Here is a 54,101-nt window from a genome sequence, read left to right as displayed (position 1 = left end):
GTGTGTGAGTTCGATGTCCATATCGTGTCACTGGATACGGGAATCCGGTCGTAACATCTCGTAGACACTATATAAGCGTATGTGCCCGAAAAAGCCGCATCGTTGGTTGTACCGGTCACTCAGCCCAGTATGCGTCGCCGGGCTGGGTCTCGAAGACGGCGCGGTCGAGCACGTCGACCGCTTTCTCCAGCCCCTCACGTGCACTGGTCAGCGAGTCCTCGTGTTCGATAGAGAGCGCGCCGTCGTAGCCGACCATCCGCAGCGTCGACACCACGTCTTTCCAGTGGGACTCGTCGTGGCCGTAGCCGATGGAGCGGAACAGCCACGACCGGTCCGCCTCGTCCGTGTACGGCGCGGTGTCCAGTACGCCCTTCTCGCGGGCGTTTGACTCGTACACTTTCGTGTCCTTGGCATGGAAGTGGTGGATGGCGTCGTGTTCACCGAGCAGTCGGATGGCCTCGGTCACGTCGATGCCCTGCCAGTACAGATGCGACGGATCGAAGTTCGCGCCGATGCGGTCGTTCGTCCGGCTGCGCAGTTCCAGCAGGCCGCGCGGTTCGTACACCAGCATGTTGGGATGCATTTCGATGGCGACATCGATGTCGTGTGCGCCCGCGTGGGCCGCGAGGTCCGACCAGTACTCGTCGGCGACGCGCCACTGGTACTCGTGAGCGTCGGCGTGTTCAGTCGGCCACGGAGCGGTGATCCAGTTCGGGACCTCGTCGTCAGGTCCGCCGGCGGGCAGCCCCGAAAACCCCGTGACGGTGTTCACGTCGAGCTGGTCGGCCAACCGGATCGCTTCCCGGAGTTCACGGTCGGCCTCTGCGGCGCGCTCGTCGTCCGGGTGAAGCGGATTGTTGTGTGTCGCCAGCGCGCTCACCCGGAGGTCGTGTTCGTCTAAAAGCGTCTCAAGTTCAGCCTGTTTCTCCTCGTCGTCGAGATACGCCTGCCGGTCGAGGTGGTCGTCGCCGGGGAAGCCGCCACACCCCAGTTCGACCGCATCGACGCCTATGTCGCTGAGATACGCCAGTGCCTCATCGAGTGACTGTCCGCCCAGCGGGACTGTCAGTACGCCGATATCCATACTCGGCGGTACAGCCGGTGTCGAAAAAAGCGTACTGCCGCTGCTCCAGTTGCCCTGTCCAGCCCACAAGCGGTTCGGCCCGGTGAGAAGACCGGGACAGGTCCCGGCGTAAAGGATTAACGCCGGGAGTGCGGTGGTACTGTCATGATTGTGGCCGTACTCGGAACCGGACAGCGGGGGCGGGATATCGCACAGCGATGTGTCCGTGTGGGCCACGAAGTGCGTCTTCGGGGAACGGATGCGACGGCCGTGATGGACCGAGTCGACGAGGTTCGGCGCGCACTCAACGGGGATGTCTCGGCCAGTATCGACGGAACCACCGGGCTCGAAAGCGCCGTCAGCGGCAGCGATATCATCATCGACGCGACCGCTGGTGAGACGGACGGCCATCGAGAGGTAGTCGCCGAAACTGAGACGATGGTCAAGGGGGAGACGCTCATCGCTGTCAGCGACACGTCACTGTCGGTGACTGCCGTCGCGACTGGCCTCCGGAGCCCGGACCGCGCGGTCGGCCTCAACCTCGTCGATCCGCCGAACGGGGCTATCGTCGAGGTCGTCATCGCCGAGCAGACGACGGCAGTGACCCGTGACCGAGTCACGGACTTCGTGGAGAGTCTGGACGCGTCGCCAGTCGTCGTGCGCGACACGCCGGGGTTCGCCGCGCTCCGCCTCGAACTCGCTACCATCGCCGAGGCGGTCCGGATGGTCGAGGACGGCGTCGCCGGGGTTCGTGATATCGACCGGACCTTCAAGCGCGGGGCGTCGGACCGCGACGGGCCGCTCGTCCGCGCCGACCGGCATGGGCTGAAAACAGTGCTCACAGCGCTCGAAGACCTCGCTGAGCGGCTCGACGAGCGGTTCGAACCCCCGGCGCTGCTCAGACAGAAGGTCGCAGACGGGCAACGCGGCGCAGTCACCGGCGAGGGGTTCTACATCTGGGAGGACAGCGAGCCGACGACCGGGGCCGACCCGGACCCGGACGTACCAACGCGAGACAGCGACCCTGATCTCAGATGAGCCAGTCAAACCGCCCTCCGGCCGAACTAGACGCAGAGGACGATGAGTTCGCGAATCTATTCGACGAACTCCAAGAACTGGAACAGCTCGTCGACTCAGAGGACGAGCGCCAGCAGGTCCGGGACGCAATGCGCGCGGCCGCAGACTCACAGGACCACGAGCCTGCGACCTTCGGCCGGGTCGTCTGGGGCTTCGGACGGTCCGACCTCGCGGAGGCGCTGCTGGGCTCGCTGTTGTTCGGGATTCCGATGGCTGTCGAGGGCGGAACGGTCGACGCCGGCCGTCACATCGCCCAGCACCCGCTGTATCTTGCGGCGACTATCGTCATCGCCATCGGGCTGGTCATCTCGATTCTGTACGTGGCCGAGTTTCAGGACGTACGGGTGGCAAACCCGATTTTCGGGCTGATTCCCCGGCGACTCGTCGGCGTCACCGGAACGGCGCTGGTCGTCTCCATCGCCCTGCTTACGGGCTGGGGGCTGGTTGAGTGGTCAACGGACCCCGCAGTCGTCTACGAATCGGCCTGCATCTGTGCCGTGGCGTTCGTTCCGATGGCGATCGGCGCTGCGCTTGGGGACATTCTGCCCGGGAACTAGGGCCATGGCAGTCACTCGCGGTGACGGTCGCGTTTGGCAATCGTTAAAAGCCGCGGTCGGATACGGAGTGGTATGAGCGAGAGCCAACAGAAACAGGCGCGCAAGTGCGTCTCGTGTGGCATCAACATCGCCGGCACGAACGCCGCCGCGTTCAAGTGCCCGGACTGTGGCCAGCAGATCTACCGCTGTGCCACCTGCCGAAAGCAGAGCAACCTCTACAAATGCCCGGACTGCGGTTTCATGGGGCCATAACAATGGGGAAAGTAGCAGCCAAGATCAAGGTCATGCCGGAGAGTCCCGAAGTCGACCTCGACGACCTGCAGGAGCGTCTTGAGGGCGTGCTTCCCGAAGGAACGAAGATCAACGGGTTCGAGCGCGAGGACGTCGCCTTCGGCCTCGTCGCGCTGACGCCGACGGTCATCGTCCCTGACGACACTGGCGGCACGGAAGCCGTCGAAGAGGCCTTCGCGAACGTCGATGACGTCGAGTCGGTCTCCGTCGAGAGCACCGGTCGCCTGTAATCGACCCGTCGCTGTAGTTTTCTACTCGGCTCCGTAGCGACTGCCAGCACGTGGCCGGCGACGGCCGCGGAACGCACGTTTTATTAGGGCGACCGGATTAGCGGAGAGCAAGAATGCCTAGTTCAAACGGACCTCTCGAAGGAACACGAGACAAGCTCAAGAACAAGCCCCGCGACCGCGGCACCTCGCCGCCCCAGCGCGCCGTCGAAGAGTTCGACGACGGCGAGAAAGTCCACCTCAAGATCGACCCGTCCGTGCCGAACGGGCGCTTCCACCCGCGGTTCGACGGCCAGACCGGAACCGTCGAAGGGAAGCAGGGTGACGCGTACAAGGTCGATATCGTTGACGGTGGCAAAGAAAAGACCATCATCGTCACCGCTGCGCACCTGCGCCGGCAAGAATGACGATATTCAAAGAAAAAGTCAGTGAGGAGTTCCTGACGGTCGCGGAGACCAAGGAGATACTCGAAGACCTCGAGATGGAGCGGGCCGCCGAGGAGGACCGCGAGATGCGCTACGAGCTCAAGCGGGCCATCGAGCACGTCAACCGCTTTGCCCTCCTCGACCCCGAGGAGTCGCTCCAGTTGGTCGAAGACCTCGAAGAACTCGAGAAGGTCGACACGCCGACGGCCTACAAGATCGCGAACCTCCGACCGCTGGACCGCGACGAGCTCCGGGCCGTGTTCGCACAGGAGCGGTACACGCTCGACGGTGACGAACTCGACGAGATAATCAACATCGTCAAGCAGTACGCGTAACGACGCCGTCAGTTCGGCTACCGCCGCTCTTTCTCTGATTTCCCCGGCGACCAGCAGCGTGATCAGTCGTCGTTTTCCGCCGCCGTTGAACCGAACACAAAGATAGCGACGGCGTCCCGTGAAGCGGTTCGGGGCATCCACCGGCATTAAGTGTGCTGTACTCGTACTGCCTGTCATGACTGAATCGGAGAGCGGCGGCGACACTATGATGGCGGCTGTCCTCGATGTCCTCCCGCACGGACGTCCCGGGGACGACCGGCCACAGCACCAGAAGGAGCCGCTCGCGTACGCGCTCGACGTTGATGAGTTTTATATTTACGAGTTGCAGCTCGATGACAAGGACGTCGATATCGCCTTCGGCGACCGCGTCGACCTGACGGAGTTCGGCCGTGTGGCGGAAGTCGAGTTCGAGGACATCCCGAGCGGTGCCCGCTCGGAACTCGACTACGCCGTCGAGGAAATCGTCGAAGCGAACGAACAACGCTTTGTCGACTTCTACAACGATGCCCAGCCGATCACGCTACGGCTCCACCAGCTGAATCTCCTGCCGGGCATCGGGAAGAAGCTCCGGAACACGATTCTCGACGAGCGAAAGCGAAAGCCCTTCGAAAGCTTCGAGGACCTCGAAGAGCGTGTCAGCGGCCTCCACAGCCCCAAGGAGACGCTCGTCGAGCGAATCCTCGAAGAGCTACAGGACGACGACCTGAAGTACCGGCTGTTCGTCCGGCGCGAGGAACAGTCCTCTTAACACTGTCGGCTACAAGCAGCTATCCCCACGGCCGTCAGTACAAGGCGACCCTTTTCTACCGCGACCCGTTACGGCTCGCTAATGACTACAACCGAAACAGGGACTCGGGACCCCGACGCGCTCGTCCGGCGGGCCGGCAAACGGGCCGACACCCGGCAGGACCAGCACTTCCTCGTCGACGACCGGGTCCTCGACCGAATTCCGGAGTACGCGACGGACGCGGGTATCGACCTCTCGCACGTACTGGAGATCGGCGCAGGCCCGGGCGCGCTGACGGACCGCCTGCTCGCGACGGCTGAGAAAGTGACCGCAGTCGAGCGCGACCCGGACTTCGCGGCACATCTCCGCGAGGAGTTCGCCGAGGAGGTCGCGGCGAGCCGCCTCACTATCGTAGAGGGTGACGCGCTCGACGTCGCCCTCCCCGAGTTCACCGCCAGCATCTCGAACCTGCCCTATGGCGCGTCCTCGGAGATCGCCTTTCGGCTGCTGCCGGAACAGCGCCCGCTCCTGTTGATGTTCCAGCAGGAGTTCGCCGAGCGCATGGCCGCCGAGCCGGCGACGGACGACTACGGGCGGCTTTCGGTCACGGCGGGCCACTACGCCGACGTGGAAGTAGTCGAGACGGTGCCGCCTGAGGCGTTCGACCCGCAACCGCGTGTGACGAGCGCGCTCGTCCGGACGACGCCGCGGAAACCCGACTACACTGTCCCCAGCGACGACTTCTTCATGGACTTCCTGAAGGCGGTGTTCACCCAGCGCCGGAAGACGATGCGCAACGCCGTCCGCAACACGGCCCACATCTCCGGGCTGGGCGACCCCGATGCGGTGGTCGAGGCTGCCGACGAGGACCTCATGAGCGCCCGCGCCGGGAAGCTCACACCAGCCGATTTCGCCACGTTGGCGACGGTCGCCTACGAGGTCGGGCAGCCGGAGGCTTGAGATGGGCGAAGAGACGCGCGACCGGGACGACGGAGACGGTGGCTCCGACGACCGACCCTCACTGGCCGACCAGCGGGGCGTGGCGTCGGTGTACCAGCCGGCGGAGGACTCGGACCTACTGGCACGCACGGCCCGAGAGCGAGTCGAGGCGGGCGACACCGTCCTCGATGTGGGGACAGGCTCCGGGTACGTCGCCGCGACGCTCGCCGACGCCGGGGCACGGGCGGTCGGCGTCGACGTGAGCCCGCTGGCCTGTCAGGAGGCCGCTGACAACGGCGTCTCGGTCGTTCGCGGCGACCTCGTCGAGCCGTTCCGGGCGGATGCCTTCGACCTCGTTGCGTTCAATCCGCCGTATTTGCCGACCCCACCCGAGCAGGAGTGGGACGACTGGATGGAACACGCGCTGTCGGGCGGTGACGACGGCCGTCGCCTCGTCGACCCGTTCCTCGAAACCGTCGAGCGCGTGCTGGCTCCGGGTGGCGAAGCGCTCATGCTCGTCAGTAGTCTCACGGACCCGGACGCAGTGCGGGCGTACGCGAGCGAACACGGCCTAGCGAGCGAGCAGCTTGCGAGCGAGAAGCACCCCTACGAAGTCCTCGTCGTCTTGCGGTTCTATCAAGACTAATTACTACTGGGCATTTTATTGAATAGGAAATATTAAAGCCCGTCATTTCCTACTGCAGGGCAATGACACAGGTAATCGCCACGACCCCTGGGCTCTTTCCGCTTCCGGATTGGGCCAAGGACGAACTGGCAGATCTGAAGGGCCATCAGAAGACCGACCTCATCTCGGGCGACGAGTCCGGCGAGGTCGTCGCGGCCTACGACGAGGCACGCGAGGAAGTCATCGCCGTCCAGCAGGACGCCGGGCTCGACCGCGTGGTCGAGGGCCAACTCCGCTGGGACGACATGCTCGCGCACCCGCTCGCGGTCCACGACAGCGTAGAGACGAAAGGCATCGTTCGCTACTACGACAACAACAATTTCTACCGAGAGCCGGTCGTGCAGGGCGACCTGAGCGCTGACGGCGGCGACGTGGCTGCAGACCTCGGCGCGGCCGCCGAGCACGTCGACGACGGCCTTCAGGCCGTGCTCCCTGGCCCGTACTCGCTAGCGGACCTAGCGACCGACGAGCACTACGGCGACGACGCCGCGTTCCTCGACGCCATCGCCGACTTCCTCGTCGAGGAAGTGAACGCGTTCCCGGATGTCGAGACGCTGTTCCTGCTTGAACCGTCGCTCGTCGAGAACACGCCCGCCGACGGCGAGGATGAACGCGCCGCCGAGGCAATCGATGCCATCGCCTCGGCCGCCGACGCCGAAGTCGTCGCCCACACGTACTGGGGCGCAATTGAGGAGAAAGCCTACGCACATCTGATGGACGCTGACGTGGATGCCATCGGCTTCGACCTCGTCGCGAACCACGACCAGACCGTCTACAACGTGCAGGAATACGGCACCAAGGACGACGTGGCGCTGGGCGTTGTCGACGGCCAGAACACGCTCGTCGAGTCACCCGAGACGATTCGGGACCGCATCGACTGGTTCGAACAGCAGACAAACACCGCCTACGACACCGTGTACGCGACGGCGAACACGGAAACGTTCTATCTCCCGGTGAACAAGTTCGAAGACAAACTCGAAGCGCTTGCAAACGCCGCGGATCTGGAGACGGCGGAGGCATAAAACGATGACAGGACCACGAGACCAGTTCAAACCGGCGGACCACCCGAACGACCACTTCCTGCTGACGACCGTCGTCGGCTCCTACCCCAAGCCCAAGTGGCACGACCGTGCCCGAGAGCTGTTCGAGGACGAGGACGCCGACTTCGGTGAGGACGAATGGGAGGAATCGAAAGACGACGCCTCCCGGCTCATCACCCACGAGCACGAGCGGGCGGGCCTCGACGTTATCTGTGACGGCGAGATGCGCCGCAACGAGATGGTGGAGTACTTCGCCCACCGCATCGACGGCTACGAGTTCAACGGCCGCGTGAAGGTGTGGGGCCACAACTACTTCGACAAGCCGAGCGTCGCCGACGAGGTCGAGTACGGCGAGCAGTGGCTCGTCGAGGAGTTCGAGTTCACCGACGAGGTCGCCGAGCGACCGGTCAAGGTTCCGATTACGGGGCCGTACACGCTCGCGAACTGGTCGTTCAACGAAGTGTACGACAACGAGGAGCAGCTGGCCTACGAACTAGCAGACCTCGTCAACGAGGAGATCGAGGCGCTGGTCGAGGCCGGCGCTCGCTACATCCAGATCGACGAGCCGGCACTGGCAACGACGCCGGACGACCACGCCATCGTCGGCGAGTGTCTGGAACGCATCGTCGACGAGATCCCCGACGACGTGCGCCTCGGCCTGCACGTCTGTTACGGCGACTACTCGCGGATCTACCCCGAAATTCTGGACTACCCAGTCCACGAGTACGACCTGGAACTCGCCAACGGCGACTACGACCAGCTCGACGTGTTCAAAGAGCACGAATTCACGAAGGACTTCGCCATGGGCGTGCTGGACGCACACACCGCTGAGGTCGAGTCAGTCGAGGAGATCAAGGAGAACATCAAGAAGGGACTGGAGGTCGTGCCCCCAGAGCGCCTCACCGTGTCACCGGACTGCGGCGTGAAGCTTCTGCCCCGGGAGGTCGCCCGCGGCAAGATGGAGAACATGGTGCAGGCCGCTCGCGAAATCGAAGAAGAACTGGACGCTGGCGAGATCGATATTGTGGCCAGTGGAACACAAGCGCACGCAGACGATTGAATCGACGAGAGGGGCCGGCCACGGACGTTCAATCGTTTTTGTAGCAGACGAGTAGCGAGAACCCGAACACGCGGTGGGTTCTCGGATAGTCGAACGGGGAGTGTGTGGTACGCCACGGCTCGACCCTAGCCGGTGAAGTCGTGAATGGAGTCCCTCGCAAGCAGTGCGGCTGGAGGACCAGCGGGCGTCCGAACACAGCGTGGTACGACTGCCCGTGTTTTCGACGAGGGTTGGCTACGATTTCGGCAGCTATCGAATATCCTCGGGCGCGCCCCTCCCGGATCCGGCAAATGTCGCAGACAGGTACAGCGACCATACCGGGTGCGGGGTCAGGCAAGACCTGTGGAGTCTCCGGCTAGCAATATCTCGAACAGGTCGTCACGGGGCTGCCTGAGCACAAAAGCTCCCGACAAACAACTATTTGAATTCTTATGAATCTTCGAATCTACCGTCTAAACCTGAGTATGTCCACCAATAGTTTGTTCGACAATCACCGAAACTAGCATCGACCTAAGAGGAAAATAACTGTTGACGTACTAATAATATAAGGGGCTTCCGTATTCAGGTAAATACACCATATTATGGATATAGAGCTCCCTCATACCGCAAATTCCAGAATTCATTTTCATGTAGTATGTTGGCATGTGTATCTGGGAAAGAGTTTTGAGGGTCTCTGGAGAAGCTAGCGATGAGAAAGCTATGACAGGGGACACACATCTTCGAGCGGAACTGTATCTTCGTGGAGATACCTACGGTACATTCGACGCACAACAGCAGGTACTCAATCGGGTGAAGCGACTGGAGGCCAACGGTGTGTTCAGCGAGTCGATGTTGGCCGGCGAGTGGCAGCGGATCAGAACGATGGCAGAGGACAAGCGGTCGGAAGCCATCCGGACCTATGAGGAGTTCAGAGACTGGGCAGGCCAGAACGACCACTCGCTCGAACCGGCGTTCGAACGGCGGAACCGAAGCTACGTCGGGATGGACCGTGTCGACGACGTGGTCGTGTTCCCGGTCGTCTCGCTGGCAATTTACGACGGCGACGACCTAGAGGGCGTGTTCCCGTGCTCGGACGAGGAACGGACCTACACCGTCGGCGACGCGCTGGAGGCCTTCGAGCGCGGCGACGAGGACTGGCTCGCACAGTTCGACTCCCTGTCGGTCGACCGAACCGACCCACTGCTGGAACCGGGTGTCGACGCGACGATTTAACCGCGGAGCGCGTCGACTGGTTCTTCGCTCGCTGCTTTCCAAGCCGGATACAGCCCGCTGACGATACTCGTCAGCACCCCAAAGGAAAACGCCGCGCCGACGTACCAGGCGTTCGGTAGCCTGAAGACGGCCATCGCATCGCCGACGGCGTAATGGTTTATCGCTAGCCCGGCACCGATACTCAGAATGACACCAGCGATGCCACCGAGGAACCCGAGTAGCGTCGCTTCCATCAACATCACTTTGAGGACATCCCGCTTCTGGTAACCGACCGCTCTGAGAACGCCGATCTCCTCCCGGCGTTCGACGGTGGACATCAGCATGACGTTGAGGATCGAGATGCCGGCCACGAGCAGCGAAATCGATGCGATACCGGCGAGGACGGTGTTGATGATCTGGAACTGCTCCTCGATGGTGTCGACGAGAGAGCCCAGTTCCTGAACGAAAACCCGGTCCTCACGGTTGTTGAGTGAGTCGCGTATCCCCATCGCGGTTTCGTTAGCCTGCGTCCCAGTGGACTCCATAACGTACACCTCTGAGTAGCCACGCTGGCTGAACGAAGTGGCCGGCACGATGACTCGGTTGTCGGGGTTCGTCGGGGAGAACGCGTCGCCCTCCTCGAGAACTGCACGGATACGGACACTGGTTCCGTTGACAGTGATCTGGCTCCCGGGATGCAGGTCGTGTGCCTCAGCAACACTTGAACCGACAAGTGCTCCGGATCGGAACGGGGATACCCGTCCCTCTTTTGCCTCGTACAACTCTTCCGGGTTCTCAACACCGTATATTGTTTCCCTGACTTCGTCCTCACGGTTGTACGACACCGGCTCCACGCGTGTCTTTACCGGCGAGACAGTTGCTGTCGCGCTCGCCTCCCTGCGAATCGTGCGGATATCTCGCTCGGTGAGTTCAGTGACGTTTTCGCCGGAGTTCGGGTACACGGTGAGCTGGTTTCCGACGTTGCCGAGGTTCTGGGTGAACGAGTACTGGAGCGCGACGCCGAACATCCCCAGCGAGGCGATAGCGACGACGCCGATGACGATGCCTAGCGACGCCAGCAGCGACCGCATCTTCGTCCGTGTGAGGTTGCGCCGTGCCATCAACGCGGCCGGGAAGAACCTACCCGCCATTCTTTCGTTCCCTCCCAATAGTGCCGTCGACCAGATGGACGGTTCGGTCGACGTATTCGTTGACAAGGTCGTCGTGAGTGACGGCGACGATTGCCACGTCGTCCTCGTCGGCGATGCGGCGGAACTCGTCGAGTATCTGTCGCCCGGTTTCGCTGTCGAGGTTGCCCGTCGGTTCGTCGGCGAGAACGACCTTTGGGCTGTTGATGAGCGAGCGCGCGATGGCGACGCGTTGCTTTTGTCCACCGGAGAGTTCGTCGGGCTTGTGGTCCAGTCGCTCACCCAGCCCAAGCCGCTCGAGGAGTGTTCTGGCCCGTTTTTTGACTTGTGGGCCACTGTCCAGCAGCAGGGGGACCTCGACGTTCTCAACCGCGGTCAGCGTCGGTAGGAGATAGAAGTGCTGGAACACGAACCCGATCGTTCGCTTGCGGAGAGCGGTCCGCTTGCTGTCGCCGAGTCCGGTCACGTCCTGCCCCTCCAGCAGGACGGTCCCCTCCGTCGGCGTATCCAGCAGTCCAAGGATATTCAGCAAGGTCGTTTTGCCACTGCCGCTTGGCCCCATAATCGAGACGAACTCACCGGCTTCGAGGGCGAAGTCGATACCCGCCAGTGCATAGAGGGTCTGGCCGCCGGTCCGGTAGCGCTTGACCAGTCCCTGTGCGTCGATGACCGTCATACCTCGATATCGTCGTCGCTGCGGCGGTAGCGGCGCACGAGGACACCGACGACGACCAGTAGCGCCAGGCCACCGGCGACGAACACCGGCAGCATGCTGTTCTGGTCACCACCCCCGCTGTTGCCATCCTGCTCCGGCTGTGGTACCGAACCGCCCATCTGGTTGGTGGCTACATCGAACGTCTGTCGCTTCCGCGTGTCATCAACGAGGTACGTCACCTCCAGTGGTACCGACGTGACGTTGCCCGTCGTCCGGGCGTACACGTCGAAGGAGACGAAGTCACTGGCCGGGACCGTGCCGACGAAGTAATCCCGGTTCGGGGTTGCTGGAGTGACGTTCTCTGTGTCGACGACGCTGACAAGGACGCTGTCCGCATCAGTCGACCCGACGTTGCTCGCACTCCCTGAAATCTGGAGGCGTCCGCCCTGCCGAATCACGTCCAGACCGGTGAGGTCTATGGTTCCTGGGGCCGATCGGAGCGTCGTTTCGGTGGTCGTCTGCTCCGTTTCGGTCCCGAGCTCGTAGTCGGCAGTGACGGTAACGTCCGCACGGGGTTCGTCCATCGTAGCGTTCAGTCGCACCTGCCGGGTCGTGCTGGCGGAGATGTTCTCAAGTAGTACACGCTGGAACGACGCGTTCTCCGACGTTGCACTGACCATGACATCCGAGAGGGGAGCGTTGGCCCCGTTAGAGACGGCGACCCGGAGGGCGCGGTCGGTGCCGCTACCGACCGCTGTCGTATCGAGTTCCACACCGTTCCGGAGCGGGTCCGACTCAATGTCTGTCGTCCGGGTCGTGCTGCGGGTGGTGTCTCCGTCAACTGTGTAGCTGATAGTTGCGGTCAACGAGTGTTCGCCGGCGGATGCAGGTCGGAACCGGAACGGGGCTGTAATCGACCCGTTCTGTGCGACGCTTGACCGAACCGTCCGTCTCTTTGTCATCTCGACGCCGTCGCCCTCGACGACGACTTCGACGTTCGTTATCTGGGTATCGAGTCCGTTTGCGACGGTGACCTCGCCGGTCGATTCAATGCCAGCGACGGAGTCGTTGGCCGTAATATCCACCTGTGGGTGACGCTCTTCGACGTTTAGCTTCACCGGGTATCTGAGCTCGACGTTCTCTCCCGTTCCGCGGTCACGACCGTACACAATGACGCGGAGATCCTTGGTTCCGGACGAATCAAAAGTTGCGATCAGGGGTACTTCAAGGGTGCTCCCCGCTGAAATCGCCCCCAAATTCGAAACACGTTCGTACTCGGTCACTCCGCTCCCACCGGATTTCCGGATCGCGATAGCATTGATATCAAGCGGCGCATCGCTATCCGGCAAGTTTCGAACAGTCGTATCGAATGTGACAGTTTCGCCCGGTGCTGGGGATGATGGTGATATGTCGACGTCGGTAATAGACGCCTTGACGCTGGCACCAGCGACCGACAGTGGAAGTGAACTTATCACGACCAGACAGGCCATCACAGCCACAGTGCGTCGCATCACGCAATCACCTCTGGCTGGAGTAAGCGTCTGCCAGTCCAACAACTCATCGGGAGGATGCTATCGGGGACCGTTGCCATGTGCAGCGGTCCGTTCCAGTCCATGCTAAATATGCTGCATAGACCGCAGTGGGAAACTGCTATCACAGCGCCCCTCCCAGCGGTGGATATGCGCGTCATCTGTGCCGGCCACGTCAACTGGGACGTGACGCTCCACGTCGACCACCTCCCGGAGCCCGACGGCGAGGGGCGTATCACCGACCGGTCACAGTCTAGCGGGGGGAGTGCATCGAACGCGGCCGTCGCACTGGCCGGGCTTGATGCGGATCCGCTAGTTCTCGGTAGCGTCGGCCGGGACGACCACGGAACCATGGCTCGGCGCGAACTGGCGGCGGCCGGCGTCGAGACGCTACTGGTCGAGTCGGACGAACCGACAGCGGTGAAATATCTCATCGTAGACGAGAACGGCGATGTTGCGGTGCTTGGAAACGACGGGGCCAACGAGGCGTTCTGCGCGTCGGATCTCCCGGTCGAGACCCTGGCCGAGGCGGACCACCTCCATCTGACCGGGCAAGACCCCGCGACAGCTGCGACGCTCGCACGCGATGCCGCGACCGCGGATGTCCCAGTGAGCTTCGACCCCGGCCGACGGCTCCCATACCGCGATTACTCGGCGGTGCTCTCACACGCAGATATCCTGTTTTGCAACGACCGGGAAGCCGACCACGCCGAGGACAGCGGCCTTTTCGACAGAGTGCCGACAGTCGTCGTCAAACACGGGGACTGCGGCGCGACGGCACATATCGACAACCAGACGGTCACAAACGCCGGGTATCCCATAGAATCCGTAGACACTGCAGGGGCGGGTGATGCGTTCGCCGCCGGGTATCTACTCGCTAGTACACAGGGGACCGACCCGGAGCGCGCACTCGCAATCGCCAACGCCTGTGGCGCACTCGCAGCACAGTCACCCGGCGCACAGACGACGCTCGACTGGGAGTCAGTGTGGGAGCTTGTCGACAGCGAGCAATCGCCCGAAACGGCCTAATCCGCCTGTATCTCCTCGACGAGCCGCTCGAACTGCTGGCGGTATTGGGCTTCGGCACGAGCGGCGGCGAGGCCGGACTCATCGGCGAAGGCGGCCTCGAAGCCGGCCATCCGCCACAGGAGCGTCGAGAGCTGATAGAGTGGCCGTCGCTGCTCGTACCCCTCGTCGAACTCCATCGGGCGCATCTCCTGATAGCCCTCTCGGAACACTGTTCGGAGTGAGTCACGCAGTTCCGGATCTTGAAACGACGAGTCGATGAAGAGGAACTCGGTCTGTGCGAGGTTGTACTCCGGCAACGCCGCGAGCACGTCCTGCCAGTCGAGGACAGCCGTGATCGGCGCGTCCGCTGTCTGCTCGAACATCAGGTTCGCCGGCCTGAAATCGTCGTGTACCAGCCGGGGGACGCCGTCCTCGGGTACCATCTCCAGGGCCGGTTCGATACAGTCCCGCGCCCGATCCGTCATGTCCTCGAAGGGTGTCCCGTCGAGGTGAGAGAGGTGGGATCTGGTGAGACTCTCGAAGTACTCCCGCCAGTTGCCCATCCAGTCACTCACGATGATTCGGTCGTCGTGGAGCGTGAGTCGACCGAAGGCCTCAAACCCGATCTCGGAATGCATATCGCCGAGTATCCGACCGGACTGGGCTAGCACCCGCCGTCGGTCCTCGGTCGAAAGCCCGGCGAACTCTTCAGCCAGATTCTCGCCGTGGATGCGTTCGGTGACAAAATACGGCGGCACGTCGGCGTCGGGATCGTCTTCGTAGACGAGGATGCGTGGAACAGGGACGTCAGTCCGGCCGGCGACGAAGTCGTGGAGACAGGGTTCGACGGCGAACGGGACATCGCCCTGTGGCTTGAACTTCACGACCACCTCGTACGCCTCGTCGTTGTGGCGCAGCGTCACCATGTAGACATCACTCTGGTGGCCCCCACCCGGAGTCTCGAACTGGAAGCCCTCGTAATCCGGGCCTGACTCTTTCAGCACGGCTTCGATGTCCTGTTCCGGAGTCTGCACTGACGTACCATATAGTGGGCGAGCAAATAAATCTGTCAATCCCACCACGGACAGCACTGACACCCGGTTCGGATGCTGTCAGTCGCCGTCTCCGCGCTACCAGGAGTGAAACGGTGAGACTGGTTTTGTCCCGTCGGACACTTCGAATCGTGCGCCGCCGGCCCTGCTTTCGGTCACCGAGATGTCCCAGCCGTGGGCGTCAGTGATCTGGGCAACGATAGACAGGCCCAGGCCGTTGTTACTGCCTGAGAAGGCGTCGACCGAGAGAACGTCGTTCAGTTTGTCGGACGGGATACCCGGTCCGTCGTCAGCGACGTAGAAGCCGGTCACGCGGCCCTCGACTCGCTCGTCCTCACTGTCTATCTCGGCTGTCCCGTCGTCGACGAGCGGACCGACCCAGACGGTCACGTCGTCGCCCGCGTGGTCCGCCGCGTTCCGAAAGAGGTTCTCGAACACCTGTTTAAGGCGGTTCTGGTCACCGAACACCGGGGCGGACCCTTCGATCTGCAACGTCGCGTCGTCCGTTCTGGCCATCTCCCATGTCTGTTCGACAATGGTCTCGAGCGAAATGGCGGTTCGGTCTTCGACCGCATACCCCTTCTTTGCGAGGGTCAGCAGGTCGTCGATGAGCGCTTCCATGCGAGCCACACCTTCCTCCGCATCTTCGAGATGGGACAGGTCGCCGGTCTCTCGCACGAGTTCGAGCCGCCCCTCGACAACGTGGAGCGGGTTTCTGAGATCGTGTGAGACGACGCCGATGAACTGTTCCATCCGGTCGCGCTGGATGCGGAGGTCGTGCTCGCGCTCGGCTTTCTGCAGTGCCGCCTGCACGTGCGTCGCATACATCCGGGCGAGTCGAACCGTTTCGCCGTCAAACGTAACGGGAGTAAGCGAGCCGATGTTGATAACGCCGTACTCGGCAAGCGGCAGGATGATCTCGCTGCTGACAGGCGAGTTCTCGTTGTACTGGCGCTGTTCGTCGTCGAGTTTAGAGTACGTCCAAACTTCGTCCTGCTCGAACGCCTCCCACGAGAGACTGTTACCGGGTCTGTAGGTAACCGGCCAGTCGAATACCTCGTCCGCCCGCTCCGTCGACGCCGCCAACTGCAGTTCCGAAGCGTCACTGTCATACAGCCACAGCGCTCCGAGTGGCACGTCGAACACGGACGAAACCCCCGACATTGCGATCTCGCATATCTCACGTTCGGACCCCGCAGCCATCAACTGCTGTGTGACAGTCTCGAACGAATCGAGATCGAATGAGACCGTTAACTCCCCACCCATCCCGTACAAATCATGCAACACTGTATATAAAAATCTGTGTTTCTGTGTCAGTGATACGTTGCTTTGCGTTATCGATCCGCCGATGTCGCGGGACCTTTGTATCCACAGTCCCCAGAGAGCGGTATGCGAACGGTCGAAATCGACGGCCTCCCGGTGGGTGATGGCCACCCGACACGCGTCATGAGCGTGCTGAATATGAGTTCGAACTCCGGGTACAAGCCGAGCGTGTATCTGGACCCCGCAGAAGCCGCCGAGGCTATCGAGGAGAACCTCGTCCCGGCCGGTGCGGACATCATCGACGTCGGCCTGCAGTCGGCCAACCCCAAGTACGAGTCCAAGCCAGTCGAGATGGAGAAAGACCGGCTCGAAGAGGTCGGCCCGCTCGTCGACGAACTCGACGCCGATGTACCGCTGTCACTCGAAACTCGCTACGCCGAAGTGGCGGAAGAAGCCATCGGCTACGGTTTCGACCTCATCAACGACGTGTGTGGGTTCGCCGACCCAGAGATGAAAGGTGTCGTCGAAGACCACGATATGCCGGTCGTCAAGATGGCCAGCCCGCCGGATCTGGCTCGCCCTGGTGCGCTGAAAACTATCGACGACATCTTCGAGGCGCTCCAGCGGGACGGGTTCACGGACAAGACCATCATCGATCCGGCCTTCGGCGGCTGGTACGACGGCAAGGAGTTCGAGGACAACTGGGAGATGTTCCGCCGGCTCCGAGAGTTCCGCGCCTTCGACCGGCCGATGCTAACCGCGACGAACCGCGAGGACTTCCTCGGCGATCTGGCCGACCAGCCCGAGACGGAGAACCAGCTCGCCGTGTCACTGGCCGCGGCGACGATGGAAGTCGAACGCGGCGCACACATCATCCGAACCCACGACACACAGGAAACCCACGATGTGGTCAAAGTGGCCGACGCGCTCGGCGACGAACGGACGACACGACCAGAGACCGACCCCGGCCCCACCGTGGCAGAACTGACCGACGTGTCCCTGCGTGAGGTCGCGCGCCATCAGGCCCTCGGCGAGACGGTGGCCGGCGGCACCGACGACGGCGCGACGCTCACGTTCCTGCTCGGCGACCTGACCGACGACGCCCGCGCGAGCATTCGGGCCGTCGCCGAGGTGACCGACGTGGTAGTAGTCGAGAAAGACAGCGGCAGCCTCTACGTCGGCGGCTCCGCGGCTGCACTGAAAGTCGTCACCGACAGCCTCGCCGAGGACGGGCACCGGGAGCTTGCCGGCGAGCTACGGACCTCGCTGTCACGCCGGGTGTAGGCGTCGCGGCTGGTCCGTACTGCAGCGATTAATTTTCACGCATCCCTGCGTAGCAATCCCGACAGACAGTGGCTGTGTGGGACCGCGTGAATCACGTGGAGAGTTCAGCGAAGGAACAGGGCTGACTGCGGGTCACTACCCGCGCATCAGATTCATGACCTCATCGACGACATCAGGTTCGACGGCGATAACGTAGCGGCTCCCCGGTGTTAGGGTCGTGTCGGCACGGGCGATCCGCTCACCGTTATCGTCGGAGACAACGAGGGCACCCTCGGGAAATCGGACCTCTGTGAGTGCTTTTCCGGCAGCCGGAGCGCCATCAGCGACGCGGACGAGCATGATATCGAGGGAGCCCGTCACGTCGGCAAGCGTCTCGACATCGCTCCCCAGGATTTCGTTTGCTGCCACCCTCGCACCGGCCCGTTCGGGAAAGACCACCGCGTCGACAAATCGGGTGTAGGCCTCACCGGCTGTGCGGTCGATACGCGCGATCGTTCGGATGTCTGGTGTCAACTCCGAAGCAGCTAAACAGACCGCAAGGTTCAGCCCGGATTCACCCGTGAGCGCAGCAATTGCATCCGCTCGCTCGATACCTGCCTGTTCGATGATGTCTGGGTCCGTCGCGTCGCCCTGGATAACCGTCGCGACCCACTGATCGGCGATATCCGAAACTATCCGCTCGTCGCGTTCGATAATCGTCACATCGTGACCGCGGTCGGCAAGTATCTCGGCTGTCTGGAAACCGACGCGGCCGCCGCCTGCGATGATAATGTCGAGTGTTCTTGTCATGAGTTAGTCTTCAGCCTCGGGTGTTATTTCGCTGACGGCAGTCGCTTGCTCGCGGTCTGATTGCTGCTTTATCCGTTTGAGGGCGAAGTACACGACCGCGCCGAGCAAGATCCATGCGACGCTGAGTGCCAGTGCCAGTGGATCTGTCCGGAGCAGGAACTCTATCAATACCCCCGTCAGAATCAGATTGAGTGCAATGCCGATTATCGGCGGTGCCGGGTAGAACGGCATCTCGTATGGCCGATTCATGTTCGGTCGCTCCCGTCGGAGCCTGATGACCGCGACGTTGACGATAATGAACGAGAGCAGGAAGAACAGGCTCGACATATTGCCGGCGCTCTGTGTCGGCAGTGCAACTGAGCCAAGCATCACGACGGCGCTGGTGAGGATAGCAACGAACGGCGTCCCGTAGCGGTGGTGTATCTGGCCAATCGAGGGGAGTAACTGCCCTTCGCGTCCCATCGAGAACGCGACGCGTGACGACGCGATGACGACAGCGTTGAGGGCAGTGAGCGTCGAGAACACAGCGCCAAAGACGATGAGTGCTCCACCGTTCTGGATAATCGGTAACCCGGTCGGCATGAACGACGTCGCTGCCGTGGCGATGCCAGCTTCGCCAGCGTCGGCGAGCCCCTCGGCCCCGAGCGTCCCGATGGCGACTGTTACAACTGCCAGGTAGACGACGACAGTCACGGCGAGGCTGATAAAAATCGCTTTCGGGATGTTTTCCCGTGGGTTCTGTACTTCCTCCGTGACAGTGGTGATAAGGTCGTATCCCTCAAAGGCGATGAAGGTGAGCCCCATCGCCGGCAACACGGCGGCCGCCCCACCGCCCTCCGGAAACAGCGGCTGGAATTCGGCCCCGGAAAACATCGGTGACGTGAGCCCGAACGCGACGAACACGACCAGAATGGAGACTTTGATCATGGTGAAAATCGTCTCGACACTACCGCTAGCAGCCGTCGAGACCGCGTTGAGCGCCACGAGGCCAAGAACTGCGATAAACGCAAGCAAAAACGCCGGTGGGAGCGCTACATCAATGACCGGAACTGCAACGGCACCGACCTGATCTGGTGCCGGGACCACGCCGTAGACGTGTAACAGTTCGAGAAAGTTCGGCGCAAAGCCCAGCGCATACAGTGCTCCCGCGATCATGTAGGCGAACCAGAGCATCCAGCCCATGATGAACGAGGCGAAGTCGTCGAATATCTCCCGCACGAACGCGTAGCCACCGCCGCTCTTCGGAATCGAGGCGGCAAGTTCTGCGTAGGAAAGGCCTGTGAACGCCGTCACGACGCCGTTCAGCGCGAAGACGAGGATCGCGGCTGGCCCAGCGATTTCGGCGGCCAGCCCGGTTAACACGAAAATACCGGCCCCGATCATCGCACCCATCCCGATCATCGTCGCGTCAAGTAGCCCGAGTTCAGCCTCGGGCGACCGCGTCTGGCTCTTACTCATGCATCCTGTTTGTAACTGGCACGCCGTCCATCGTACGCTGTATGTACTCCGTTCGGTCCATTTGAGCACCGGGGTGAATTCTTCTATTGTAAGAACTGTGAGGGGATTTGATAAAAGCTTCTGCCGACTGGCCCCTCAGTATGGTCGACCATGTTCTCAGTCGGCTGGAACTGTCGGGGCATTGAAGATGGCACGTTCTCAACAGTACGCTAATGGCCCGGACAAAGCGATTCATCATCGCCGGCGGCGGACGCGTCGGGAAACAGACCGCCGAGAACCTCGTCGATCAGGGCCACGACGTACTGCTGATCGAGTCCGACGAGGAGCGCGTCGAGGCGCTGTCAGATGCGTATATCGGGCCGGTGATCCACGGGGACGCCACGCGACCGTCGATTCTGCAACAAGCTGACCTGGCCGAGGCCGACGCTATCGCCGCTCTCACTGACGAACCGGGCACGAACCTCGCCATCTGCATGGAGGCCCAACAGTACGCGCCCTCGATTCGAACCATCGCAAGAGCGGAGACGGAGGCGGATCACGAGTACGACGAAGTCGTCGATGCGACGCTGCTACCCGAGTATCTCGGCGGGGACCATGCAGCTGATATACTGACCGGTGAAGACATCCGGACGCTCGTTTATCCGACCGCTGACCTCGATATCATCAAGGTAAGTGTCGCCCCGTCGGCCCCGGTCGCAGGGCGTCGTCTTGATGAGATCGCGCTTCCGTCCGGCAGTCTGCTGATCTCGACGGCCGACCGAACGGAACTCGCAGGAGCGGATACGGTTCTGGAGCCTGACGAGCAGTATATTCTTGCCGTCGAAACCGATGTCGTCGACGAAGTGTTGGATCTCATGCGCGGGTAGCAAGTCGAATTGTCAGTCTGATTGGACGATGGCCTGCTTCGTCGGCTCGTCTCCAGATCTCCCGTGTTTACATTATCGACGACGTGGAGTGTTCGGTCCTGCTGGCGGAGAAACGCCGCGACCGTGGCCTGCTTGAGCGACTGCTTTGAGTAGCTAGTCCGTCTTCCCTGAGACGCTTGCTACGCCGTTTCCTGACTCTCTCGACGAGCCCACCGAACCAGAACTACGAGACGTCTTTTTCGCTCCTCACATCAGTTCGTCGTGAAGGTCGTGGAACGACTCGATAGTGCGGTCCGGATCGCCGGCGAACGAGTCCCACGGGCCGTCATCGCGGTTGACCCAGATACCCTGCATCCCGGCATGCATCGCCCCGTACACGTCGAAATAGCCCGCAGTGACGTGGGCGATTTCCTCGATATCGGTCGCTGTTCGCTCCGCCGCGTGGCGGTACAGTTCGGCCGCCGGCTTGAACGTCCCAATCTCGTCGGCACTGACAGTGTCTTCGAGCAAGCCGCCGATACCGGCGAACTCAACCATGGAGTCGAGCATCTCGGGGTTGCCGTTCGAGACGACATAGAGGTCGTAGCCGGCGTCGTAGAGTTTATTCATCCCGTCACGAACGTCGTCGAACACGTCCAGTTCGTGGTAGACTGCAAGAATCTCGTCGCGCTCTTCCGTCGTGATATCGATGCCGTGGACGTCCAGTGCGTACTGGAGGGCGTCGCGGTTCATCTCGTAGAACGGCTTGTAGGCATCGATCTGGTTGGCGAGGAAGGTGTACGCCAGCGAGCGGGAGCGCCAGAGTCGGGACACCGGTCGGGGGTCGTCCACCCGGTCGGCGAGGGCTTTCTGGGCTGCCTCGACATCGACGATGGTACTGTACGAGTCGAACGTAATCGTCGTGACGCGGTCCGGGTCGAACGGCATAAGCACTCGTAGAACCGGGTGCCTCATATAGCCGGTCGCCGAGTCGGAGGCGCAGCCGTCTGGTACGGGCCCGCTGGGGACCCTGGCCTGTTGTGACCCGCTCCCGCTCAATGCGCAGCCATCTCCGAGAGGACGTTGACACAGTACACGCCGATGATGATAAGCAAGATACCGACGGCACCGGGGAGGTCGATAGGCTCGTCGAACACGACAATCCCGATCGCAGCCACACCGACGATTCCCAGCGCGGCCCAAGTCCCGTAGACGACGCCGATAGGGAGGTCTTCGAGCGTCAACGACACCAGATAGAAGGCCAGACCGTAGCCGACGACGACGCCAAGGCTGGGTAGAGGGCGTGAGAACCCTTCCGAGAGTTTCAGCGACGTTGTCCCGAGCAGTTCGGACACGATAGCGGCTCCGAGGAGGGCATATGGATTCACGGGTTCACTCGTCGAGAATTGTGGACAGATAATATACATTTCGGCTGTTGTCGCGTCGCTAGTACCCCCTGCTGAGACAGTATCGGGCCGGTACCATCCTGTGAATAAACCGCGGACAACGGGCGACACTCCCCCTCTCATGTGGCTTTATCTCCCGTGCGGCCGCACTGCGAGCCATGTCTCAGGCACATACGTTCCAGTCGGCAGGAACAGGGCCGGTCGTTGCTCGACGCGTGGAGGGTGACAGATGACAGCGCGAGACGTGTATCTCCCGGTCGCGGCACAGCCGTCGGTCGACACGCTGGTCGAGATGAGCCAGCAGGCCGAGGACAGTGGCTACGACCGAGTCTGGCTCCCGGAGACGTGGGGACGAGACGCGGTGACGACGCTGACTAGCATCGCCGAGCACACGTCGACAGTCGGTCTCGGCTCCTCGATTCTGAACGTGTACTCGCGGTCGCCGGCGCTGCTCGGCCAGACCGCGGCGACGCTACAGGAAGTCTCGGACGGCCGCTTCCGCGCCGGTGTCGGACCATCCGGGCCAATCGTCATCGAGGGCTGGCACGGCCGTGAGTTCGAGAATCCGCTCAAATACACACGGGAGACCGTCGACATCATGAAACTGGTGCTCTCCGGCGAGACCGTCGACTACGACGGGGACATCTTTTCGCTGTCCGGGTTCCGACTGCGCTGTGAACCGCCCGAACCCGCGCCGCCCGTGGACGCTGGTGGTCTCGGGCCGAAATCAGTCGAACTCGCCGGTCGCTTCGCCGACGGCTGGCACGCGCTGATGCTGACCGCCGACGGCCTCCGGGACCGATTAGAAGACTTCGAGCACGGTGCAGACCTCGGTGACCGCGACCGGGCCGACCAGCGGGTGACGCTGTCGCTGACGTGCTGTGCGATGGACGACCGGGAGCAGGCACGGGAACTGGCCCGTCAGCACGTGGCGTTCTACATCGGCGGGATGGGGACGTTCTACCGCGACGCGCTGGCCCGCCAGGGGTACGAGGACACCGCCTACGAGATCGCAGAGCAGTGGGGGTCGGGCGATAAAGAAGCCGCCGTCGACGCGATCAGTGACGAGCTACTGGATAGCATTGCCGTTGCCGGTACGCCCGAGGAATGTCGCGACCATATCGCACAGTTCGAGGATATCGATGGCGTGGACGCGATCAACATCTCGTTCCCCCGCGCTGCCGAACCGGACACTATCGACACGACCATCGATGTGTTAGCGCCCTGAGTCGGGGCGTCGTTTTCAGTCAGTCGCCACTGGCTCGATGTCGTCGCGTCGGCCGTCGAGCACATCGAAGCGCTCGCCGCGGCGCTGTTCCAGCCAGTGGAGCAGGCGTTCGGCCCAGCGGAGTTTCCGGCGCTTTTCCGCAGTCACGGACGGGTCGTCGAAGTCCCAGCCGGGGAACACCAGAGACCCAGCGCCAAAGTGGTCCGCGAGGAACGCGGCGCGGTCGCCGTCGGTGAAACCGCCGTAGCTGCGGACCGGTGGCGCGGGGGCCGCCTGTGTCGTCGGCACGACGAACTCGCTGTCGTAGGTCGGGATGTATGTCTCCAGCGCCGGGATGTTGTCGCCGTGAGCGTGGGCGACGACCGGTGTCCCAGCAGCTGTCAGTTCCCGCCCGGTGTCGGCGTTCTTGTCCAGATCCGTGACCATACAGTCGACGGTCACACTTTCCGCCCGGAGGCGGTCGGCAGCCGTGGACGCCGCGAAGACCACATCGGCGTCGGCTGCCCGGTTGGCCTCGGATTCGAGGGACGGGCCGGCCCCGGCGACGGCGACCGTTGCACCGTCGAGTCCAAGACTCGCCGGGTCGTACGTCCCGTCGTCACCGAGCAATTCGACAAAGCGGTCACGGGCGCGTTCATCGCCATCACGGGGGTAGCCGAAGTCGTCGAGGATGGCCTCGTACACTGGTTCCCAGATGTGAAATTCCATCTGTTGTTAGACACCACGCAGTGGACGTGCTTCTGTCTTGTTTACCCAGTCAGTCACACGGCTGCCACATCACCAGTGCCCCACAGCGTGGCTGTCGCTATCGGATTTATGTTCAGATAAACCGAGTTGAGCCGAAATGGCACGTCCGTGTACCCCTACCCGGGTGCCCTTTCGGCTTTCACCCCTTTCTTTCGAGGCCTCCGGTATAAGTTTTCTCTTACCGTCAGACATAGATGACAGGACTCCCAGGCGGCGGTGGCCGGTTACACGCTGTAGCTACGCCAACGTCCCACGACAGTCTCAAGATGGGGCAGTCCTTACGGGCGGCAAATGGGCCGGGGAGTGTCAGTAACCGCGCAAGACGGTGCCGTTCCGGACTCGCTGGTGATCGTCTCGAACCGCGAACCGTATAGCCACGAGCGGGACGACGACGGCGAGATACGGGTCCAGTCCGCGGCAGGTGGGCTGACGAGCGCACTCGATCCGGTGATGCAGTCACGGGGTGGCACCTGGGTCGCCTGGGGCAGCGGCGACGCTGACATGGCTGTCGCCGACGAGGGCATCGTCGAAGTACCGCCGTCGGACCCGGCGTACGACCTGAAACGCGTCCCGCTCTCCGACGCGGCGGTACAGGGCTACTACTACGGCTACGCTAACCAGGTGCTCTGGCCGCTCTGCCACGAGGATACAGGTCGGATGTGGGCCGAACCAGCCTACTGGGAACAGTACCGCGCCGTCAACGAGCAGTTCGCCGAGGCCGTCAATGCGGTCACTGATGCGGGCCAACCGGTCTGGTTCCAGGACTATCATCTCGCGCTCGCGCCCAGACTGGTCCGGGAGCGGCGGAGAGATGCGACGCTGTTGCAGTTCTGGCACATCCCCTGGCCTGCGCCGTCGGTGTTTCGGCACTGTCCCCACAGCGACGCGCTCCTCGACGGACTGCTGGCCTGTGATGTGATCGGCTTTCATACGGCGGCGTACGCCGAGCAGTTCCTGCACTGTGTCGAGAGCGCGTTTCCCGCGTCGACTATCGACACGGACAGCGGCACAGTCATCCGCGGCGGTGACAGGACACGAGTCGTCGCGAACCCGCTAGGTATCGATGTCGGTGGTGTTCGGGACCGAGCACGGGCCGCTGACGTGGCCAGTATCCGGGAGACCGTGCTGGGCGGCAGTCGCTCGGACGCGTCCATCCGCCTAGCGCTCGGCGTCGAGCGGCTCGACTACTCGAAGGGTATCCCCGAGCGGATCGAGGCGCTGGGGCACCTCTGGGACCGGCGGCCAGACCTGCGAGGCGAATTTACGTACGTGCAGAAGGCGAGTCGAACGCGAGAGGGTATCGCCGCCTACCGACGGTACCGTGCGGACGTCCTCGATGCCGTCGAACGCGTCAACGACCGCTTCGGGACCGACGACTGGCAGCCCATCGTCTACACTGAAGCCAACCTCGACAACGAGACGCTCGCCGGGCTGTACCGGGCTGCAGAGGTCGCGGTCGTGACGCCCCATCGCGACGGGATGAACCTCGTCGCCCACGAGTACCCGGCAGCCTGTGTCGACGGCGACGGTTCGCTCGTGCTGAGTGAACTGGCCGGCGCGGCGACCCATCTCGACGGCGCGCTAACGGTCAGCCCACACGACATCAACGCGATTGCTGATGCCATCGAGCGGGCGTTGGAACTGGACGAAGCGGAAACACGTGATCGACTGTCGCGTCTTCAGCACGGCGTCGAGGCGCTCGACAGTTCACAGTGGGTCGCCAGGCAGTTCAGCGCCGGGCAGTCGCTGTAGTTTTTCCCGCCGTTCGTCAGTTCTCTGCTTCTGACAGCCAGGCTGGTTCCGCGACGGCGGTGTCGTCGACCTTCGAGACGGAGAGCGACAGCGTCACCGTCACCGGCCGGCCGTCCCGTTCGGTCGTCACGCGGTACTGGAACGACCGGACAACGCCGTCCTCGTCAACGAGAACCGTTGCACTGGCCGAATCCGTCGTCTCGTTGGCCGAGACGTTCGTCGCGACGGCGTCGTCGGCCGTGAAGCCGGTAACGTTGCTCCCGGTCGCTTCGAACCGCGAGACGCTGTCACCGTCGACTGTCTCCGTCCCGGCGTAGGTCCAGTTGATGTCCGATCCGAGCGACTGGAGTAACGAGCGGTCGATGACGCTACTCTCGTTGACCGGCTGGACTTGCCCGTCGTACGGCGGTGATGCGGCGCGGTAGTCCGTCATCTCCTCGTCACCACGGACGAGGACTCGACGCTCGGCGGTGGTCCCGTCGGCCGTATAGGTCGTCGTCACCAGCGTGTCACCGCTGGCCTGGACTAGTTCACCCTGCGCCAGCGACCTGTCGCTCTCACGGTCGATTGCGACCGTCCGATTGATGAACACCGACCGGTTCTCGCCGTCCCGGGCCGTCGAAAGCTGGAACGACAGCGACGTGGTGAACGACGAGTTCGACAGCGTCTCGAAGTGCCCGCGTTCGATGGCCGCCGCGTCGAGCCCGGACGGTCCGGGTGCAGGGCCGTTGGCGTCGGCCGAGGTCGGTGTATCAGGTGTGCCCGTACCCGTTCCAGAGCCGAACAGCCCGCTACAGCCAGCGGATGCTGCCAGCAGCACCACGAGTGCGAGAGAGAGGTGACGGCGTTCGAGTAACATATCGGAGCCACTGTGTCAGCGGCTTAGTTCGTTATGGCCGTTCAGCTGTCACGTTCCACTACCGTCGAGGTTCGATACCGCGCCACCGACTGTGCCACCAGCGCGAAACTGCGGCGATGCCGTTCCCGTCCGACCAGCGTCAGACGCCCGTCATGCACGTCATGAGGGTTTAATATGAACGAAACCGCTATAGCAATCGTGCCTCTCAGCTCCGACCCGCTGTCCGAACTCGACATTCCCGACGGGACGACTGTCGAGGAACACGACCTGGTGACCGACGGTGACGTCATCGTCGGCGGCCAGTCGACCGTGGAGTTCGGCGTGCGCGGGCGGACAGTCATCGCCGACGAGCGAGTCCGCTTTGGCGGCCACATCGAAGCCGAAGGTGACTGTCGGCTCGATATGTGGTGTGACGTCGCGGACAACGTGCTGGTCGGCGAGGACGCCTACATCGGCGAACGGGTACATATCGGCGGCGAACTCCGTGTCGCGGGCGACCTGGATATTGGCGACGACGTGGACATCGAGAACGGATTCGAAGCCAACGGCTGGATCGTCATCCGGAACCCGATGCCGACCATCGTCTTCCTGTTCGTCTACCTCTCGCAACTCCTCCGCATCGGCGAGGAAGACGCGGCTGAAGAGGTGATCGACGAGATGTTAGACGACGGGAGTGACGAACACGACCCGGTTCTGATTCCACGCGGTGCGAGCGTCTCGGACGACGCCTGGCGCGTTTCGACACCGGCGACGGTCGGCGACGACTGCCGGCTCCACGGCAACATCCGCGCGAAGTCACTCGAAGTCGGCCGTGATACGGTCATCTTCGGGAGCCTCCGCGCGAAAGACGATATCGTGGTCGGCCGGGGCACGGAGATCAAAGGGGACGTAACGACCCGCAGCGGCACCGTCCGCGTCGGCCCGGGTGCGAAAATCTGGGGCGACATCTCGGGGACGACTGTCGAACTCCACGAGAACGCGACGGTCGACGGGACGATTCGCACCAGCGAGGAGATGCGGATGCACACCGAGACCGTGCTAGACCGGCCGGACGAATCCGCTGCGGCGATGGCGGAGATGGCCGAATCGCTCGAAGCTGACACTGACACTACGGAGCCAGCGAACGAAGGGAACGATTCAGACGGCAGCGATCCGGCGGCCGATGCAGCAGCCGACGACAGCCCTGCCACTGCGGACAGTGGGGCAACCGACGGCGGCGACGGAGACGGAGCAACAACTGGCAGTGATACTTCGGAAGACGGTCCCGACATCGAAGAGGCGGCGGAGTCCGCGGAGTAACCGCTCGGACGGTATTTTTCGTAGCGAAACGCCACACAGCTTCAGTTTTCAGTCGTGTCACTCACAGCCGACGGTGGCGAAACCCCGTGACCCGGCCCGTCGATATCGATACGTGGACCGAACGACATTGACGGCGGCGTTTCGTCAAGCAACAGGTGGCCATCCAGATCGACGTGGGCGAAGGCACCGAGTCCAGCGGCAAGATGGGCGCTCGTCGCGATGCCGGTTGCGCCTTCGAGCATACAGCCGAGCATGCAGTCGAGTGAGGCGGCCTCGGCGATGTTCACAATTGCTGCTGCCCCGAGGAGCCCCGACTTCCCGAGTTTGGCGTTGATCACGTCGGCAGCCCCGTCGCGAACCACGGCAGTTGCGTCCGCGGGCGTAAACACGGCCTCGTCCGCGGCGACAGGGACCGAGAGTCTGTCGCGCGCCCTCGCGAGGGCGCGGATATCGTCCTTCGGCGTCGGCTGTTCGACCAGAGCGAGATCGACCCCGGTCGCGGTCACTTCGTCGACAAACCGCTCTGTGGCCTTCGGCGTCCAGCCCTGATTCGCGTCCACCGTAATCGTCGCGTCGGGTGCGGCGTCCGCAACCGCAACGGTCCGACCCACGTCGTCGTCGACCGCGCCGCCGGTCTTGACCTTGATGTGGTCGAAGCCCGCAGCCGCGGCGCGCGTGGCTCGTTCGGCTGCCGCGTCAGGCGAGACTATCGGAACGGTGATATCAGTCGTAACGGCGGCCGGCGCGCCACCGAATAACTCCGAGAGCGGGATGCCACGGTCGCGACAGTAGGCGTCGAGCAGCGCCGTCTCGACGGCGAACAGTGCCGAAACCGCTCCGGGCACTGCGGCCCGTAAGTCGCTGACGAGTTCGCGGTAGTCGGCGAGAGCCGCACCCTCAAGCATCGACGTTACCGACCGGGCAGTTGCCACGGCAGCCGCCTGCGTCTCGCCAGTCACCGGCGGCAACGGAGACCCTTCCCCGTGGCCGACAATGCCTGTGTCCGTCTCGACCAGGACGACCAGATTCCGCGCTTTCTCCCGGGTTCCGAGCGAGATTTCGAACGGTTCGCGGAGTTCGTGGTCGAGCGGTTCGACGGAGACGCGGTCGATACGAGTCACAGCGCCTCCAGAACAGCCGAAAGGAGTGTTTTCGGACCGTCGTCGTCGTAGATGTTCGCCGCCGGGAGGCCGGTTCTGGCGGTTTCCGACTCCGGGTCGCCCCAGGTGGAGAGCGCGGCGACTGTCGTCTCCGTGAGGTCGGTAATCGCGCGGCGTTCGGCCTCGACGCCGGCCACCGTAAGGTCATCGAAGTGGGACCGGCCCTCCCGGGAGGGGTCGTCGGCCAGCACGACTGCGTCGGGGGCCGCTCCGTGGAGCAGTCCAAGCGTCACCCCGCCGTATGCGGTGTGCGTGAGGGCGGCCTGCCCTTCGACGAACACGATATCGTGGTCCGCCGCAACGTCGAGCACCATGTCCTCGACGACGCCCGAGACAAAGTCGGCCGGAACCCGGTCGATAACCACACCGCGGTCCGCGCCGACGAGGATGCCGGTCTGTCCCGTCGCGACCCAGCCGGCGTCGAGTCCGGCATCGGTCGCCGCCCGGTACAGTTCGAAGGTCGTCGTTCGCTTCCCCACCGCACAGTCGGTCCCCATCGTCAGGACGACGTCTGCGTCGGCCTCGTCCCCGCGGCCGTCACCGAGCGTCAGATCGGCTACTGTCGGCGGTTTCCGAACGTCGACGAGGTCGACACCGTGTTGCTGTGCGCGCTCGGTCCAGGCTGGACGCTCGCTCAGGAAGACGTGCAGGCCGGAGACAACGTCACAGCCCTGTTCCATCGCGCGCTGGATGGCCTCGACCCAGGCGTCCGGGAGGTCACCGCCGGCGGGCGCGACGCCGATGACAAGGACGGCCGCGTCCGGGGCTCGATCCAGCGCTTCGGTAACGGTCTCGACGACCGGGACATCGTCGGCGTCAGGCCAATCGAGGGCCGCTCCGGCGTTGGGGCTCGGACACGTCGAGTCCACGACGGCCTGCGCGTCGAACAGCTCTCCGTGCATGACGATACCGTTGGCTGTCTTGCCTTCCGGCTCTCCGAATGCCCCCTCTGCGAGTACAACGGCGGGCGTGCCTTCGTCGTATTTTCGCCGCAAGTCCATACTGCTGCACACTGCCGGTGTGACTGACAAACCAGAGCCTTACATGTGTGGCACCCGGTGGGAATACTGGAGGGCACGACCGGTGATGAAACCGAGAACAGGCGAGCGCTATCGCGTCGCAGAACCTAGAGAGAACAGTGGACACTGACAGCTCCGATACGACCGCTGCCCCGTCCAGCGGCGGTCTCCAGTTGACACTCGAACTGGAGCATCCCGACTGCTGGATGCGGGAAGTAACGGCAGCCACCTCGGCCAGACTGCTTGTCAACGCGGCGTATCTGGTCGACGGGAAGGTCAAGGCCCACGTCGTCGCGTACGCTGAGTCAGCGGCCGCGGTCGAGGCGCTCGTCGCGGCGACCCGGGCGTCCGACCACACCCACGCAGTCACCGAAATGGATACCCGTCGTAGCTTCGGCGGAATATCGGCCCCAGTAAACAAAGCGACGAGTACGCTGCTCGTCGAATACGGCCCCGAAGAGAGCATCCACGACGCGCTGGTCTCACACGGATTCATGAATCAGGAGCCGATCCGCATCCGAGATGGGACCGAGTACTGGACGGTCGCTATCGACGAGTCGCGGGCGACGATACAGGAGAAACTCGACGCCGTGTGCGAAGAGAAAGACGCAACGATAACCGTGACACAGATTACGTCCGCGACCACCGGAAGCAAGGAATCCGAGGGATTGGCCGTCCGACAGCTTTCCGACAAGCAGCTCGAAGTGTTCGAACTGGCCCGCAACCGCGGCTATTACGACTACCCGAGAGCGGTAAGCGGGAGCGAGCTAGCCGACGAACTCGGTATCGCGAAGACGACGTTTCACGAACACCTCCGGAAGGTCGAGGCCACGCTTCTCGGTCCAAGAGACACTGACCGGGACGGACGGCAGTAGAGCCTCGCAGCCCGCACTTTGATTTGTCACGTCTGTGGTCACAGAATCGGCCTCACACAGCCGTTCCTCGCTTGCGACGACAGGGCGCGACCGAGCGCTACTGTACCCCGAGTTCCGACTCCAGTTCATCGACAACGTCCTGCAGCATCGATGCGAGTTCCTCGTTCGGCGGCAGCCGATACAGCGGGCCAGAGATGTCTAGTGCGCCGAGGACGCCGCCGTGTGGGGCGGTGACCGGTACGCCGACCGACCGAAGCCCCTCGACGGCTTCCTGATCGTTCACCGAATAGCCGCGCTCGCTCGTGCGTTCGATGTCTTCCTGAAGGGTTTCGCGGTCGGTGATCGTGTACTCCGTCTCTTCGGGCAGTCCCCACCGGTCGAGGATCTCGTTGACTCGGGTTTCCGGCAACGCGGCGAGGATTGCCTTGCCGACTGCCGAGTTGTGCAGGTAGTAGTACCGCCCCACCTGGAACCCTTTCGACGGGACGTTGGCGACGACGTTGAACAGCGTTATCGCTCGTCCGTACTCTTCGACGGCGAACGTGACCTCCTCACCACAGCTATCGGCGAGTTCGTGGGTTTTGCGACGGGCGATCTCGTACCACTCGTTTCGGGTCCGAGCGCCCTCGCCGAGGTGGAACAGCTTCATGCCGAGTCGGTACTGCTCGCCCCGTTTGACCAGATATTCCTGATCCAGCAGTGTCTTGAGGTGAACGTGAATCGTACTCGTCGAGAGGTCCAGCCGGTCCGCAAGCTCACTCATTCGCGCCTCCCCCATCTCGTTTACCGCATCGATGATCGCGAGGGAGGTTTCGGTCGTCTGGAGACGACGACCGCCAGAGCTGTCCATACCACTGTGGACTTGATGCCAATATAAAAAAGTCCGGTCATAATGGAACAGGTTCCGCCGATATTATACTGAATCCCGATAGCCACGCACCACTCAATTATCCAGAGTTATAATTTTAGCATATGCGTCTGAAATTAGCGTCCCGCACTTCAGTACGGGCTATATTCAGGGGTGGTACGCTGCTCTAATTCCAACAGGAGTGGACTTTTATATACTCACAGCGACCGTCGAGAGATAAGACTTCACCAGAGGCGGCTCCGATGATTTGTTACCGGTGAGTTAGCTATTATCATGAACTTTTGCGTGTGTATCTGATGAGGCACAGAATGCATGTCAGACACGGATAGTGGCGATGGGACAGAGATAGAGGAGATCTCTGGCCCGGATGTCGAAGCAATCGAGTTCTACGGCGGACGGTGGATGAGTGTCGTTCCCATAGGCGTGTTCATCCTGTGGGCGATTGTTCAGAGTGGCCTGTTCGGTATCGGGGATACGACTGGACTCGTCGCGGGAATGCTCGTGGCGCTCATCGTCGGGATGTTCTTCGCCAAAGGAGACTGGAAGAACTACGCAAACACCATCTTCGATGGGATGACAAAGCGAGTCGCCGCGACGGCAGTCGTCGCGTGGCTCTGGGCAGGGATGTTCTCGAACACGCTCCAAGCAGGCGGCTTCGTCGGCGGACTCGTCTGGGCAGCGAACGCAGCCGACGTCGGGGGCGCACTGTTCCCGGTTGCCACGTTCATCCTCGCAGCGCTGTTCACGACCGGTATCGGCACTGGGTACGGCGCAACAGTCGCTTTCTCGGCGCTGTTCTTCCCGGCGGGCATCCTGCTCGGTGCGAACCCGGTGTTGCTGTTCGGGGCAATTCTCTCCGGGGCTGTCTTCGGGGACAACCTCGCGCCGGTCAGTGATACGACGATTGTGAGCGCAGTGACGCAGGACGCCGATATCGGCGGCGTCGTTGCCTCGCGGTTCAAATACGCCGTTATTGCGGCGGTACTGTCGCTTGCAGCGTACGTTTTCGCCGGAAACGCAATGGGAGGACTGAACATCTCCCAGCAAGCACAGAACCTGTTCGTCCAGAACAGTGAACCAGCGGGACTGCTGCACCTCGTTTCCATGCTCGTCGTCATCGTGACGGCAGTCATGGGGCGACACATTGTCGAAGCGGTCTCGTGGGGACTCATCGTTGCGGTCGTTTTCAACGTTGTTTTCGATCTCGCACCGCTGAGTCGCGTGTTGCTGTTCAAAGTTCCCAAAACGTCAGCAGCCGCGAGCTGGGCCGGTTCACTACCCATCGCCGAAGTGGTCGCGGCAAAGAACGCCGGCGTCACCGGTTCGATATACAACGGTGCAGCCGGCTTCTTCCCGCTCATCGTGCTCGTGTTGCTCATCGTCGCCGGGTCAGAGATTATGATCCGTGGCGGTGGCTTCGAGGCGATACAGGAATGGCTCCTCGAAAACGTCGCAACGGGCGTCCGAAAAGCCGAGACGACGATGGTGGTCGGCACCGCCCTCGTCAACTCGATGATCACGATCAACACGGCGGCAGAAATCGCGATTGCCCCGTACATCGCTCGCATCGGCCAGCGATACAACATCAACAGCTACCGCCGGGCGAATATCCTCGATGCGAACACCTCAGCGCTCGGGTACATCTTTCCGTGGGGCGGCGGTGTCCTCATCGGCTTCGCGACGCTGCAGCGTCTTCCACAACAGTATGGGTGGTTCACCGACGCAATGGTGGTCCAGCCCGTGCAGGTGTGGCCGTACGTCTTCCACGGCTGGTTCCTGTTCGGTGTGTTCCTCCTCTCCGCGTTGACCGGCTTCGGGCTCGAGTACACCACTGACCGCAAATCCAAGGATGTGACCCGTCTATGAGCATGTTCAGCAAGTTCCTTACCGGGATGTCCTTCAGGTCGACCACGCCGACGTTCGAGGCGGGCGAAGAGATAGAAGTGTACGTCACCGAACTCGACGAGGAATCCGGCGAGCTGGTCGCACAGGTCGGCGAGACCCGCCTTCACTTCGAAAACGGCGAGGCGGATATCGTCGGCTGTCGTGTGCTCGCAACAGTCGAATCGTTCGACGACGCCGAGCACCGCGGTCGTGTCACCCATCGAAAGACGCTGTCTCAGGGGTCGTTCTAGGAGTGCCACGGAGAGCCGAGACAACGCTAAACCAGTATCGCGCGGTCAAATAAACCGATATAATACATTCACAACACTATGAGCAATTCACTATATTCCACAGCACGACAGGACAACCAGACGACTATCGTCCCCAGCACGGACATCGAAGCGGCCGTCGAGATGGCGGACCTCGTTCCGGCCATCGAGGCCGCGTTCGCCGCATACGAAAACGACACGGCGCAGATGCCGCCGAAGTCCTACATCGACCTACCACAGCACAACGGGGACTTCCGGTCGATGCCGGCTTACCTCGAGACGGACGACTGGGAAGCGTCGGGCATCAAGTGGGTAAACGTACATCCGGACAACCCCGACGAGTTCGACCTGCCGACCGTGATGGGGACGCTCGTGTACACGGACCCCGAGAGCGGCTTCCCGCTCGCCGTGATGGACGCCACGACGCTGACGATGAAGCGAACCGGTGCCGCCGCCGCCGTGGCGACGGACCACCTCGCCATCAAGGACGCGACCTCGCTTGGCATCATCGGCGCTGGCGTCCAGTCCTACACGCAACTGGAGGCCATTTCTCAGGTGCGACCGATAGAGTCCGTCATCGTCAGCGACCTCGACGACGACCGTGTCCAGCGGTTCATTGACACCTTTGGCGACGAGTTCGATGTGCGAGCGGGCACGATTTCCGAGGCGGCTCAGTGTGACGTCCTGTCGACGGTCACGCCGGTCGAAGACCCCATCGTCACGCTCGACGATCTCGGGGAGCACACCCACGTCAACGCCATGGGTGCCGACGCCGAAGGCAAGCAAGAACTCCACACGGACGTCATCCGCGAGGCTACGCTCGTCATCGACGACTTCGAGCAGACGACCCACTCCGGCGAGATAAACGTCCCCTGGAACAACGGCGATATCGACGAGTCGGATATCGATGCTGAACTCGGCGAGATCGTCGTCGGGAACGCGCCCGGCCGTGAGGACCTGTCCGGGATTACCGTCTTCGACTCGACCGGCCTCGCGATTCAGGACATCGCCGCCGCACGTATCGTGTACGAATCGCTCGGTGACGACAGCGGATACCGCCTCGAAATGGTGTAATCCCAGCGGTTCATAGCCTCACTTCGTCGTACACCCATCGCTGTCGGGTGGCGCAGTGTAGTGTGGATGTGGCACACAGTTATGGCCCGGTATCATTTGTATGTGCCATACCACGAGGGGATATGCGACGCGTCATCATCGACACGGATACCGCAGGCGACGACACACAGGCGATTCTACTTTCCTGTCTCAGTGATCGAGTTACTGTCGACGCACTCACTATCGTCGCCGGTAACGTTCCCTTCGAGAGGGAGGTCGAGAACGCGAAGTACACGCTCGACCTCGCCGATTCTCTCGACGTGCCCGTCTACGAAGGGGCGAGACAGCCACTTCTCAAGGAGTTCGAACACGCGACGGATATCCACGGCGAAGGCGGCCTCGGCGGGGACCTGTTCCCCGAAACGGACATCGAATCAGCGGCGGGCTTTGGCCCCGACGAGATCGTCGACCGCTGTCGGGCGGCCCCAGGCGAGATCACGCTGCTCTGTATCGGCCCGCTGACCAACATAGCACTGGCGTACGCTCGCGAGCCTGACCTTCCAGACCTTGTCGATGAGGTGTGGGTGATGGGCGGGAACGTCAACTGCGAGGGGAACGTCACTCCTGCGGCGGAATTCAATCTGTGGGTCGATCCCGATGCGGCCAAACGCGTGTTCGACGCCTTCGAGGTGACGCTCGTCGACTGGGGCGTGTGTCTTCGAGACGCGGTGTTCGACTCACCCGAGTTCGAGACGGTATCGACGTTCGACACTGAACTGGCGTCGTTCTTCGAGTCGGTGACAGAGCAGGCCCGGGCGTTCAACAGTGAGCGTTCCGACGATCCCGGATGGACGGCACTTCCCGACAGCGTCACCGCCGCGCTGCTCGCATACCCGGAACTCCGCGAGGCGGTATCGACGTACCACGTTGCGGTGGATGACCGCGAAGGCCTTACCCGCGGGTACACCAGCGTCGACATCAACGGGGTGACCGACGGCGAACCGAACACCCACGTCGTGGAGTCTGTCGACAGCGACGCCTTCCAGTCAGTCATGTACTCGCTGCTCCAGTCCCGAGACCCTGATAGCGGCGTTGCCGAGTGAGTCAGGAACGGAGGCGAACACGATAGTCACGACCAGTCTGTGCCGTGATTGCCACTGTGTGAGTCCTGTGGCACCAGTCCCAGTACCGCGTGTTGTCCTTGGTTTTTACTGGGGGCCGACGGCATGTCAGGGTATGACGCTTACAGACCGACTCGACCAGTACCTCCGGACAGCGGGGCTCGAAGCCGTCTGGTTTGCCCGACCGAACTCCTTCGCGTGGCTCACCGGCGGTGGTGACAACGTCGTCGACCGAGAGGGCGACATCGGCGTCGCTGCCGCGGGCTACGACGGCGACGAGGTACGGGTCATCACCAATAACATCGAAGCGCCGCGGCTCCGTAACGAGGAACTCGACAGCGACGTGACCGTCGAAACGTTTGATTGGCACGCGGCGTCGCTGGCCGAGGCCGTCGCTGAAGCGAGTCCGGGTCCGGCGGCGGCTGATTTCGATGTCCCCGGCTTCGAATCAGTCGACGCCACACAGCTCCGCCAGCCGCTGACCGAGACCCAGATGGAACAGTGCCGTGAACTCGCGCGGGACACGGCTGAAGCAGTCGAGGCTGTCGCACGGAAAGTCGAGCCGTCGCACACCGAACTCGACGTGACCGCGGTACTCCGACAGAAGCTCGAAGGCCGGGGCATCGCCACGCCTGTCGTGCTCGTCGGCAGCGCCGAGCGGGCCCAATCCTACCGCCATTACACCTCGACAGACACTGAACTCGGCGACTACGCGCTCGTATCGGTGACCGTCCAGCGGGACGGACTCCACGTCAGCACTACCCGAGCGGTCGCGTTCGATCCGCCGGAGTGGCTTATGGAGCGCATCCGCAAGGCCGCCCGCGTCGAGACCACTGCGCTGGCAGCGACGCAGGCAGTCGGCCGGGATGGCGGCACAGCGGGCGACGTGTTCGACGCGATACAGGACGCCTACGCCGAGGTCGGCTGGGAAGGCGAGTGGCAGAACCACCATCAGGGCGGTGCGACAGGCTTCGCCGGCCGGGAATGGATCGCCACACCCGGCAGCGAGGCCGCGGTCACGTTACCACACGGGTACGCCTGGAACCCGACTATCGACGGCGCGAAGAGCGAAGACACGTATCTCGTCTCTGCCGACGACATCGAACTACTGTCCGGGACCGGCGACTGGCCGACTGAGACGGTCTCGGCAGTCGGCTACGACCTCGAACTACCCCGACACACAGTGCTGGAGCTGTAGCGGCCCTGGAACCCCCGTTCCCGATTGCGGCAAAAGTGTTTACAACGGGTGTTGTATTAATCCGTGGCTTTAAGGAAAGCCTCAGGCTACCCCTGTGTATGACCGCAGAGCGCGACTGGTGGAAGGAAGCAGTCGTCTACCAGATCTATCCCCGAAGTTTCAACGACAGCGACGGTGATGGCGTGGGCGATCTACAGGGCATCATCGAGCGCCTGGATTACGTCGCCGACCTCGGCGTCGACGTCATCTGGCTCAACCCAGTCTATGACTCCCCCCAGAAGGACAACGGCTACGACATCAGTGATTATCAGGCCATCTACGACGAGTTCGGGACGATGGCCGACTGGGAAACGCTGCTCGCGGAAGTCCACGACCGGGACATACGGCTCGTCATGGACCTCGTCGTCAATCACACGTCGGACCAACACGAGTGGTTCGAGAAGTCCCGACAGCGGGACCCGGAGTACGAGGACTACTACATCTGGCGAGAGGGGGACACCGACCAGAACGGCGAGCCAGTGCCGCCCAACAACTGGGAGTCCTTTTTCGGGGGGTCTGCCTGGGAGTACGATGAGGAGCGTGGCGAGTTCTACCTCCACCTGTACGACACCTCACAGCCGGACCTGAACTGGCGCAACGACGCCGTCCGACAGGACATCTTCGACACTATCGAGTGGTGGCTGGAGAAGGGCATCGACGGCTTCCGGATGGACGTGATCAATCTCCTGTCGAAAGTCGAGGGACTGCCCGACGGCGACCCGGATAGCGAGTGGGTCGGGTCCGAGCATTTCATCGACGGGCCGGAGATGCTGTCGTATCTCGACGCGATGGACGAGCAGGTGCTGTCGAACTACGACGTGATGACTGTCGGGGAGATGCCACAGCTCACCGTCGAGTCGGCTCGCGAGTACGCCGGCGAGGACGGCCCACTGGACATGGCGTTTCACTTCCAGCACACGAAGCTCGATTACGCTGACGGCGAGCGCTGGTCGGTCGGCGACTGGAGCCTGCCGGAGCTGAAGCGTATCATCGACCGCTGGCAGGACGGGCTGGCGGCGGACGGCTGGAACACACTGTACTGGGAGAATCACGACCAGCCGCGGAGCGTTTCCCGCTACGGCGACCCCGAGAACTATCGCCGGGAATCCGCGACGCTGCTCGGGACGTTCGTCCTCACCCTCTGTGGCACACCCTACATCTATCAGGGGCAGGAACTCGGGATGACGAACGCCGACTGGGAGACGATGGACGACCTCCGCGACGTGGACGCCATCAACCACGCGAGGGAGCTACTCGACCGGGAGGGCTTCGACGACTACGATGACGTGAAAGACGTCGTCGGCTACCGGACCCGCGACAACGCCCGGACGCCGATGCAATGGGACGACTCTCAAAACGCCGGCTTCACCGACGGTGACCCCTGGATTCAGGTCAATCCGAACTACAGGGAAATCAACGCTGCCGACCAGCAAGCCGATCCGGACTCCGTCTACAGCTACTACCGGCGACTCATCCAGTTGCGCGCCAACAGAGACGTGCTGGTGTACGGGGACTACACCGACCTGCTTCCCGACCACGAGACCGTCTTCGCCTTCACACGGGCGCTGTCGACAGACGCGGGAACCGAGCGGGTTCTCGTCGTCCTGCACTTCGACGACGTGACGGAGACCGTCGACCTCCCGGTCGAGTATGCCGATGCGACGCTGCTAGAGAGCAATTACGACGACGACGACACGGACCCGGAAACGGTGACGCTCGCACCGTACGAGGCTCGCGTCTACGAGCTATTCGACTGAGGCGTTCGCCCCGCGTCATCTCATCGCAAGGGTCGTCGCGAGGCACAGATTGAAGACGCACCCGTCACCAGCAGTGGTATGTACCTTGCCGACGAGACTTGGCCGGATCTCGGCGACTATTTCGAGGCGGAGTCGCTCGCGCTCGTGCCGCTCGGGTCAACCGAACAACACGGACCGCATCTCCCGCTAGCGACGGACCACCTCATCGGGGAGGCCTTCGCCCGGGAAGCCGCCGAGAGGACTGGCTACCTCTGCACCCCAACGATCAACGTCGGCGTGAGCCCCCATCACAGGCAGTTCAACGGGACGATGTGGGTCGACGCGCCGGTGTTTCGTGACTACGTCGAGTCGTTCACCCGGAATCTGGCCTATCACGGCATCGACCGGGTCATCTACGTGAATGCTCACGGCGGAAACGTCGAACACCTCCGGGAGGTCGGCCGGCGGCTCCGAGATGACGAGGTACTGTACGCCATCGAGTGGATGTGGGACGAGAGTATCCCGGACCTCGTGGACGACCTGTTCGAGCAGAACGGGCCACACGGCGGGCCGAAGGAGACGGCGATGATCCAACACCTGCGCTCCGAACTGGTGCACGATGACCGCCTCGAAGACGCACGGGACGGCGGGATTCCGAGCGTCGAGGCGGCGGAGACAAAGAAGTACGGCTCGCGGACATTCTACGACGCCGCTGATAACACCGACAACGGCGTCCTGGGCGACCAGACCGACGCCACGGCCGAGAAGGGCGCGGAGATGTTCGAGGCGGCGACCGAACAGCTCGTCAGGCTCTGTAAGTGGCTGGACTCGCAGGCGTTCGAGGACCTGCTGCCGGAGCCACACGTCTAAGCCGGACACAGCAGGAGCGGATTCCGGCGCTCACTTTGCGGGTGGATTTTTGCGACGGGCCGGTGTACGGTGCGTATGGTCCTCCTCCTGTTTCCGGGTATGCCCGGAGTTGTCGAACTGGTCGTCCTCCTCATCATGATGGGTGTCTTCCTCGTCGTTCCCCTCGCACTCATCGTCGCCGCGTACCTGTTCGGGAAACGCCGCGGCAGGGCCGAAGCGAACGACCGACCCGAATCCTGACCAATCGCCAGACGGCGGCCAATCGGCGTGTTACGGCCCTCTCGCCGCGAATCGACTCGTTTATCGGTCCCACCCTACGAGGAGGATGTGTGTCCCCACCGAGTCCCCATCCCGAGTCGCTTCGTAGCCGAGCGTTCGAAATAACGGTCGATGACGGACGAGAGACCTTCAACGCGCTCAGTATCGAGCACGCTGACTGTGAGACGGAGTGGATTATCTCCGATACGGTGTATGCGCTCGAAAACATGCGGTAACTGATCGCAAGCTGTTGTGTTGTGGAGCGACGATAACGAACCGTACTGCGTCGGACCGATGACGCCGCTGTGACCGCTCAGTCGTTGCTTCTTGTGCTTCACTCCGCAGTGAGCCGTCGCCAGACTGGCATGAACACGCCGTAGAACGAGCCAAAGAACAGAACAACGGCGACGATAGCTAATTCGCGCCCCTCTACGCCGAATACATCGTACAGGGTTCGGAGAACGATGATAACTCCGAGTCCCCAGATAGCGAATGCGGTTCGCTCTTTCCAGGACAGACCACTACGAAACATACGCTGTCTCCACAACAGACGGTATCAAACCCTGTGGTTCAACACGATGGCAGATTGCCGCGTGGACAGCAGGTGCCACACGAGCTATGTCGTCAAATGGACCGCTGCTGGGCCAGCTAGCGTGGCGATGCTTGGCCAGACACAAGGCCGCTGCCAAGCCTACTCGGTCGGGACGGGGCCAGTCCCGATGACGTCTCGGACCGCGTTCTCGAACTCCTGGCGGTCGGAGAAATATGGCACGTCGACCTCCTCGAGCACCGTTGCGAGTTCCTGCGGACCGTCCGGCGTCCGAATCGTCGTGTCACCCTCACGGTCGACGATAGTGCTGTGTTCGATGCCCCAGGTAAGCCGGGCCGAAACGCGGGAAAGCGGCGCACCGGCAACGTCGGGTCCGTCGCCGAGTTCGACAGCCGGCTCCTCCGCGTCCTCGCTTTCGTCGTCGCTCATATCCGAACAGTGCCCGTGGGTCCGATTAGTGCTTTCGGAACGACTCGCATTTTCGGAACTGCGTACGCGCGTGCCCGCGTCATGCATCTGTCTGACGGGTAGTTTTATCGGATGTAGCAGTAGTGTACTGCATGACTAGTCTCACCGACGTGTACGAAGGGGATGTTGGGCGCGTCGCATCGCGCCGCCAGCAGCTCGTCGGGACAACCCTGTTTCTCGTTGGTGTCGCCGGACTCGTCGGGGCAATCGCGCTCGCAACAACCGGCATCGGAAGCAGATACGGGCTGGACGCCTACGCAGCCAGACGAATTGCCGGCGGCATCGCCGGTCTCGGGCTGCCATCGGTTATTCTCGGCGTGTTCGCGGTGTTGCCGGCCAGTCGTCGGATCCGGCTGACTGCTCTCGGCGGAACAGGTGTCGCAGCGGTCGGCGTCGTGCTGTTTCTGTCGCTGTATCCCTACAACTGGACCAGCAGCGACCCATTACTGGCACTGCTCACCGGTGCCGTCTACTTCGCTGGTATCGTGACAACGTTCTGGTGCCTGTTCGCGTCGCTTGCGACGTTCAAGACGCGAAACGATCCTGGCGGGACGGCACGCATGGAAGTGACCGAGGAAGGAACGATCCGTCTCGTCGAGGAGGCCCGAACGCTGCCGGGACTGGGTGGTATCGGGTTCTTCGGTCAGGATCCGGACGGCACAGTCGAGACACAGACGAACCGACCGGGGACAGATACCGAGGGCGCTGTCAGCGATGGGGGGACCGGACAGCATTCGGGCGACACGCGCGCGGCCGACAGCCGCCGTCAGCAGCCGACCGGTAGCACGCAGTCCGACCGCAGTGCGCAGTCCCCGAGACAGGCAGATAGCAGTACAGCGACGGGGCGACAGTCGGGCCGTCAGGCGACCGCTCGCTCGAATACCAGCCAGCAAAACACCGCGTCGAGTAGAGCGGATCAGGCCGGCCCCTCCGAGAACACGCTCGACCCGAGAATAGCTGAGGCCGGCCCGGAAGCGTCCACGTCGACCGACGGCGGCACGGCGACGACGGAGCGCGACGCGATCACAGAGACGGCGGTCCACCAGGGCGAACCGGACACCTACTGCGGGAACTGCCGGCATTTCGAATACGTGATGCAGGACGGCGATATCGAGCCGTACTGTTCCTTCCACGGCGAGGTCATGGACGATATGGAACCCTGTTCGGCGTGGGTTCGCAACGACTGATACTGTTGAGACATTCCGATTTTGCTGTTCGCTCCGCACTGCACAGCGATGGATACCGGCAGAACGGGCTGGGCGAAACCGGGTATTTAACACGGTCGGCAAGCAAACGGTGGTACTACAATGGAGTTTTGCGACGAATGCGGTTCGATGATGAAAACGGACGACGAGCGCTGGGTCTGTGGTAGTTGCGGCTACGAAAAGGCTCGAAACGCCGAGACCGAACAGGAGATGGCCGTCACCACGCAGGGCCAAGAGGAGTCGGAAGTCGTCGATACCTCCGAGGTCGACGCCGAGGACATGGGGCCGACGACGGGTGCACGCTGTCCAGAGTGTGGCAACGAGCGGGCCTTCTACGAGATGAAGCAGATCCGCGCGGCCGACGAGTCCGAGACGCGCTTTTTCACCTGCACCGAGTGCGAACACAAGTGGCGAGAGGACGATCACTGAGGCCGGACCGTGCCCGCTGACCCCGCGTTCCCGGACGTGCCCGCGGACCGGCTGCGCGACGGCGGCTGGGAGCTTGTCGACGAGAGCGTCGAAACCGTCTTCGAGTTACCGACGGCCCGCGTCGAGGGGGCGACGAAGGTGTACGACGCCGCCGAGACACGCGAGGCCGTCCGAGATGCGGTCGGGCTCGACCACCAGTGGCGGTTCTTCTTCGCGACTGCACTGTCGTTTACTCCGCCGCTCGCGCCGGGTATCGGCCCGGCGATGATTCTCCCGACAGTCCGCTCGGAGGCCCAGTCGGCCTTCGCCGACGAACTGGCCGATAGAGGGTTCGAATCCATCGAGCACGGGCGGCAGGAACGAGTCCGCGTCGACAGCGGCGATCGGGCGCGGTTCCGGACCTACAGCGCCGAACTCGATCTCGAAGCGACCGACGCGACGCTGTCGATTACCGGCTGGGTCGGCGTCTGGCACGGCGACGGGTTCCGCATCGCCGCCGGCGCGTATCCCGACCGATCGCTAGCGACACTTCTGAACGTGGAAAATCCGCCCGAGCCGCTCCGGCGGACACCGTCGGACTATCGGACCGAACTGCTTGCTCTCATCCGCGCCGTGGCGTAATCGCCAGCAGTACGCCGTCGAGGAACAGTTGGATCGGCCCGAAACCGAGTCGCTTCGCGAGCGGACTCGGCACTGCATCCGCACCGAGGCGAGCGACAGGCGCTCCGCGAACGCGGATTTCGGCCGTCAGTCCGGCAGCCGCGAGTGCCACGGCGGCGTCGGCTTCCTCGACCGGTCGGTCCCGAAAGAGATCGAACGCCGCTCCGAACGACGGCAGGTCGACGGCGACGAGGTCGTCGTATCCCCTGACGGTGAACGCGACCCCGTCCCGCTCGACGGTCAGGTCGGCGTCGACGAGGAGGTCCGGCTTTCGCTCGAGCAGGTCGAACAGATCGCCGACCGCCTTCGTCGTGGTGACCACTGTCAGTCGTTATCGCGTGTCGTGATAGTCAGCGTGCCGTCAACCCGCCAGCGAGCGTGCTCGGCGTCTTCGCCGGCCTTGCTCGGGACATCGACTTCCATATCGTCGAAGTCGTACGTGATTTCGGCATTGCGTCCGGTCAGGCGGTCGTAAAGCCCGATTGCAAGGTCTGGCCAGGTTGTCGTCTCCATCGGCGTCTCTGATTCGCTCATGCAGTATACCATACGCACTCCTACATGTTTAAAGTCGCCCCCAACAACAGGGGGTGAGCAGACCGACGGAGGCCGTCAGGGCCGCCGCGCGAATGTCAGGTATCCGGTGTGACCGACGCCACCGGTCGATGGGCGGGAGCCGCGGTCGTCGAAGTCCATCTCCCGCTGGATGGTGTCAAGCGTTTCGACGCCGTCGAGGCCGACCTCGGTGGCCGTCGCGACGACCTCACGCGTGTTCTCCACGAACGGGGAGTACACCGCCAGCGACCCGCCGCGTTCCAGCAGTGTGGGCGTTCGCTCGACGACGGTCGGTGCGTCTTCGGTGTCGAGTGTCAGCACGTCAAAGCCCGAGAGGTCGTCGAGGTCATCGGTGATGTCGCCGGTCCGGACATCGACAGTGTCCGCAACGCCGGCGATTTCCATGTTCTGTCGCGCTACCTCGGCGAACTCCGGGTCTTGCTCGTAAGTGACCACGTCAGCGCCGATGCGGCCCATGTACGCGCTGAGGATGCCGGTCCCGGTGCCAGCATCGAGGACGCGGTCTGCCGCGGCCACGCCGGTCTTGCCGACAACTAGCCCCACGTCGCGGGGCATCATCGGCGCGCCAGTGCGTTCGAGATGGGTAAACAGGTCCGGGCCACGCAGTCGGCGGACGGTGAAGCCGGTGCCCAGATGGGTCTCGACGACATCGCCCGGTTCCACGTCCTCGGGCACCTCCAGAATGCCGAGGTCGGATTCAAACCGCTCACCGGGGTCCAGCAGGTACTCGCGGTCTTCGTGGACGAAGAGGTACGCCACGTTACTCCAGTTCGTCGACCGCGTCCGCGAGGTCGCCGTCGTTGGCTTCGAGTGCCTCTCGCGCGGTGTCTTCGTCGACGCCGGCTCGCATGGCGACGAGTTCGACGTCGTCCTCGTCGACGCCGGAATCGCTGCTGCTTTCGTCAGCCTCGTCGGCCGCGGCCGAGCCCTCAGCGGAGCCGACCTCGCGGCTTTCGGGCTCGCCGACGACCTGATACGTTTTCTGGCCCTGCGCTTCCATGAGCTGGACCTCCGCGTCGTCGAAGACGAGTTCCTCGTCCGGGGTGCGGATAATTACTTCCTGCGCATCGATGTCCTCCATGTCGATGCCCATCTGTTCCATCATCTGTTTCATCTTGCGCGGGTTCATCCCGCCGCCTCCGCCAAACATACGTAGGACTGGCGGGGCAGGGCAGAAAAGCGTAGCGACCCGGACCCGGACCGGCGTTCGTCGCGGGACAGGCTCGCCGACCGGACGAAACCGGCACACACCCACGGCTTCGTAACGATTCTAAGGCTCGCCCGTGCATCCCCGCCGTGTCACTGCTGTCTATCTTTGCCACGGCGATCCTCCCAGTTGTCGCCGTCGCTGCGGCCGGCTTTGTGCTCGGCCGGGTGAAAGGCACTGACCCCGACGCGCTCAACACCATCACGGTGTACGTCCTCGCGCCGGCACTGGTGGTCCACAGCCTTGCCACGTCCTCGCTGGCCGGCGACACGATCCTGAGCGTCGTCCTCGCCGTCGTGCTGTTCACCGCGACAATGCTGCTCCTGGCGGAGGGCGTCGGCCGTCTGACCGGACACTCGGAACCGCTTCTGGGCGCGTTCGTCCTCGTCTCTATCTTCCCCAACACCGGGAACTACGGCATTCCACTGGCGGATTTCGCCTTCGGTGCGACGGGACGGAGCACGGCCGTCCTCGTGACCGCACTGCAGGGCGTGTTGCTCTACACCGTCGGCATCTACATCGCCGCTCGGGGCAGCGGCGGCAGCCCACTCGCGGACATGCGTCGCGTGTTCGGCGTCCCGCTCGTCTACGCCGTCGTCGTGGCGCTGGCACTCCGATGGGTCGGCGCGGTGCCGCCGACGGAGTCGACGGTGATGCAGACACTGGAACTGCTCGGAAACGCCTCGATTCCAGTAATGTTGCTCATTCTCGGGATTCAGCTCTCGAACGTCGACGGGGACAGCGACTTCCAGTCCGTCGGTATCGCCAGCGCATTGAAGCTCCTGCTCGCGCCGGTGCTCGCGTTCGCCGCGGTACTCGCGGTTGGGTTCCAGAACCAGACAGTCGCGCGGGTGGTCGTACTCCTGTTGGCGACGCCGACCGGTGTGACGACCATCATCCTCGTCGGCGCGTTCAGCCACGGGACAGCGGACCAGTCGCCGGGTGAACTCGTCAGCGCGACCGTGTTCCTGACGACCGTCTCCAGTGCGGTGACGGTCACGCTGCTGGTGTGGCTGCTGCAGTCAGGACTGGTGCTGTAACTACTCCTCCCAGTATATCCTGATCTCGTCGGCGGTGATATCGACGAAGTGATTCGAGCCGCTGCTGACCGCGAACCGACCGATCGTCCGCTTGACGGTCCGGCTGGGGCCGCCGGCAACCTCGACGGTAATCGTGTATTCGCCGGTCGCACCGATCATCGGGTCATACTCGATCGACTCGCCGGCAGCCAGCGTCGCCGTCTCGTCCAGTACAGTCGTTTCGTCTCTCGTGATAGTGAGTGTGACAGCCTGCTCGCTGTCGGTATCGTTGTCGACGACAAACAGGATCGGGTCGTCTGGAGGAGGCGTTACTGTCGGCGTGTCCTGCGGCGTACTGGGTACTGCCGTTGTCGGCTGTTCCTGTGGCGTCGGTGTGGCTGTCGATGGTGTCGAATCGTCTGTCGACGTCTCATCACCTGGCGCACCACAACCGGCGATCGGGGAGAGTGCGAGCGCGGCGAGGAGCGTGCGGCGGCGCATATCGCTCGTCTCGAAGGGAGCAGCAAATGCTTTCTGTCATACGGAGCGGTGACGAGCAGGTCCGGAAAGTGCCACCCCGGTGGCCGGCGCGTACCGGGAAGTCACGACACCACTCCGCTTCAGTCCTCTGCGCCCTGCCGGACTTTCACGGCCATCCCCGTCTCGAAGTCGTCCATGCCGCTGCCGGGCAGTTCCGCACGGCCGACGGCGAGCAGATAGCCGTCCTCGTGGACGACGAGTGCTTCGTCGCCCGGACGGAGGGCGCCATCGGCAGACTGAACGAACTTCGCGAAGGCGTTGCGGCCCTCACGGATGAAGGGCTCGCTCTCATCGCCAACGACCACGCGGTGTCGCGGCCCGTCGAAGGCATCGAGGAGCCGGGTCCCGCCGGCGAGTCCGAGTCGAAAGCGCCCGTCGTCACCGTACGTGGCGATGCGGCCATCCGACGCATGGACCTGTCGCGGCCGGCCGGAACTAGTATGTGTTACGTCGAGGGCGTCAGCGCCGGCGAACAGCGCCGTCCCGCCGCCACCGCCGAACTGGTAGTCGGCCGCGCGCCTGAGCCCGCGGAACTCGTCGTCACTCATTGCCCGTGTTCGATGCCGGGTGATAAACCGCCTTTCGGTTCTGCTCGTACCACTGTTCGACGCAGTCCGAGATGAAATGGTTGCCCGACCGTGGCTGCCCGAACCACGGCCGCGAAATCGTGTGGCGATGTTGAATGCCACTCCCCCTAATCCGTTCCGAATCAACGGTCTGGTCCTATCGGTGACGGAGTCGCGAACCGGAATGCCATTGGTTCGCTCCATCAGTCGCCCCGGCCCGAGTACACGGGGCGCGTGCCTCTGTATCCGATCCGTGGTCAGTGATCCGACCACGACGCCTGGAACTGCAGTGGGTCTTCGTCTCGCGCCTGTTCCGTGACGAGCGCGAGGGTGTACCGACCATCCTCAGCACATGGCAACATACCGTCTCTGTGACCCAACTGGTCGGGGGCGCTACAAGGGGATGTGTTTGCTGCTTCAGTTATGCAGGTGGGCCGGAAATACCGTTCTGCCGGGCTGGAGTGGTGGCGTCTCTCAGGAAGAGTATGAGAATTGCTGTCTTGTACCATACTTTTCTCCGTCGATTTTGGGGAAATTTATACCGGATGACTTCCAAGTGACGGGTGATATGGCTACAGACACGCGAAAAGTGATTCTGGGGGCTGCACTGCTGGCGATCAGCACCGTGCTCATCCTTGGTACAGGGGCAATCGACATCGGCATCCCGGCCGCTGCCGGAGCGCTGGCCGCACTTGGGCTGGCCGCAGGAGCCCTCCTCGTGGGAACGTCAGAAGACGGTCGCCCGGTCTAATCGCCGAGACTTTTTCCTTCGAAACCCAAGCACAAGTAGCTCTGAGTCCGTCGAACTGCAGGAAGGACTCCGGTTACTGGTTGAACCAGTGGTGGAGACAGCGCCGGAGCGACTGCCCACAGACTGGGTCGGCTATAGCAGGAATCGGTCGGAATCGTCGCTCATGTCGATAAACCCGTCAACAGCTGCTTTGAGGTCTTCAGAGGACGACTCCTCGAAGCCCATCGCTTCGACGCGACAGCCCTCGTGGCGGAGATACCGACACACACGGGCGAAGTCCCCGTCACCGGTACAGAGTACTACCGTATCGACGTGATTCGCTAGCGAGACCGCGTCGAGGCTCATCCCGACATCCCAGTCAGCCTTCTTCGATCCATCCTGGAATGTCTTGATGTCCTTGATACGCGTCTCGAAGCCGATGTCCACAAGCGCTTCGAAAAACGACTCTTCTTCGGGCGAATCCGCTCGGATAACGTAGGCGATCGCCCGGGTCAGTTCACGGCCGTCAACGGCCTCTTCCAGTAGTGCCTCGTAGTCGATGTTCCGCGAGTAAAGACTCCGGGCAGTGTGATAGAGGTTTTGCGCGTCGGCCAGTACGGCCACGCGCTGTCCCGGCTGGGAAACTGTCATATCAGGTATTGGCTATCGGCCCGAATATGCTTTCGGGATACAAACGTGAAACATGGCTGTAACGATACCGTAGCTCCCGACTGAGGGAGACAACAGCGCTGTCGGTCGGTCGAACTGGTCCGGACAGGGCAGTAGTTACGACGCCGCTCGATCTGTCATCTACAGCCTTCTCAAGGGCCCGTGTATCAGTTCAGTTCGAATCGTTAAAACGGATCTTCAAGCTTGTAACGATAGCGCGGAAAGCTCGTTACAACGCTTGTCGAATCTCATCGGCAAACGAACTCGATCCGTAGATGTTACTCACGACAATTTCCAGCGACCCACCGCCACCTGATGCAACGCGGACGTTCCCGAGCCCGACGAACGCCTCCCAAATAGATTTCCGCTGTTCGACTCCACGAACCTTTTTGAAGGGGAGCTCACGCCTGACGAGCGAGATGAACCGGTACTCCTTGATAAGCCGCTCATTTGTGACATAGTACGTCGTGAGCGTGTTCGTCCAGTAGGTAAACAGGCCTGTGGAGAACAGGTAGAGTCCACCGATGAACATCGCAGTCGGATACACGTACGGCTGCAGAGTGAAAAACAGGTAATACCCTGCTACGAGGAGGACAGCAAACCCGATCACCGTCTTCGCCACAGCAGCCCGCTGTGCCGGCATTCTCGTATCGATTACGTGTTCGTTCTCACCCATGGTTGGTGCGTCAGGTGAGGCCACGAAGTGAATGTAGAGCCCGAGAATCACGATGAACAACCCAAAGCCGATGATGGGCAGACCGACCTGCGCAGGGACAGTTGGGCTGGGGTCCTCGATGTAGATGTGCGCGCCACCGAGAACGAAGGGGGCGCTGAAGATCACGCTCCAGACGGCGGGAAGCCCACGAGCCATTATTTCCCACCTACCATCTGAAACACGATACCAGCCACAGAGAGCAAGAAGCCACCGACAGTGAGATTCATCGGGTCTGAGAGGGCTTCCGGCTCGTTGGCACCGTTCGAAAAGAACCCACGCTGCACACTGTTCGAATTATCGCCAGTCGAGGACTCGCTGGATGATTGCTGTGCTGCTGTTTGCTCAGGTTTCGTCCGTATCGATTGTGCTGTTGAATCCGACGCCGGTGGTGTTTGTGTCTCTGGCGGTGGCTCTGTCACGTCACCTGAGTCGTCGTGCACAACAATGCCGTTGTACTCTTCTGGATTCCGGAGGGTGACAGTTAGTGACTTTTCTTCGTCAACGAAGATAGTATCTAACAGTTCCCCGTTGGCACTCGCTGGATGCGTACGAATCGTCATAGACCCAGCCAGTTCGATTCCCGCCTCCGAACTCGCTGCGTGCGTGACGTACCCATCTGCGTTGGTGGTAAATGAGCGCGGACCAGTTCCAGCACCGTATTGCGTGTAGAACGACAGCGGGACGTTCTCCAGTGGGTTCCCATTAGAATCAACAACCTGAATCGTCGTCACAAACCCCTCTGGGACAGTGTAGTTGCCAAGTTCCATCGGCTCCTTCTCGACACGGATCTGGTCGAGGTCGGCAATTACGGGGACTCCATCAAACGCAGATCGTATCAGGTCACCCTGCTTTTGATGGAAGAATATGACATCGTACCCGGTGTTACTCGGGAGATCCGCGCTGAAATTACCATCCTCGTCAATATCGGCGCGATACCATTCGTGCGTTTCCCGATCAGCGAAGACTACGTGACTGTCAGTGAGTGCAGTTCCGGTTTCCGCCACCACCGAAGCGCTCACGACTGTCGAATCCGTCTGCGCAACCGCACTCCCTGACAGTAAACAGCCCCCAACTGCTGCTGCAGTTTGTGTACAAAACCTCCGTCGGCTGGGCATATGAGTGCGTTCGAAGCTTGCTATTTAATGGTTTCTTAGAGATATCCAATATTGATATTGGGCTCACCCCGTTTTGCTACCAAACCACCCAGTCTGACCGTAGCCAAAGAACGACACGTATTCGAGACCCCAGTAGTCGCTCAAGCACACCCTGAAAGGCGGCAACGAGAACACAAAAGCTAAGTCGGTCACACGCAGTTACTCGACCATGCGACGACGCCGTCAGTCCGGAACCGCCTCGTGGCTCCCTGGTGAGGGCGTCGTCCGTGCGAAACGCAAGCCGATGTTTTAGCGGCTCGTGGCGGACGTGGCGACTCCGTCTCGGGTCAGGTCGTTTGACACAAACAGCCGGTGGTATCGGCCGGCTATCGCACCGTTTCCGACCGAACAACCGAACCCACAGCGACACCCCACACTCAGCAATGACAGCTATCGACTTCCGAGGCGTGTTCCCAGCAATGTGCACGCCGTTCCATCAGGACGGCAGTATCGACTTCGAAACACTCAGAGACGACGCTCAACGGCTCGAATCCGCTGGCGTCGACGGCCTCGTTCCCGTCGGCTCGACCGGCGAGTCGGCGACGCTCTCCCACGACGAACACATCGAGGTTGTCGAGGCGGTCATCGACGCCGTCGACGACGTGCCGGTCATCGCCGGCTCGGGGTCGAACAACACCAAGGAAGCGCTGGAGCTATCGCAGCGCTCTGCCGAAGCCGGCGCTGACGCCCTGTTGCTCATCTCGCCGTACTACAACAAGCCCGAACAGCAGGGCTTCGTCGACCACTACACGACGCTGGCCGACGCCGTCGACCTGCCACAGATCGTCTACAACGTCCCCTCGCGGACAGGTCAGAACATCGAGCCGGACACGGCGGTCGAACTCGCCTCGCACCCAAACATCCGGGCCTACAAGGCCGCGAGCGGCGATATGAACCAGATTTCCGAGATCATCGAACGCACGCGAGACGAGGACTTCGCGGTGCTGTCCGGCGACGACGGCATGACGCTGCCGGTGCTGTCGGTCGGCGGGACCGGCTGTATCTCCGTCTCGGCTAACATCGAGCCGGAGCGCACCTGTGCGATGGTCGGTGCGGCGCTATCCGGCGACTTCGAGCGAGCGCGAGCGATCCATCACGAACTCGGCCCGCTGTTCCGTGCGATGTTCGTCGAGACAAATCCCATCCCAGTCAAGGAGGCCATGCGGATCCGGGGCTACGGCCCGGCGTATCTCCGCTCCCCACTCACTCGCCTCTCGGACGAACACCTCGACCACCTGCGTGACGTGCTCGCCACGCTCGAAACCGAGGACCTCGAAGACGAGTACGCGGAGGCCGAGCGATGACGCGAGTGGCGGTCAACGGCGTCACCGGCCAGATGGGCGGGGCCGTCATCGAGGCCGCCACCGACAGCGAGGTCGTGGTCGGCTTCGCGACCAGCGACACGGATGGGGTTGACGGCGTCCCGGTCGTCCACCCGGCCGAGGCCGCCGCTGCGCTCCGGGAGTACGACGTGGACGTTGTCGTCGACTTCGCTGTCCCCGAAGGCGCGCTGACCGTCGCCGAGGCCTGCGTCGAGGTGGGCGTCTCGATCGTCGTCGGAACCACCGGCTTCGACGAGGACGGGATAGGTCGCCTGAAAGACGCCAGCGAGGAGGTTCCGCTCCTGAAGGCCACGAATTTCTCACAGGGGATTCAGGTCCTCCAGCGCCTCATCAGCGAGGCCGTCGGGACGCTCGAGGACTACGACCTCGAGCTCATGGAGACTCATCACAACCGCAAAGTCGACGCCCCGTCGGGAACTGCCAGCAGCATCCTCGATGTAATTCAGGAAGAGCGCGACGTGGAACCGGTGTACGGTCGGGAGGGACACGCACCGCGTGAAGACGACGAAATCGGCGTGTTCGCCCGCCGGGCCGGCGATATTCGTGGGGAGCACGAACTCGTACTGGCCGGCAACGACGAAGTCCTCTCGCTCTCCCACCGGGCCGAGGACCGCGGCGTGTTCGCCGCCGGCGCACTCGATGCGGCGGCGTGGCTCGTCGGCCGTGACGCCGGCTGGTACGCCTTCGGCGACGTTGTAGACGCGTAACACGGTCGACAGATCGATATATACTTGATTATATCGCCTAGTACACTCCGGTCAATATTAGAATTAGCCTTATATGTCGGAATCGTCGATTGACACGTATGGCTACGAACCAGCGCGTACAACTACCAGCAGCCGATTGCCCGCGATGTTCAAGTGAATTCGAAGCGACGGTGCCACACATCAGTATGTGTCAGGAGTGCGGGTACATTTCCGGGCACGGAGCCGACTGAAAGGACGACACACGAATTGTGTTGCATAGTACCACAACCATCCCAAAACCCCGGTAGGTAAGCCCCCGGCGTCGCAACCGAGTGGTATGAGTCTCAAAGCCGACATCGACGACCTCTGGCAGCGGAAACAGGACGGCCTCGCAGCGACCGACGCAACAGACGACCATCTCGACGTACTTGCAGAGTTCCTCGCAGCGCTGGAAGCCGGCGAGGTCCGCGCCGCGGAGAAGTCAGGCGGCGAGTGGGAGGCGAACGCCTGGGTCAAGCAAGGGATTCTGCTGAACTTCGGCTTGCGCGAGACCGTCGCCCGCGAGTACGGCGGCGTCGACTACCACGACGTGCTCCCGCTCCGAGAGACCGCGGACCTCGGCGAGCGCGGAACGCGCAACACCCCGGACGGGACCACCATCCGCTGCGGCGCGTACCTCGGCGAGGACTGCATCATGATGTCGCCCTCTTTCGTCAACATCGGAGCCTACGTCGGCGACGGGACGCTCGTCGACTCCTGTGACACCGTCGGCTCCTGCGCCCAGATCGGCGAGAACGTCAAACTCGGCGCGAACACGCTCATCGGCGGCGTTCTCGAACCGGTCGAGAACGCGCCGGTGATCGTCGAAGACGAGGTGTCGCTGGGCGCTGGCTGTCGCGTCACCAGCGGCTTCGTCGTCGGTGAGGGTTCCATCGTCGGCGAGAACACGCTCCTGACGCCGCGGATTCCGGTGTACGACCTCGTCGAGGACGAGGTGCTGTACGGTGAGCTGCCGCCGGAGCGCCGTGCGTTCCAGCGCTTCGTCGACTCCTCGGTCGGCGAGAACGACCTCATCCCCGGCGGGGCGTACAAGCCCGCTGTCGTGGCGACCGATGTGGAGGAGGAGACGCTGGAAGCGACGGAGCGAGAAGACGCGCTTCGGGAGTAGCGAGGTTCTGAGCGGAGCGAAGAACCTCGGCGAAACGGCGACCAAGGGGAGCCGTGGTGTAGCGAGGCGCGCGAACGCAGTGAGCGGGCCTCGGCGGAACGGCAAACCTCGTGAGCCGTGGTGTAGCGAG

The 54,101-nt window shown here is 62.6% G+C and carries 63 protein-coding genes (1 of these 63 running past the window's edge); 36 read left to right on the top strand and 27 right to left on the bottom strand.

The window, feature by feature from the left end; genetic code table 11:
- Together IEY38_RS06205 and IEY38_RS06200 are read right to left on the bottom strand one after the other, a co-directional pair.
- Nucleotides 1-21: the beginning of a TIGR00266 family protein gene (locus IEY38_RS06205; protein ID WP_188976257.1), read on the bottom strand. Its footprint begins 693 nt before the window's first position; only the first 21 of its 714 coding nucleotides appear in the window; it begins with the start codon at nucleotides 19-21; its stop codon lies off the left edge, out of view.
- 94 nt (nucleotides 22-115) lie between these two features.
- Nucleotides 116-1,084: a sugar phosphate isomerase/epimerase family protein gene (locus tag IEY38_RS06200; RefSeq protein WP_188976255.1), complete on the bottom strand. Its 969-nt coding sequence runs from the start codon at nucleotides 1,082-1,084 to the stop codon at nucleotides 116-118.
- Between the two features lie 144 nt (nucleotides 1,085-1,228).
- Here IEY38_RS06200 and IEY38_RS06195 point away from each other — a divergent pair, with 144 nt between their 5' ends.
- The 12 genes from IEY38_RS06195 to IEY38_RS06140 all read left to right on the top strand — a co-directional run bounded on the left by IEY38_RS06195 (nucleotide 1,229) and on the right by IEY38_RS06140 (nucleotide 9,638).
- Nucleotides 1,229-2,101 (top strand): 3-hydroxyacyl-CoA dehydrogenase family protein, encoded by an 873-nt coding sequence (locus IEY38_RS06195; protein WP_188976253.1) that lies wholly within the window; start codon nucleotides 1,229-1,231, stop codon nucleotides 2,099-2,101.
- Nucleotides 2,098-2,697: a DUF2391 domain-containing protein gene (locus IEY38_RS06190; protein ID WP_188976251.1), complete on the top strand. Its 600-nt coding sequence runs from the start codon at nucleotides 2,098-2,100 to the stop codon at nucleotides 2,695-2,697. Before IEY38_RS06195 ends, IEY38_RS06190 begins: the two co-directional genes overlap by 4 nt.
- Before the next feature lie 72 nt (nucleotides 2,698-2,769).
- A complete protein-coding gene (locus IEY38_RS06185; protein ID WP_004516620.1) occupies nucleotides 2,770-2,949 on the top strand; it encodes an HVO_2753 family zinc finger protein in 180 nt (59 codons plus the stop codon).
- 2 nt (nucleotides 2,950-2,951) lie between these two features.
- Complete coding sequence (locus tag IEY38_RS06180) at nucleotides 2,952-3,218, top strand: elongation factor 1-beta (RefSeq protein WP_004593354.1); 267 nt, start codon at nucleotides 2,952-2,954, stop codon at nucleotides 3,216-3,218.
- A gap of 113 nt (nucleotides 3,219-3,331) precedes the next feature.
- Complete coding sequence (locus IEY38_RS06175) at nucleotides 3,332-3,622, top strand: 50S ribosomal protein L21e (RefSeq protein ID WP_005535295.1); 291 nt, start codon at nucleotides 3,332-3,334, stop codon at nucleotides 3,620-3,622.
- Nucleotides 3,619-3,975 (top strand): RNA polymerase Rpb4 family protein, encoded by a 357-nt coding sequence (locus IEY38_RS06170; protein ID WP_005535296.1) that lies wholly within the window; start codon nucleotides 3,619-3,621, stop codon nucleotides 3,973-3,975. The genes IEY38_RS06175 and IEY38_RS06170 overlap by 4 nt, the downstream gene beginning before the upstream one ends.
- 175 nt (nucleotides 3,976-4,150) lie before the next feature.
- Nucleotides 4,151-4,723 (top strand): DUF655 domain-containing protein, encoded by a 573-nt coding sequence (locus IEY38_RS06165; protein WP_188976249.1) that lies wholly within the window; start codon nucleotides 4,151-4,153, stop codon nucleotides 4,721-4,723.
- An 81-nt stretch (nucleotides 4,724-4,804) separates the two neighbouring features.
- Complete coding sequence (locus IEY38_RS06160; RefSeq protein WP_188976247.1) at nucleotides 4,805-5,662, top strand: 16S ribosomal RNA methyltransferase A; 858 nt, start codon at nucleotides 4,805-4,807, stop codon at nucleotides 5,660-5,662.
- A 1-nt stretch (nucleotide 5,663) separates the two neighbouring features.
- The gene (locus tag IEY38_RS06155; RefSeq protein ID WP_188976245.1) at nucleotides 5,664-6,287 is read left to right on the top strand and encodes a HemK2/MTQ2 family protein methyltransferase; all 624 of its coding nucleotides are present in this window, start codon (nucleotides 5,664-5,666) and stop codon (nucleotides 6,285-6,287) included.
- Nucleotides 6,288-6,349: 62 nt separating this feature from the next.
- The gene (locus IEY38_RS06150; protein WP_188976243.1) at nucleotides 6,350-7,348 is read left to right on the top strand and encodes a 5-methyltetrahydropteroyltriglutamate--homocysteine methyltransferase; all 999 of its coding nucleotides are present in this window, start codon (nucleotides 6,350-6,352) and stop codon (nucleotides 7,346-7,348) included.
- 4 nt (nucleotides 7,349-7,352) lie between these two features.
- Nucleotides 7,353-8,426, top strand: a complete 1,074-nt coding sequence (locus IEY38_RS06145) for a methionine synthase (RefSeq protein ID WP_188976241.1) — start codon at nucleotides 7,353-7,355, stop codon at nucleotides 8,424-8,426.
- Between the two features lie 699 nt (nucleotides 8,427-9,125).
- Nucleotides 9,126-9,638 (top strand): HTH domain-containing protein, encoded by a 513-nt coding sequence (locus tag IEY38_RS06140; protein WP_005535309.1) that lies wholly within the window; start codon nucleotides 9,126-9,128, stop codon nucleotides 9,636-9,638.
- On the opposite strand, the gene IEY38_RS06135 is transcribed toward IEY38_RS06140, so the two are convergent.
- The 3 genes from IEY38_RS06135 to IEY38_RS06125 are packed head-to-tail and all read right to left on the bottom strand — an operon-like array spanning nucleotide 9,635 to nucleotide 12,931.
- Complete coding sequence (locus IEY38_RS06135; RefSeq protein WP_188976239.1) at nucleotides 9,635-10,768, bottom strand: ABC transporter permease; 1,134 nt, start codon at nucleotides 10,766-10,768, stop codon at nucleotides 9,635-9,637. The genes IEY38_RS06140 and IEY38_RS06135 overlap by 4 nt on opposite strands.
- Complete coding sequence (locus tag IEY38_RS06130; RefSeq protein WP_188976237.1) at nucleotides 10,758-11,441, bottom strand: ABC transporter ATP-binding protein; 684 nt, start codon at nucleotides 11,439-11,441, stop codon at nucleotides 10,758-10,760. Before IEY38_RS06130 ends, IEY38_RS06135 begins: the two co-directional genes overlap by 11 nt.
- Entirely contained in the window at nucleotides 11,438-12,931 is a 1,494-nt protein-coding gene (locus IEY38_RS06125; protein ID WP_188976235.1) for a COG1361 family protein, read from the bottom strand. The genes IEY38_RS06130 and IEY38_RS06125 overlap by 4 nt, the downstream gene beginning before the upstream one ends.
- Before the next feature lie 168 nt (nucleotides 12,932-13,099).
- On the opposite strand from IEY38_RS06125, the gene IEY38_RS06120 reads away from it, so the two are divergent.
- A complete protein-coding gene (locus tag IEY38_RS06120) occupies nucleotides 13,100-13,978 on the top strand; it encodes a carbohydrate kinase family protein (protein ID WP_188976233.1) in 879 nt (292 codons plus the stop codon).
- Here IEY38_RS06120 and IEY38_RS06115 read toward each other — a convergent pair.
- Together IEY38_RS06115 and IEY38_RS06110 are read right to left on the bottom strand one after the other, a co-directional pair.
- A complete protein-coding gene (locus tag IEY38_RS06115; protein ID WP_188976231.1) occupies nucleotides 13,975-14,991 on the bottom strand; it encodes a phosphotransferase family protein in 1,017 nt (338 codons plus the stop codon). The two genes, IEY38_RS06120 and IEY38_RS06115, sit on opposite strands and share 4 nt — an antisense overlap.
- Before the next feature lie 96 nt (nucleotides 14,992-15,087).
- The gene (locus IEY38_RS06110) at nucleotides 15,088-16,275 is read right to left on the bottom strand and encodes a sensor histidine kinase (protein WP_188976228.1); all 1,188 of its coding nucleotides are present in this window, start codon (nucleotides 16,273-16,275) and stop codon (nucleotides 15,088-15,090) included.
- Between the two features lie 123 nt (nucleotides 16,276-16,398).
- Between IEY38_RS06110 and IEY38_RS06105 the strand changes: the two genes are divergently transcribed.
- Nucleotides 16,399-17,556: a dihydropteroate synthase gene (locus tag IEY38_RS06105; protein WP_188976226.1), complete on the top strand. Its 1,158-nt coding sequence runs from the start codon at nucleotides 16,399-16,401 to the stop codon at nucleotides 17,554-17,556.
- A gap of 135 nt (nucleotides 17,557-17,691) precedes the next feature.
- On the opposite strand, the gene IEY38_RS06100 is transcribed toward IEY38_RS06105, so the two are convergent.
- Both IEY38_RS06100 and IEY38_RS06095 read right to left on the bottom strand, forming a co-directional pair.
- Entirely contained in the window at nucleotides 17,692-18,345 is a 654-nt protein-coding gene (locus tag IEY38_RS06100) for a potassium channel family protein (protein WP_188976224.1), read from the bottom strand.
- Between the two features lie 3 nt (nucleotides 18,346-18,348).
- A complete protein-coding gene (locus IEY38_RS06095) occupies nucleotides 18,349-19,803 on the bottom strand; it encodes an APC family permease (protein ID WP_188976222.1) in 1,455 nt (484 codons plus the stop codon).
- Nucleotides 19,804-20,015: 212 nt separating this feature from the next.
- On the opposite strand from IEY38_RS06095, the gene IEY38_RS06090 reads away from it, so the two are divergent.
- Entirely contained in the window at nucleotides 20,016-20,669 is a 654-nt protein-coding gene (locus tag IEY38_RS06090; protein WP_188976220.1) for a potassium channel family protein, read from the top strand.
- A gap of 246 nt (nucleotides 20,670-20,915) precedes the next feature.
- Here the strand turns inward: IEY38_RS06090 and IEY38_RS06085 are convergent, their stop codons facing one another.
- Both IEY38_RS06085 and IEY38_RS06080 read right to left on the bottom strand, forming a co-directional pair.
- Nucleotides 20,916-21,596, bottom strand: coding sequence for a haloacid dehalogenase type II (locus tag IEY38_RS06085; protein WP_188976218.1), 681 nt, complete (start codon nucleotides 21,594-21,596; stop codon nucleotides 20,916-20,918).
- A gap of 107 nt (nucleotides 21,597-21,703) precedes the next feature.
- Nucleotides 21,704-22,036, bottom strand: a complete 333-nt coding sequence (locus IEY38_RS06080) for a DMT family transporter (RefSeq protein ID WP_188976216.1) — start codon at nucleotides 22,034-22,036, stop codon at nucleotides 21,704-21,706.
- A gap of 247 nt (nucleotides 22,037-22,283) precedes the next feature.
- Between IEY38_RS06080 and IEY38_RS06075 the strand changes: the two genes are divergently transcribed.
- A complete protein-coding gene (locus tag IEY38_RS06075; RefSeq protein ID WP_188976214.1) occupies nucleotides 22,284-23,282 on the top strand; it encodes a TIGR04024 family LLM class F420-dependent oxidoreductase in 999 nt (332 codons plus the stop codon).
- A 15-nt stretch (nucleotides 23,283-23,297) separates the two neighbouring features.
- Here the strand turns inward: IEY38_RS06075 and IEY38_RS06070 are convergent, their stop codons facing one another.
- Nucleotides 23,298-23,990, bottom strand: a complete 693-nt coding sequence (locus IEY38_RS06070; RefSeq protein ID WP_188976212.1) for a 6-hydroxymethylpterin diphosphokinase MptE-like protein — start codon at nucleotides 23,988-23,990, stop codon at nucleotides 23,298-23,300.
- A 330-nt stretch (nucleotides 23,991-24,320) separates the two neighbouring features.
- Between IEY38_RS06070 and IEY38_RS06065 the strand changes: the two genes are divergently transcribed.
- Nucleotides 24,321-25,781, top strand: coding sequence for an alpha,alpha-trehalose-phosphate synthase (UDP-forming) (locus tag IEY38_RS06065; protein WP_188976210.1), 1,461 nt, complete (start codon nucleotides 24,321-24,323; stop codon nucleotides 25,779-25,781).
- Between the two features lie 16 nt (nucleotides 25,782-25,797).
- On the opposite strand, the gene IEY38_RS06060 is transcribed toward IEY38_RS06065, so the two are convergent.
- A complete protein-coding gene (locus tag IEY38_RS06060; RefSeq protein WP_188976208.1) occupies nucleotides 25,798-26,640 on the bottom strand; it encodes a DUF7537 family lipoprotein in 843 nt (280 codons plus the stop codon).
- 174 nt (nucleotides 26,641-26,814) lie between these two features.
- Between IEY38_RS06060 and IEY38_RS06055 the strand changes: the two genes are divergently transcribed.
- Nucleotides 26,815-27,939, top strand: a complete 1,125-nt coding sequence (locus IEY38_RS06055; protein ID WP_188976206.1) for a polymer-forming cytoskeletal protein — start codon at nucleotides 26,815-26,817, stop codon at nucleotides 27,937-27,939.
- A 41-nt stretch (nucleotides 27,940-27,980) separates the two neighbouring features.
- Here the strand turns inward: IEY38_RS06055 and IEY38_RS06050 are convergent, their stop codons facing one another.
- Nucleotides 27,981-29,060 carry a dipeptide epimerase gene (locus IEY38_RS06050; RefSeq protein ID WP_188976203.1) on the bottom strand — a complete coding sequence of 360 codons (1,080 nt, stop codon included), beginning with the start codon at nucleotides 29,058-29,060 and terminating at the stop codon, nucleotides 27,981-27,983.
- Nucleotides 29,057-30,100 (bottom strand): DUF1611 domain-containing protein, encoded by a 1,044-nt coding sequence (locus IEY38_RS06045; RefSeq protein ID WP_188976200.1) that lies wholly within the window; start codon nucleotides 30,098-30,100, stop codon nucleotides 29,057-29,059. The genes IEY38_RS06050 and IEY38_RS06045 overlap by 4 nt, the downstream gene beginning before the upstream one ends.
- A 137-nt stretch (nucleotides 30,101-30,237) precedes the next feature.
- On the opposite strand from IEY38_RS06045, the gene IEY38_RS06040 reads away from it, so the two are divergent.
- A complete protein-coding gene (locus IEY38_RS06040) occupies nucleotides 30,238-30,993 on the top strand; it encodes a helix-turn-helix domain-containing protein (protein ID WP_188976198.1) in 756 nt (251 codons plus the stop codon).
- Nucleotides 30,994-31,090: 97 nt separating this feature from the next.
- Here IEY38_RS06040 and IEY38_RS06035 read toward each other — a convergent pair whose 3' ends face one another.
- On the bottom strand, nucleotides 31,091-31,843 hold the full coding sequence (locus IEY38_RS06035; RefSeq protein WP_188976196.1) for an IclR family transcriptional regulator: 753 nt from the start codon (nucleotides 31,841-31,843) through the stop codon (nucleotides 31,091-31,093).
- Between the two features lie 330 nt (nucleotides 31,844-32,173).
- On the opposite strand from IEY38_RS06035, the gene IEY38_RS06030 reads away from it, so the two are divergent.
- The 9 genes from IEY38_RS06030 (at nucleotide 32,174) to IEY38_RS05990 (ending at nucleotide 40,525) form a co-directional block, all read left to right on the top strand.
- Nucleotides 32,174-33,727: a Na+/H+ antiporter NhaC family protein gene (locus tag IEY38_RS06030; protein WP_188976194.1), complete on the top strand. Its 1,554-nt coding sequence runs from the start codon at nucleotides 32,174-32,176 to the stop codon at nucleotides 33,725-33,727.
- A complete protein-coding gene (locus IEY38_RS06025) occupies nucleotides 33,724-33,996 on the top strand; it encodes a DUF7513 family protein (protein WP_170098122.1) in 273 nt (90 codons plus the stop codon). The genes IEY38_RS06030 and IEY38_RS06025 overlap by 4 nt, the downstream gene beginning before the upstream one ends.
- Nucleotides 33,997-34,074: 78 nt before the next feature.
- Nucleotides 34,075-35,088: an ornithine cyclodeaminase family protein gene (locus IEY38_RS06020; protein ID WP_188976192.1), complete on the top strand. Its 1,014-nt coding sequence runs from the start codon at nucleotides 34,075-34,077 to the stop codon at nucleotides 35,086-35,088.
- A 122-nt stretch (nucleotides 35,089-35,210) separates the two neighbouring features.
- Nucleotides 35,211-36,170, top strand: coding sequence for a nucleoside hydrolase (locus tag IEY38_RS06015; protein ID WP_188976190.1), 960 nt, complete (start codon nucleotides 35,211-35,213; stop codon nucleotides 36,168-36,170).
- 133 nt (nucleotides 36,171-36,303) lie between these two features.
- The gene (locus IEY38_RS06010; RefSeq protein ID WP_188976188.1) at nucleotides 36,304-37,386 is read left to right on the top strand and encodes a M24 family metallopeptidase; all 1,083 of its coding nucleotides are present in this window, start codon (nucleotides 36,304-36,306) and stop codon (nucleotides 37,384-37,386) included.
- A gap of 98 nt (nucleotides 37,387-37,484) precedes the next feature.
- Nucleotides 37,485-39,182, top strand: coding sequence for a glycoside hydrolase family 13 protein (locus IEY38_RS06005; RefSeq protein ID WP_188976186.1), 1,698 nt, complete (start codon nucleotides 37,485-37,487; stop codon nucleotides 39,180-39,182).
- A 78-nt stretch (nucleotides 39,183-39,260) separates the two neighbouring features.
- A complete protein-coding gene (locus IEY38_RS06000; protein WP_170098127.1) occupies nucleotides 39,261-40,031 on the top strand; it encodes a creatininase family protein in 771 nt (256 codons plus the stop codon).
- A 75-nt stretch (nucleotides 40,032-40,106) separates the two neighbouring features.
- Nucleotides 40,107-40,271 carry a hypothetical protein gene (locus tag IEY38_RS05995; RefSeq protein WP_188976184.1) on the top strand — a complete coding sequence of 55 codons (165 nt, stop codon included), beginning with the start codon at nucleotides 40,107-40,109 and terminating at the stop codon, nucleotides 40,269-40,271.
- Nucleotides 40,272-40,360: 89 nt separating this feature from the next.
- Complete coding sequence (locus IEY38_RS05990; protein WP_005535361.1) at nucleotides 40,361-40,525, top strand: hypothetical protein; 165 nt, start codon at nucleotides 40,361-40,363, stop codon at nucleotides 40,523-40,525.
- 98 nt (nucleotides 40,526-40,623) lie between these two features.
- On the opposite strand, the gene IEY38_RS05985 is transcribed toward IEY38_RS05990, so the two are convergent.
- Nucleotides 40,624-40,821, bottom strand: coding sequence for a hypothetical protein (locus IEY38_RS05985; protein ID WP_188976182.1), 198 nt, complete (start codon nucleotides 40,819-40,821; stop codon nucleotides 40,624-40,626).
- A gap of 159 nt (nucleotides 40,822-40,980) precedes the next feature.
- Entirely contained in the window at nucleotides 40,981-41,268 is a 288-nt protein-coding gene (locus tag IEY38_RS05980) for a DUF5789 family protein (protein ID WP_170098129.1), read from the bottom strand.
- A 131-nt stretch (nucleotides 41,269-41,399) separates the two neighbouring features.
- Here IEY38_RS05980 and IEY38_RS05975 point away from each other — a divergent pair, with 131 nt between their 5' ends.
- The 3 genes from IEY38_RS05975 to IEY38_RS05965 all read left to right on the top strand — a co-directional run bounded on the left by IEY38_RS05975 (nucleotide 41,400) and on the right by IEY38_RS05965 (nucleotide 43,562).
- On the top strand, nucleotides 41,400-42,494 hold the full coding sequence (locus tag IEY38_RS05975) for a DUF7139 domain-containing protein (protein WP_188976180.1): 1,095 nt from the start codon (nucleotides 41,400-41,402) through the stop codon (nucleotides 42,492-42,494).
- Between the two features lie 120 nt (nucleotides 42,495-42,614).
- The gene (locus IEY38_RS05970; protein WP_005535365.1) at nucleotides 42,615-42,941 is read left to right on the top strand and encodes a transcription factor S; all 327 of its coding nucleotides are present in this window, start codon (nucleotides 42,615-42,617) and stop codon (nucleotides 42,939-42,941) included.
- Between the two features lie 9 nt (nucleotides 42,942-42,950).
- A complete protein-coding gene (locus tag IEY38_RS05965; protein WP_188976178.1) occupies nucleotides 42,951-43,562 on the top strand; it encodes a hypothetical protein in 612 nt (203 codons plus the stop codon).
- Here IEY38_RS05965 and IEY38_RS05960 read toward each other — a convergent pair.
- The 4 genes from IEY38_RS05960 to IEY38_RS05945 form a co-directional block, all read right to left on the bottom strand.
- On the bottom strand, nucleotides 43,543-43,923 hold the full coding sequence (locus IEY38_RS05960) for a hypothetical protein (protein WP_188976176.1): 381 nt from the start codon (nucleotides 43,921-43,923) through the stop codon (nucleotides 43,543-43,545). The two genes, IEY38_RS05965 and IEY38_RS05960, sit on opposite strands and share 20 nt — an antisense overlap.
- 2 nt (nucleotides 43,924-43,925) lie before the next feature.
- Nucleotides 43,926-44,135, bottom strand: coding sequence for a hypothetical protein (locus IEY38_RS05955; protein WP_004962941.1), 210 nt, complete (start codon nucleotides 44,133-44,135; stop codon nucleotides 43,926-43,928).
- Nucleotides 44,136-44,210: 75 nt separating this feature from the next.
- Entirely contained in the window at nucleotides 44,211-44,933 is a 723-nt protein-coding gene (locus IEY38_RS05950) for a methyltransferase domain-containing protein (RefSeq protein ID WP_188976174.1), read from the bottom strand.
- 1 nt (nucleotide 44,934) lies between these two features.
- Complete coding sequence (locus tag IEY38_RS05945) at nucleotides 44,935-45,324, bottom strand: nascent polypeptide-associated complex protein (RefSeq protein WP_188976172.1); 390 nt, start codon at nucleotides 45,322-45,324, stop codon at nucleotides 44,935-44,937.
- Between the two features lie 146 nt (nucleotides 45,325-45,470).
- On the opposite strand from IEY38_RS05945, the gene IEY38_RS05940 reads away from it, so the two are divergent.
- Nucleotides 45,471-46,421, top strand: a complete 951-nt coding sequence (locus IEY38_RS05940; RefSeq protein WP_188976170.1) for an AEC family transporter — start codon at nucleotides 45,471-45,473, stop codon at nucleotides 46,419-46,421.
- On the opposite strand, the gene IEY38_RS05935 is transcribed toward IEY38_RS05940, so the two are convergent.
- Both IEY38_RS05935 and IEY38_RS05930 read right to left on the bottom strand, forming a co-directional pair.
- Nucleotides 46,422-46,901, bottom strand: coding sequence for a hypothetical protein (locus IEY38_RS05935; RefSeq protein ID WP_188976168.1), 480 nt, complete (start codon nucleotides 46,899-46,901; stop codon nucleotides 46,422-46,424). It lies immediately after the preceding gene.
- Nucleotides 46,902-47,020: 119 nt separating this feature from the next.
- Nucleotides 47,021-47,488 (bottom strand): PUA domain-containing protein, encoded by a 468-nt coding sequence (locus IEY38_RS05930; RefSeq protein WP_188976166.1) that lies wholly within the window; start codon nucleotides 47,486-47,488, stop codon nucleotides 47,021-47,023.
- A 586-nt stretch (nucleotides 47,489-48,074) separates the two neighbouring features.
- Here IEY38_RS05930 and IEY38_RS05925 point away from each other — a divergent pair.
- A complete protein-coding gene (locus tag IEY38_RS05925; RefSeq protein ID WP_008310160.1) occupies nucleotides 48,075-48,257 on the top strand; it encodes a hypothetical protein in 183 nt (60 codons plus the stop codon).
- A gap of 132 nt (nucleotides 48,258-48,389) precedes the next feature.
- Here IEY38_RS05925 and IEY38_RS05920 read toward each other — a convergent pair whose 3' ends face one another.
- The 3 genes from IEY38_RS05920 to IEY38_RS05910 all read right to left on the bottom strand — a co-directional run bounded on the left by IEY38_RS05920 (nucleotide 48,390) and on the right by IEY38_RS05910 (nucleotide 50,624).
- Entirely contained in the window at nucleotides 48,390-48,887 is a 498-nt protein-coding gene (locus IEY38_RS05920; RefSeq protein ID WP_004516675.1) for a LabA-like NYN domain-containing protein, read from the bottom strand.
- Nucleotides 48,888-49,134: 247 nt separating this feature from the next.
- Nucleotides 49,135-49,776, bottom strand: coding sequence for a PH domain-containing protein (locus IEY38_RS05915; RefSeq protein WP_170098137.1), 642 nt, complete (start codon nucleotides 49,774-49,776; stop codon nucleotides 49,135-49,137).
- Entirely contained in the window at nucleotides 49,776-50,624 is an 849-nt protein-coding gene (locus tag IEY38_RS05910; RefSeq protein ID WP_229775232.1) for an Ig-like domain-containing protein, read from the bottom strand. Before IEY38_RS05910 ends, IEY38_RS05915 begins: the two co-directional genes overlap by 1 nt.
- A 533-nt stretch (nucleotides 50,625-51,157) precedes the next feature.
- On the opposite strand from IEY38_RS05910, the gene dapA reads away from it, so the two are divergent.
- The 3 genes from dapA (at nucleotide 51,158) to IEY38_RS05895 (ending at nucleotide 53,971) form a co-directional block, all read left to right on the top strand.
- Nucleotides 51,158-52,078: a 4-hydroxy-tetrahydrodipicolinate synthase gene (dapA, locus tag IEY38_RS05905; RefSeq protein ID WP_188976161.1), complete on the top strand. Its 921-nt coding sequence runs from the start codon at nucleotides 51,158-51,160 to the stop codon at nucleotides 52,076-52,078.
- Nucleotides 52,075-52,824, top strand: coding sequence for a 4-hydroxy-tetrahydrodipicolinate reductase (gene dapB, locus IEY38_RS05900; RefSeq protein WP_188976159.1), 750 nt, complete (start codon nucleotides 52,075-52,077; stop codon nucleotides 52,822-52,824). The genes dapA and dapB overlap by 4 nt, the downstream gene beginning before the upstream one ends.
- Nucleotides 52,825-53,140: 316 nt before the next feature.
- Entirely contained in the window at nucleotides 53,141-53,971 is an 831-nt protein-coding gene (locus IEY38_RS05895; RefSeq protein ID WP_188976157.1) for a 2,3,4,5-tetrahydropyridine-2,6-dicarboxylate N-succinyltransferase, read from the top strand.
- The last annotated feature ends 130 nt before the right edge of the window (nucleotides 53,972-54,101 follow it).

This window comes from Haloarcula sebkhae (assembly GCF_014647415.1).
Lineage (GTDB): Archaea > Halobacteriota > Halobacteria > Halobacteriales > Haloarculaceae > Haloarcula > Haloarcula sebkhae.
Note: the sequence above shows the minus strand (reverse complement) of the source record. Positions and strands in the feature narration are given on the sequence as shown.

What these genes read in the sequence shown, in the direction of transcription:
- IEY38_RS06200 (WP_188976255.1), bottom strand. Translation starts at nt 1,084, where the DNA reads ATGGATATCGGCGTACTGACAGTCCCGCTGGGCGGACAGTCACTCGAT.
- IEY38_RS06195 (WP_188976253.1), top strand. Translation starts at nt 1,229, where the DNA reads ATGATTGTGGCCGTACTCGGAACCGGACAGCGGGGGCGGGATATCGCA.
- IEY38_RS06190 (WP_188976251.1), top strand. Translation starts at nt 2,098, where the DNA reads ATGAGCCAGTCAAACCGCCCTCCGGCCGAACTAGACGCAGAGGACGAT.
- IEY38_RS06185 (WP_004516620.1), top strand. Translation starts at nt 2,770, where the DNA reads ATGAGCGAGAGCCAACAGAAACAGGCGCGCAAGTGCGTCTCGTGTGGC.
- IEY38_RS06180 (WP_004593354.1), top strand. Translation starts at nt 2,952, where the DNA reads ATGGGGAAAGTAGCAGCCAAGATCAAGGTCATGCCGGAGAGTCCCGAA.
- IEY38_RS06175 (WP_005535295.1), top strand. Translation starts at nt 3,332, where the DNA reads ATGCCTAGTTCAAACGGACCTCTCGAAGGAACACGAGACAAGCTCAAG.
- IEY38_RS06170 (WP_005535296.1), top strand. Translation starts at nt 3,619, where the DNA reads ATGACGATATTCAAAGAAAAAGTCAGTGAGGAGTTCCTGACGGTCGCG.
- IEY38_RS06165 (WP_188976249.1), top strand. Translation starts at nt 4,151, where the DNA reads ATGACTGAATCGGAGAGCGGCGGCGACACTATGATGGCGGCTGTCCTC.
- IEY38_RS06160 (WP_188976247.1), top strand. Translation starts at nt 4,805, where the DNA reads ATGACTACAACCGAAACAGGGACTCGGGACCCCGACGCGCTCGTCCGG.
- IEY38_RS06155 (WP_188976245.1), top strand. Translation starts at nt 5,664, where the DNA reads ATGGGCGAAGAGACGCGCGACCGGGACGACGGAGACGGTGGCTCCGAC.
- IEY38_RS06150 (WP_188976243.1), top strand. Translation starts at nt 6,350, where the DNA reads ATGACACAGGTAATCGCCACGACCCCTGGGCTCTTTCCGCTTCCGGAT.
- IEY38_RS06145 (WP_188976241.1), top strand. Translation starts at nt 7,353, where the DNA reads ATGACAGGACCACGAGACCAGTTCAAACCGGCGGACCACCCGAACGAC.
- IEY38_RS06140 (WP_005535309.1), top strand. Translation starts at nt 9,126, where the DNA reads ATGACAGGGGACACACATCTTCGAGCGGAACTGTATCTTCGTGGAGAT.
- IEY38_RS06135 (WP_188976239.1), bottom strand. Translation starts at nt 10,768, where the DNA reads ATGGCGGGTAGGTTCTTCCCGGCCGCGTTGATGGCACGGCGCAACCTC.
- IEY38_RS06130 (WP_188976237.1), bottom strand. Translation starts at nt 11,441, where the DNA reads ATGACGGTCATCGACGCACAGGGACTGGTCAAGCGCTACCGGACCGGC.
- IEY38_RS06125 (WP_188976235.1), bottom strand. Translation starts at nt 12,931, where the DNA reads ATGCGACGCACTGTGGCTGTGATGGCCTGTCTGGTCGTGATAAGTTCA.
- IEY38_RS06120 (WP_188976233.1), top strand. Translation starts at nt 13,100, where the DNA reads ATGCGCGTCATCTGTGCCGGCCACGTCAACTGGGACGTGACGCTCCAC.
- IEY38_RS06110 (WP_188976228.1), bottom strand. Translation starts at nt 16,275, where the DNA reads ATGGGTGGGGAGTTAACGGTCTCATTCGATCTCGATTCGTTCGAGACT.
- IEY38_RS06105 (WP_188976226.1), top strand. Translation starts at nt 16,399, where the DNA reads ATGCGAACGGTCGAAATCGACGGCCTCCCGGTGGGTGATGGCCACCCG.
- IEY38_RS06100 (WP_188976224.1), bottom strand. Translation starts at nt 18,345, where the DNA reads ATGACAAGAACACTCGACATTATCATCGCAGGCGGCGGCCGCGTCGGT.
- IEY38_RS06095 (WP_188976222.1), bottom strand. Translation starts at nt 19,803, where the DNA reads ATGAGTAAGAGCCAGACGCGGTCGCCCGAGGCTGAACTCGGGCTACTT.
- IEY38_RS06090 (WP_188976220.1), top strand. Translation starts at nt 20,016, where the DNA reads ATGGCCCGGACAAAGCGATTCATCATCGCCGGCGGCGGACGCGTCGGG.
- IEY38_RS06085 (WP_188976218.1), bottom strand. Translation starts at nt 21,596, where the DNA reads ATGCCGTTCGACCCGGACCGCGTCACGACGATTACGTTCGACTCGTAC.
- IEY38_RS06075 (WP_188976214.1), top strand. Translation starts at nt 22,284, where the DNA reads ATGACAGCGCGAGACGTGTATCTCCCGGTCGCGGCACAGCCGTCGGTC.
- IEY38_RS06070 (WP_188976212.1), bottom strand. Translation starts at nt 23,990, where the DNA reads ATGGAATTTCACATCTGGGAACCAGTGTACGAGGCCATCCTCGACGAC.
- IEY38_RS06065 (WP_188976210.1), top strand. Translation starts at nt 24,321, where the DNA reads ATGGGCCGGGGAGTGTCAGTAACCGCGCAAGACGGTGCCGTTCCGGAC.
- IEY38_RS06060 (WP_188976208.1), bottom strand. Translation starts at nt 26,640, where the DNA reads ATGTTACTCGAACGCCGTCACCTCTCTCTCGCACTCGTGGTGCTGCTG.
- IEY38_RS06055 (WP_188976206.1), top strand. Translation starts at nt 26,815, where the DNA reads ATGAACGAAACCGCTATAGCAATCGTGCCTCTCAGCTCCGACCCGCTG.
- IEY38_RS06045 (WP_188976200.1), bottom strand. Translation starts at nt 30,100, where the DNA reads ATGGACTTGCGGCGAAAATACGACGAAGGCACGCCCGCCGTTGTACTC.
- IEY38_RS06035 (WP_188976196.1), bottom strand. Translation starts at nt 31,843, where the DNA reads ATGGACAGCTCTGGCGGTCGTCGTCTCCAGACGACCGAAACCTCCCTC.
- IEY38_RS06030 (WP_188976194.1), top strand. Translation starts at nt 32,174, where the DNA reads ATGTCAGACACGGATAGTGGCGATGGGACAGAGATAGAGGAGATCTCT.
- IEY38_RS06025 (WP_170098122.1), top strand. Translation starts at nt 33,724, where the DNA reads ATGAGCATGTTCAGCAAGTTCCTTACCGGGATGTCCTTCAGGTCGACC.
- IEY38_RS06020 (WP_188976192.1), top strand. Translation starts at nt 34,075, where the DNA reads ATGAGCAATTCACTATATTCCACAGCACGACAGGACAACCAGACGACT.
- IEY38_RS06015 (WP_188976190.1), top strand. Translation starts at nt 35,211, where the DNA reads ATGCGACGCGTCATCATCGACACGGATACCGCAGGCGACGACACACAG.
- IEY38_RS06010 (WP_188976188.1), top strand. Translation starts at nt 36,304, where the DNA reads ATGACGCTTACAGACCGACTCGACCAGTACCTCCGGACAGCGGGGCTC.
- IEY38_RS06005 (WP_188976186.1), top strand. Translation starts at nt 37,485, where the DNA reads ATGACCGCAGAGCGCGACTGGTGGAAGGAAGCAGTCGTCTACCAGATC.
- IEY38_RS06000 (WP_170098127.1), top strand. Translation starts at nt 39,261, where the DNA reads ATGTACCTTGCCGACGAGACTTGGCCGGATCTCGGCGACTATTTCGAG.
- IEY38_RS05995 (WP_188976184.1), top strand. Translation starts at nt 40,107, where the DNA reads ATGGTCCTCCTCCTGTTTCCGGGTATGCCCGGAGTTGTCGAACTGGTC.
- IEY38_RS05985 (WP_188976182.1), bottom strand. Translation starts at nt 40,821, where the DNA reads ATGTTTCGTAGTGGTCTGTCCTGGAAAGAGCGAACCGCATTCGCTATC.
- IEY38_RS05980 (WP_170098129.1), bottom strand. Translation starts at nt 41,268, where the DNA reads ATGAGCGACGACGAAAGCGAGGACGCGGAGGAGCCGGCTGTCGAACTC.
- IEY38_RS05975 (WP_188976180.1), top strand. Translation starts at nt 41,400, where the DNA reads ATGACTAGTCTCACCGACGTGTACGAAGGGGATGTTGGGCGCGTCGCA.
- IEY38_RS05970 (WP_005535365.1), top strand. Translation starts at nt 42,615, where the DNA reads ATGGAGTTTTGCGACGAATGCGGTTCGATGATGAAAACGGACGACGAG.
- IEY38_RS05955 (WP_004962941.1), bottom strand. Translation starts at nt 44,135, where the DNA reads ATGAGCGAATCAGAGACGCCGATGGAGACGACAACCTGGCCAGACCTT.
- IEY38_RS05945 (WP_188976172.1), bottom strand. Translation starts at nt 45,324, where the DNA reads ATGTTTGGCGGAGGCGGCGGGATGAACCCGCGCAAGATGAAACAGATG.
- IEY38_RS05935 (WP_188976168.1), bottom strand. Translation starts at nt 46,901, where the DNA reads ATGCGCCGCCGCACGCTCCTCGCCGCGCTCGCACTCTCCCCGATCGCC.
- IEY38_RS05930 (WP_188976166.1), bottom strand. Translation starts at nt 47,488, where the DNA reads ATGAGTGACGACGAGTTCCGCGGGCTCAGGCGCGCGGCCGACTACCAG.
- IEY38_RS05925 (WP_008310160.1), top strand. Translation starts at nt 48,075, where the DNA reads ATGGCTACAGACACGCGAAAAGTGATTCTGGGGGCTGCACTGCTGGCG.
- IEY38_RS05920 (WP_004516675.1), bottom strand. Translation starts at nt 48,887, where the DNA reads ATGACAGTTTCCCAGCCGGGACAGCGCGTGGCCGTACTGGCCGACGCG.
- IEY38_RS05915 (WP_170098137.1), bottom strand. Translation starts at nt 49,776, where the DNA reads ATGGCTCGTGGGCTTCCCGCCGTCTGGAGCGTGATCTTCAGCGCCCCC.
- dapA (WP_188976161.1), top strand. Translation starts at nt 51,158, where the DNA reads ATGACAGCTATCGACTTCCGAGGCGTGTTCCCAGCAATGTGCACGCCG.
- dapB (WP_188976159.1), top strand. Translation starts at nt 52,075, where the DNA reads ATGACGCGAGTGGCGGTCAACGGCGTCACCGGCCAGATGGGCGGGGCC.
- IEY38_RS05895 (WP_188976157.1), top strand. Translation starts at nt 53,141, where the DNA reads ATGAGTCTCAAAGCCGACATCGACGACCTCTGGCAGCGGAAACAGGAC.